Origin of the sequence: Halorhabdus amylolytica (genome assembly GCF_004944975.1) — an archaeon.
GTDB lineage: Archaea > Halobacteriota > Halobacteria > Halobacteriales > Haloarculaceae > Halorhabdus > Halorhabdus amylolytica.
The window spans coordinates 115,344-168,104 of sequence record NZ_SPQG01000002.1; the positions used below are offsets into that span (position 1 = coordinate 115,344).

At 63.0% G+C, this 52,761-nt stretch carries 56 protein-coding genes and 1 pseudogene (1 of these 57 cut by a window edge); 28 read left to right on the top strand and 29 right to left on the bottom strand.

Annotated features, from left to right (window positions below):
* From E3374_RS03130 to E3374_RS03150, 5 genes are all read left to right on the top strand, one after another.
* On the top strand, positions 1-1,061 hold the 3' portion of the coding sequence (locus E3374_RS03130; protein ID WP_136687573.1) for a pyridoxal-phosphate-dependent aminotransferase family protein. 52 nt of this gene lie to the left of the window's left edge; only the last 1,061 of its 1,113 coding nucleotides appear in the window; its start codon lies off the left edge, out of view; its stop codon occupies positions 1,059-1,061.
* Positions 1,062-1,110: 49 nt separating this feature from the next.
* A complete protein-coding gene (locus tag E3374_RS17830) occupies positions 1,111-1,380 on the top strand; it encodes a nitroreductase family protein (protein ID WP_136687574.1) in 270 nt (89 codons plus the stop codon).
* Between the two features lie 13 nt (positions 1,381-1,393).
* Positions 1,394-1,630, top strand: coding sequence for a hypothetical protein (locus E3374_RS03140; protein WP_136687575.1), 237 nt, complete (start codon positions 1,394-1,396; stop codon positions 1,628-1,630).
* Between the two features lie 234 nt (positions 1,631-1,864).
* The gene (gene ligA / locus E3374_RS03145) at positions 1,865-3,952 is read left to right on the top strand and encodes an NAD-dependent DNA ligase LigA (RefSeq protein WP_136687576.1); all 2,088 of its coding nucleotides are present in this window, start codon (positions 1,865-1,867) and stop codon (positions 3,950-3,952) included.
* A gap of 101 nt (positions 3,953-4,053) precedes the next feature.
* On the top strand, positions 4,054-4,806 hold the full coding sequence (locus tag E3374_RS03150; protein ID WP_136687577.1) for a pirin family protein: 753 nt from the start codon (positions 4,054-4,056) through the stop codon (positions 4,804-4,806).
* A gap of 20 nt (positions 4,807-4,826) precedes the next feature.
* Here E3374_RS03150 and E3374_RS03155 read toward each other — a convergent pair whose 3' ends face one another.
* The 5 genes from E3374_RS03155 to E3374_RS03175 all read right to left on the bottom strand — a co-directional run bounded on the left by E3374_RS03155 (position 4,827) and on the right by E3374_RS03175 (position 8,974).
* Positions 4,827-5,663 (bottom strand): ABC transporter permease subunit, encoded by an 837-nt coding sequence (locus E3374_RS03155; RefSeq protein ID WP_136687578.1) that lies wholly within the window; start codon positions 5,661-5,663, stop codon positions 4,827-4,829.
* Position 5,664: 1 nt separating this feature from the next.
* Positions 5,665-6,570 carry an ABC transporter ATP-binding protein gene (locus tag E3374_RS03160; protein ID WP_136687579.1) on the bottom strand — a complete coding sequence of 302 codons (906 nt, stop codon included), beginning with the start codon at positions 6,568-6,570 and terminating at the stop codon, positions 5,665-5,667.
* Positions 6,571-6,647: 77 nt separating this feature from the next.
* Positions 6,648-7,040 (bottom strand): hypothetical protein, encoded by a 393-nt coding sequence (locus E3374_RS03165; RefSeq protein WP_136687580.1) that lies wholly within the window; start codon positions 7,038-7,040, stop codon positions 6,648-6,650.
* A 195-nt stretch (positions 7,041-7,235) separates the two neighbouring features.
* Positions 7,236-8,066, bottom strand: coding sequence for an ABC transporter permease (locus E3374_RS03170; RefSeq protein WP_136687581.1), 831 nt, complete (start codon positions 8,064-8,066; stop codon positions 7,236-7,238).
* A complete protein-coding gene (locus tag E3374_RS03175) occupies positions 8,063-8,974 on the bottom strand; it encodes an ABC transporter ATP-binding protein (RefSeq protein WP_136687582.1) in 912 nt (303 codons plus the stop codon). The genes E3374_RS03170 and E3374_RS03175 overlap by 4 nt, the downstream gene beginning before the upstream one ends.
* Before the next feature lie 127 nt (positions 8,975-9,101).
* Between E3374_RS03175 and E3374_RS03180 the strand changes: the two genes are divergently transcribed.
* Positions 9,102-9,446, top strand: coding sequence for an ArsR/SmtB family transcription factor (locus E3374_RS03180; protein ID WP_136687583.1), 345 nt, complete (start codon positions 9,102-9,104; stop codon positions 9,444-9,446).
* Between the two features lie 2 nt (positions 9,447-9,448).
* The gene (locus E3374_RS03185; RefSeq protein ID WP_136687584.1) at positions 9,449-9,808 is read left to right on the top strand and encodes a DUF7521 family protein; all 360 of its coding nucleotides are present in this window, start codon (positions 9,449-9,451) and stop codon (positions 9,806-9,808) included.
* A 41-nt stretch (positions 9,809-9,849) separates the two neighbouring features.
* Here E3374_RS03185 and E3374_RS03190 read toward each other — a convergent pair whose 3' ends face one another.
* Both E3374_RS03190 and E3374_RS03195 read right to left on the bottom strand, forming a co-directional pair.
* Entirely contained in the window at positions 9,850-10,143 is a 294-nt protein-coding gene (locus E3374_RS03190) for a hypothetical protein (RefSeq protein ID WP_136687585.1), read from the bottom strand.
* A gap of 85 nt (positions 10,144-10,228) precedes the next feature.
* The gene (locus E3374_RS03195; RefSeq protein ID WP_136687586.1) at positions 10,229-10,492 is read right to left on the bottom strand and encodes a hypothetical protein; all 264 of its coding nucleotides are present in this window, start codon (positions 10,490-10,492) and stop codon (positions 10,229-10,231) included.
* A 109-nt stretch (positions 10,493-10,601) separates the two neighbouring features.
* On the opposite strand from E3374_RS03195, the gene E3374_RS03200 reads away from it, so the two are divergent.
* Together E3374_RS03200 and E3374_RS03205 are read left to right on the top strand one after the other, a co-directional pair.
* A complete protein-coding gene (locus E3374_RS03200) occupies positions 10,602-11,237 on the top strand; it encodes a hypothetical protein (protein ID WP_136687587.1) in 636 nt (211 codons plus the stop codon).
* A gap of 75 nt (positions 11,238-11,312) precedes the next feature.
* Positions 11,313-13,052: an excinuclease ABC subunit C gene (locus E3374_RS03205; protein WP_136687588.1), complete on the top strand. Its 1,740-nt coding sequence runs from the start codon at positions 11,313-11,315 to the stop codon at positions 13,050-13,052.
* A gap of 355 nt (positions 13,053-13,407) precedes the next feature.
* Here E3374_RS03205 and E3374_RS03210 read toward each other — a convergent pair whose 3' ends face one another.
* A complete protein-coding gene (locus tag E3374_RS03210) occupies positions 13,408-14,040 on the bottom strand; it encodes an acetate uptake transporter family protein (protein WP_136687589.1) in 633 nt (210 codons plus the stop codon).
* A 248-nt stretch (positions 14,041-14,288) separates the two neighbouring features.
* On the opposite strand from E3374_RS03210, the gene msrB reads away from it, so the two are divergent.
* Positions 14,289-14,696, top strand: coding sequence for a peptide-methionine (R)-S-oxide reductase MsrB (gene msrB, locus E3374_RS03215; RefSeq protein WP_136687590.1), 408 nt, complete (start codon positions 14,289-14,291; stop codon positions 14,694-14,696).
* Positions 14,697-14,761: 65 nt separating this feature from the next.
* Positions 14,762-15,382 (top strand): hypothetical protein, encoded by a 621-nt coding sequence (locus E3374_RS03220; RefSeq protein ID WP_136687591.1) that lies wholly within the window; start codon positions 14,762-14,764, stop codon positions 15,380-15,382.
* Here E3374_RS03220 and E3374_RS03225 read toward each other — a convergent pair.
* The 5 genes and pseudogenes from E3374_RS03225 to E3374_RS03245 form a co-directional block, all read right to left on the bottom strand.
* Positions 15,367-16,077 carry a 6-hydroxymethylpterin diphosphokinase MptE-like protein gene (locus E3374_RS03225; RefSeq protein WP_136687592.1) on the bottom strand — a complete coding sequence of 237 codons (711 nt, stop codon included), beginning with the start codon at positions 16,075-16,077 and terminating at the stop codon, positions 15,367-15,369. The genes E3374_RS03220 and E3374_RS03225 overlap by 16 nt on opposite strands.
* A complete protein-coding gene (folP, locus tag E3374_RS03230; protein WP_136687593.1) occupies positions 16,077-17,267 on the bottom strand; it encodes a dihydropteroate synthase in 1,191 nt (396 codons plus the stop codon). Before folP ends, E3374_RS03225 begins: the two co-directional genes overlap by 1 nt.
* 123 nt (positions 17,268-17,390) lie before the next feature.
* Positions 17,391-18,176 (bottom strand): ABC transporter permease, encoded by a 786-nt coding sequence (locus tag E3374_RS03235; RefSeq protein WP_136687594.1) that lies wholly within the window; start codon positions 18,174-18,176, stop codon positions 17,391-17,393.
* Positions 18,169-19,110 (bottom strand): annotated as a pseudogene (locus E3374_RS03240) (ATP-binding cassette domain-containing protein); the annotation flags it as partial. The gene E3374_RS03235 and the pseudogene E3374_RS03240, both read right to left, overlap by 8 nt.
* A 58-nt stretch (positions 19,111-19,168) precedes the next feature.
* On the bottom strand, positions 19,169-20,824 hold the full coding sequence (locus tag E3374_RS03245) for a COG1361 S-layer family protein (protein ID WP_136687596.1): 1,656 nt from the start codon (positions 20,822-20,824) through the stop codon (positions 19,169-19,171).
* Positions 20,825-21,285: 461 nt separating this feature from the next.
* Between E3374_RS03245 and E3374_RS17020 the strand changes: the two genes are divergently transcribed.
* Positions 21,286-21,453, top strand: coding sequence for a DUF7331 family protein (locus E3374_RS17020; RefSeq protein WP_169051758.1), 168 nt, complete (start codon positions 21,286-21,288; stop codon positions 21,451-21,453).
* A 15-nt stretch (positions 21,454-21,468) separates the two neighbouring features.
* Here E3374_RS17020 and E3374_RS03250 read toward each other — a convergent pair whose 3' ends face one another.
* The gene (locus E3374_RS03250; RefSeq protein WP_136687597.1) at positions 21,469-21,903 is read right to left on the bottom strand and encodes a DUF3054 domain-containing protein; all 435 of its coding nucleotides are present in this window, start codon (positions 21,901-21,903) and stop codon (positions 21,469-21,471) included.
* A gap of 85 nt (positions 21,904-21,988) precedes the next feature.
* Between E3374_RS03250 and E3374_RS03255 the strand changes: the two genes are divergently transcribed.
* A complete protein-coding gene (locus tag E3374_RS03255; RefSeq protein WP_136687598.1) occupies positions 21,989-22,531 on the top strand; it encodes a GNAT family N-acetyltransferase in 543 nt (180 codons plus the stop codon).
* 46 nt (positions 22,532-22,577) lie between these two features.
* Positions 22,578-23,558: a flap endonuclease-1 gene (gene fen, locus E3374_RS03260; RefSeq protein ID WP_136687599.1), complete on the top strand. Its 981-nt coding sequence runs from the start codon at positions 22,578-22,580 to the stop codon at positions 23,556-23,558.
* Positions 23,559-23,585: 27 nt separating this feature from the next.
* Here the strand turns inward: fen and E3374_RS03265 are convergent, their stop codons facing one another.
* Positions 23,586-23,786 (bottom strand): hypothetical protein, encoded by a 201-nt coding sequence (locus E3374_RS03265; RefSeq protein ID WP_136687600.1) that lies wholly within the window; start codon positions 23,784-23,786, stop codon positions 23,586-23,588.
* Between the two features lie 99 nt (positions 23,787-23,885).
* Between E3374_RS03265 and E3374_RS03270 the strand changes: the two genes are divergently transcribed.
* Positions 23,886-25,259 (top strand): hypothetical protein, encoded by a 1,374-nt coding sequence (locus E3374_RS03270; RefSeq protein WP_136687601.1) that lies wholly within the window; start codon positions 23,886-23,888, stop codon positions 25,257-25,259.
* Here the strand turns inward: E3374_RS03270 and E3374_RS03275 are convergent.
* Positions 25,243-26,106 (bottom strand): 2-oxoacid:ferredoxin oxidoreductase subunit beta, encoded by an 864-nt coding sequence (locus tag E3374_RS03275; RefSeq protein WP_136687602.1) that lies wholly within the window; start codon positions 26,104-26,106, stop codon positions 25,243-25,245. The genes E3374_RS03270 and E3374_RS03275 overlap by 17 nt on opposite strands.
* Positions 26,103-27,875: a 2-oxoacid:acceptor oxidoreductase subunit alpha gene (locus tag E3374_RS03280; protein WP_136687603.1), complete on the bottom strand. Its 1,773-nt coding sequence runs from the start codon at positions 27,873-27,875 to the stop codon at positions 26,103-26,105. Before E3374_RS03280 ends, E3374_RS03275 begins: the two co-directional genes overlap by 4 nt.
* A 135-nt stretch (positions 27,876-28,010) precedes the next feature.
* Between E3374_RS03280 and E3374_RS03285 the strand changes: the two genes are divergently transcribed.
* The 6 genes from E3374_RS03285 (at position 28,011) to E3374_RS03310 (ending at position 34,614) form a co-directional block, all read left to right on the top strand.
* Positions 28,011-28,649 (top strand): FAD-dependent oxidoreductase, encoded by a 639-nt coding sequence (locus E3374_RS03285; protein WP_136687604.1) that lies wholly within the window; start codon positions 28,011-28,013, stop codon positions 28,647-28,649.
* A 193-nt stretch (positions 28,650-28,842) separates the two neighbouring features.
* Positions 28,843-30,003, top strand: a complete 1,161-nt coding sequence (gene ftsZ, locus E3374_RS03290) for a cell division protein FtsZ (protein WP_136687605.1) — start codon at positions 28,843-28,845, stop codon at positions 30,001-30,003.
* Between the two features lie 161 nt (positions 30,004-30,164).
* On the top strand, positions 30,165-31,400 hold the full coding sequence (locus tag E3374_RS03295; protein WP_136687606.1) for an ABC transporter substrate-binding protein: 1,236 nt from the start codon (positions 30,165-30,167) through the stop codon (positions 31,398-31,400).
* Entirely contained in the window at positions 31,397-33,814 is a 2,418-nt protein-coding gene (locus E3374_RS03300) for a methyl-accepting chemotaxis protein (RefSeq protein WP_136687607.1), read from the top strand. The genes E3374_RS03295 and E3374_RS03300 overlap by 4 nt, the downstream gene beginning before the upstream one ends.
* 187 nt (positions 33,815-34,001) lie before the next feature.
* On the top strand, positions 34,002-34,175 hold the full coding sequence (locus tag E3374_RS03305; protein ID WP_136687608.1) for a protein translocase SEC61 complex subunit gamma: 174 nt from the start codon (positions 34,002-34,004) through the stop codon (positions 34,173-34,175).
* A gap of 1 nt (position 34,176) precedes the next feature.
* A complete protein-coding gene (locus E3374_RS03310; RefSeq protein WP_136687609.1) occupies positions 34,177-34,614 on the top strand; it encodes a transcription elongation factor Spt5 in 438 nt (145 codons plus the stop codon).
* A 479-nt stretch (positions 34,615-35,093) separates the two neighbouring features.
* Here the strand turns inward: E3374_RS03310 and E3374_RS03315 are convergent, their stop codons facing one another.
* From E3374_RS03315 to E3374_RS03325, 3 genes are all read right to left on the bottom strand, one after another.
* Positions 35,094-35,579, bottom strand: coding sequence for a cupin domain-containing protein (locus E3374_RS03315; RefSeq protein WP_136687610.1), 486 nt, complete (start codon positions 35,577-35,579; stop codon positions 35,094-35,096).
* Positions 35,580-35,763: 184 nt separating this feature from the next.
* Entirely contained in the window at positions 35,764-36,741 is a 978-nt protein-coding gene (locus E3374_RS03320) for a phosphoadenosine phosphosulfate reductase family protein (protein WP_136687611.1), read from the bottom strand.
* A gap of 70 nt (positions 36,742-36,811) precedes the next feature.
* The gene (locus E3374_RS03325; RefSeq protein WP_136687612.1) at positions 36,812-37,393 is read right to left on the bottom strand and encodes a DUF7110 family protein; all 582 of its coding nucleotides are present in this window, start codon (positions 37,391-37,393) and stop codon (positions 36,812-36,814) included.
* Positions 37,394-37,636: 243 nt separating this feature from the next.
* Between E3374_RS03325 and E3374_RS03330 the strand changes: the two genes are divergently transcribed.
* The gene (locus E3374_RS03330) at positions 37,637-39,034 is read left to right on the top strand and encodes an FAD-dependent oxidoreductase (RefSeq protein WP_136687613.1); all 1,398 of its coding nucleotides are present in this window, start codon (positions 37,637-37,639) and stop codon (positions 39,032-39,034) included.
* Between the two features lie 24 nt (positions 39,035-39,058).
* Here the strand turns inward: E3374_RS03330 and E3374_RS03335 are convergent, their stop codons facing one another.
* The gene (locus E3374_RS03335) at positions 39,059-39,397 is read right to left on the bottom strand and encodes a 2Fe-2S iron-sulfur cluster-binding protein (RefSeq protein WP_136687614.1); all 339 of its coding nucleotides are present in this window, start codon (positions 39,395-39,397) and stop codon (positions 39,059-39,061) included.
* Between the two features lie 80 nt (positions 39,398-39,477).
* Entirely contained in the window at positions 39,478-40,776 is a 1,299-nt protein-coding gene (locus tag E3374_RS03340) for a hypothetical protein (protein ID WP_136687615.1), read from the bottom strand.
* Positions 40,777-40,974: 198 nt separating this feature from the next.
* On the opposite strand from E3374_RS03340, the gene E3374_RS03345 reads away from it, so the two are divergent.
* Both E3374_RS03345 and E3374_RS03350 read left to right on the top strand, forming a co-directional pair.
* The gene (locus E3374_RS03345; RefSeq protein WP_136687616.1) at positions 40,975-42,339 is read left to right on the top strand and encodes a geranylgeranyl reductase family protein; all 1,365 of its coding nucleotides are present in this window, start codon (positions 40,975-40,977) and stop codon (positions 42,337-42,339) included.
* Positions 42,340-42,536: 197 nt separating this feature from the next.
* Entirely contained in the window at positions 42,537-43,004 is a 468-nt protein-coding gene (locus E3374_RS03350; RefSeq protein WP_136687617.1) for a type IV pilin, read from the top strand.
* Positions 43,005-43,023: 19 nt separating this feature from the next.
* Here E3374_RS03350 and E3374_RS03355 read toward each other — a convergent pair whose 3' ends face one another.
* Positions 43,024-44,301 (bottom strand): amidohydrolase, encoded by a 1,278-nt coding sequence (locus E3374_RS03355; protein ID WP_136687618.1) that lies wholly within the window; start codon positions 44,299-44,301, stop codon positions 43,024-43,026.
* Between the two features lie 81 nt (positions 44,302-44,382).
* Positions 44,383-44,709 carry an uS10/mL48 family ribosomal protein gene (locus E3374_RS03360; protein ID WP_136687619.1) on the bottom strand — a complete coding sequence of 109 codons (327 nt, stop codon included), beginning with the start codon at positions 44,707-44,709 and terminating at the stop codon, positions 44,383-44,385.
* A 159-nt stretch (positions 44,710-44,868) separates the two neighbouring features.
* On the opposite strand from E3374_RS03360, the gene E3374_RS03365 reads away from it, so the two are divergent.
* Together E3374_RS03365 and E3374_RS03370 are read left to right on the top strand one after the other, a co-directional pair.
* Positions 44,869-45,291 carry a bis(5'-nucleosyl)-tetraphosphatase gene (locus E3374_RS03365; RefSeq protein WP_136687620.1) on the top strand — a complete coding sequence of 141 codons (423 nt, stop codon included), beginning with the start codon at positions 44,869-44,871 and terminating at the stop codon, positions 45,289-45,291.
* Positions 45,292-45,344: 53 nt separating this feature from the next.
* On the top strand, positions 45,345-46,394 hold the full coding sequence (locus E3374_RS03370) for a DUF5787 family protein (protein ID WP_136687621.1): 1,050 nt from the start codon (positions 45,345-45,347) through the stop codon (positions 46,392-46,394).
* 23 nt (positions 46,395-46,417) lie between these two features.
* Here E3374_RS03370 and E3374_RS03375 read toward each other — a convergent pair whose 3' ends face one another.
* A complete protein-coding gene (locus tag E3374_RS03375) occupies positions 46,418-46,909 on the bottom strand; it encodes a DUF5797 family protein (RefSeq protein ID WP_136687622.1) in 492 nt (163 codons plus the stop codon).
* A gap of 55 nt (positions 46,910-46,964) precedes the next feature.
* Complete coding sequence (locus tag E3374_RS03380; RefSeq protein ID WP_136687623.1) at positions 46,965-47,417, bottom strand: Mut7-C RNAse domain-containing protein; 453 nt, start codon at positions 47,415-47,417, stop codon at positions 46,965-46,967.
* A gap of 545 nt (positions 47,418-47,962) precedes the next feature.
* Between E3374_RS03380 and E3374_RS03385 the strand changes: the two genes are divergently transcribed.
* A complete protein-coding gene (locus tag E3374_RS03385; protein ID WP_136687624.1) occupies positions 47,963-49,045 on the top strand; it encodes a galactokinase in 1,083 nt (360 codons plus the stop codon).
* A 56-nt stretch (positions 49,046-49,101) separates the two neighbouring features.
* On the opposite strand, the gene E3374_RS03390 is transcribed toward E3374_RS03385, so the two are convergent.
* Positions 49,102-50,049, bottom strand: coding sequence for an NAD-dependent epimerase/dehydratase family protein (locus E3374_RS03390; RefSeq protein WP_136687625.1), 948 nt, complete (start codon positions 50,047-50,049; stop codon positions 49,102-49,104).
* 335 nt (positions 50,050-50,384) lie between these two features.
* On the opposite strand from E3374_RS03390, the gene galT reads away from it, so the two are divergent.
* The gene (gene galT, locus E3374_RS03395; protein ID WP_136687626.1) at positions 50,385-51,356 is read left to right on the top strand and encodes a galactose-1-phosphate uridylyltransferase; all 972 of its coding nucleotides are present in this window, start codon (positions 50,385-50,387) and stop codon (positions 51,354-51,356) included.
* 70 nt (positions 51,357-51,426) lie between these two features.
* On the opposite strand, the gene E3374_RS03400 is transcribed toward galT, so the two are convergent.
* Together E3374_RS03400 and rdfA are read right to left on the bottom strand one after the other, a co-directional pair.
* Positions 51,427-52,179, bottom strand: coding sequence for an IclR family transcriptional regulator (locus E3374_RS03400; protein WP_169051762.1), 753 nt, complete (start codon positions 52,177-52,179; stop codon positions 51,427-51,429).
* A 251-nt stretch (positions 52,180-52,430) separates the two neighbouring features.
* Positions 52,431-52,761 (bottom strand): rod-determining factor RdfA (gene rdfA, locus E3374_RS03405; protein ID WP_345890576.1); only part of this gene is annotated, 331 nt, incomplete at its 5' end.

Here is a 52,761-nt window from a genome sequence, read left to right on the forward strand (position 1 = left end):
TCCCCGGTCCCACCGAAGTCCGGGAGGAGGTCATCGAGGAGATGGCCCAGCCCATGTTCGGCCACCGGATGGACCGGATGACCGACCTTTACACGACGATCGTCGAGGACACCAAAGACTTCCTGGACACTGACAACGAGGTCATCATCCTCACGGCCTCCGGGACCGAGTTCATGGAGAGTTCGATCCTCAACCTTGTCGAGGAGAACGTCCTCGTGACGACCTGCGGGAGTTTCAGCGAGCGCCAGGCCAATGTCGCCCGTCGCCTCGGCAAAACCGTCGATACCCTCGAATACGAGTGGGGCCAGGCGGTCAAACCCGAGGACGTCCGGGAGGTCCTCGAACGCAGCGACACCGACTACGACGCCGTCACCTGCGTGATGAACGAGTCCTCGACCGGGGTTCGGAACCCGATCGAGGAGATCGGCGACGTTGTCGCGGAGTACCCGGACACGTACTTCGTCGTCGACGCCGTCTCCTCGCTTGGCGGCGATTACGTCGACATCGACGAGCATAACGTCGACGTGATCTTCACCTCTGTCCAGAAAGCATTCGCAATGCCGCCTGGGCTCGCAGTCGCGGTCGTCAGCGATGACGCGTACGAACGCGAACTGGAGAAAGACAGTGCGTCGTGGTACGGTGGCTTCCAGCGGACGCTGGATTACTACGACCGGAAGGGACAGACCCACTCGACGCCCGCGATCCCGATCATGCTTGCCTACCGCAAGCAGATGAAGCACATGCTCGAGGAGACTCACGACGAGCGTGACCGTCGCCACCGCGAGATGGCCGAGTACACCCACGAGTGGGCACGGGAACACTTCGATCTCTACGCCGAAGAGGACTACCGCTCCCAGACGGTCACCTGCATCGAGAACACGCAGGGGATCGATGTCGCCGAGACCATCGAGCGGGTGTCCGACGAGTACGACATGGTGTTCGCGAACGGTTATGGCTCCCAGCTCGGCGAGAAGACGTTCCGCATCGGTCACATGGGCGAACACACCGTCGAGAGTGTCAAAGAACTGACCGACGCGATCGAGGACGTCGCCGGGCTGTAGGTCGAGTTACGTATTTTCAGGCGTCTCTGTCGCATTCCGGCGGGTTGGAATCGAGACGACCACCAACGCTCATTGCTATTTCCTACCAAGCCCCGGGTATGTCCAGCGAACGACCGACCGCTACGGGCCGCGTGGTCGGAGCCGGTACGTCCTGATGGAAGCCGGCCACGCTGCCGAGAACGTCTCCCTCCAGGCCGAGGCTCTCGACCTCTCGACGGTCGTGGTCGGCGCGTTCCGGGATGACGACGTTCGCTCGCTACCCGATCTGTCCGACGAGCACCGGCCACTGTCCGTCATTCCAGTCGGTCACCGACCGTAAATGGGTGATTGCTGTGTCGGCTCGTTTCATACTCGTCCCGGCGGTCGTCACGTTCGATCATTACGGCCTGGCGCGGGCAGCCGTCGTACTCGGCGCGCTGACGCTGATCTCGGGGATCGCACTGATTTTCGACCGTCGCGGCTGGATCGGTGACGATCGACTGTTCGTCGCCTTGCGGGTCGCTCACGTCATCGTCAGCGTGTTCATGACGCTGGACCTCCTGGGTGCGTATCTGGTGACGCCCGTGTGATACGGATTATTGTCGATTATTTCCGGCTGACACCGACCCGGGGGTCGACGGATACCGGTACATCACGACAATAATCCGTATGAGATGGGGGATCGTCCTGGCCCGGAACGAACCAGCCGTGACGCACAACGCCGAGGAGTTCGTCCGGACGCCAGTTCGCGTGAGTCCGTACTGAACGGGAAGCGGCGAGGCTCATCGAACCATCAAAGGGGGAGCGGCCGCGACAGAGAGATAATGACAGCTGACGTCGGCACCCCGGACGACAATCCGTACGTCGATGATCCACCGACGGACTTCGAACCCCTCGAGGACCTCGACGCCGAGGGTGCCCGAGAACAGGCCCAGAAGTTACGGGAGGCTATCAGGTATCACGATCACCGCTACTACGTCGCAAACGACCCCGTGATCGGCGACCGGACCTACGACGCTCTCTTTGCCCGCCTGCAAGACATCGAAGATCACTTCGACCTCGATCGGGAGGGCAGCCCAACCCAGCGGGTGGGAGGCGAACCGCTGGACGAACTCGAATCAGTCGAGCATGTCGCACCCATGCAGTCGATCGACCAGGGTGGCGAGGTCGCGGACGTCCGGGAGTTCGACGACCGCGTCGCCCGCGGACTCGCCGATGCAGGCTTCGATCCCGAGGTGCGGACGTACTTCTGTGAACCGAAGTTCGACGGCCTCTCGGTGGAAGTGATCTACGAGGACGGCGTCTACCAGCGGGCGGCGACCCGTGGAGATGGCGAGGTCGGCGAGGACGTCACCGAGAACGTCCGGACGATCCCGAGCGTGCCGGGGAGATTGCGGGGCGACTATCCGGACACGCTGACGGTCCGCGGCGAAGTGTTCATGCCGACCGAGGACTTCCAGGCGTACAACCGCGAACGCATCGAGCGCGGCGACGATCCCTTCGCCAATCCGCGGAACGCCGCTGCCGGCACCCTCCGGCAACTCGACCCGTCGATCACCGCCGAGCGCCCACTCGCGATCTACTTCTTCGGCGTCCTCGATTCCAGCGTCGAGTTTGGGACCAACAGCGAGATCTACGAGCGCCTGCCGGAGTGGGGATTGCGCGTTACCCATCTCGCCGAGGAGGTCGACTCGATCGAAGACGCCATCGACTACCGAGATCGGTTGCTCGATCGGCGTGACGACCTGCCCTTCGAGATCGACGGCGTCGTCCTCAAACTGAACGATCGTGAGGCCTGTGAGGCGCTTGGGTCGACGGCCCGCGCGCCGCGGTGGGCCTTCGCCTACAAGTTCCCCGCCCGGACCGAGCGCACGACCGTCCGGGACGTTGTCGTCCAGGTCGGCCGGACGGGACGGCTCACGCCAGTCGCGTTGATGGATCCCGTCGAAGTCGGCGGCGTGACGGTCTCGCGGGCCTCGTTGCACAATCCTGCCGAGATCGATCGCCTGGGCGTCGACGTCGGCGACGAGGTACGCGTCCAGCGGGCCGGCGACGTGATCCCGGAGGTCGCGGAGGTCGTCGACGCCGCGAGCGAAGGGACGTTCGACTTCCCGGAGACGTGCCCCGTCTGTGACAGCCCGGTCGAACGTGACGGCCCGCTGGCGTTCTGTACGGGTGGGCTGGCCTGTCCCGCACAACTCGAACGCGCGATCGTCCACTACGCCAGCCGCGACGGGTTGGACATCGAGGGACTCGGCGAGGAGCGCGTCCAGCAACTGCTCGACGCGGGGCTGGTCGAGGAACTGGCCGACCTGTACGAACTCGGGCAGCTCGATCTCACCTCGTTGGAAGGGTGGGGCATGCAGTCGGTCGCCAACCTGCAGGAAGAACTCGAAGCCAGTCGCGAACCGCCACTCGACGATTTTCTCGCAGCCTTGAACGTCCCCTCCCTGGGCGACGCGACGGCGACCGCACTGGCCCGGGAGTTCGGCACGTTCGAGGCCGTGATGGTGGCCGACCACGAGGAGTTACAGGCCGTCGAGGACGTCGGTCCGAAGGTCGCCGAAGAGATCCGGGAGTTCTTCGAGAGCGAGCGCAATCGCGAGGCGATCGAGCGTCTGCTCGACCACGTCGATCCCCAGCCCTACGAGGTCGCAGGCGGCGACGAACTCGACGGGCTGACGTTCGTGTTCACCGGGACGCTTTCGAACTACACCCGCAGCGAGGCCCAGGACCTCGTCGAGGCCCACGGCGGGTCGGCGACGGGCAGCGTCTCGGGCAACACCGACTACCTCGTGGTCGGCGAGAACCCCGGCCAGCGCAAGCGCGAGGGCGCCGAGAGCGAGGGTGTCCCGATCGTCGACGAGGACGAGTTCGAGGAACTGTTGGCCGAGCGTGGCGTCCTGGAGTGAGCGAGCACCGCCCGGGATCGGACGCTGACGACCGTCGTCGTCACGACCCATTTTGACGCATCCCGCGCTCATATACCCGTCCAGCCTGAATACTGTCTCCAATGAGTCTCGAATCGGCCGGTACCCTTCATAAAGTCCCACGCACGGACGTCTCCCAGAACCAGGGCAAGTTCCGGACGCACTTCAACTTCCCCGGGCGGAACCTCCCCGAGCACGACGACCACGGGTACGGCCCGCTGGCGACCGTCGTCGAGTCGTTCATGGATCCCGACACGCTCATTTCGATGCACCAGCACCGCAACGAGGAGATCATCTCGTGGGTGCCCGCGGGCGTGATGCGCCACGACGACGGCGAGGGGAACAAGTTCGTCACCGATCCCGAGCACCTCTTGGTGATGAACGCCGGCAGCGGCTTCTGGCACGAGGAGCGAACGCTCGCCGAGGACCCGCCGCTGCGGATGCTCCAGATCTTCGTCCGCCCCCACAGCCTCGACCTCGAGCCAGACATCCAGCACGAACCGATCCCTGAGCCGGTCGACGGCGAGTGGCGACACCTCTTCGGCCCCGAGGGATCGGATGCGCCGCTTTCCGTCCGCAACGCGGTCCACTTCTACGACGTCCATCTCGCGGCGGGGGACCGCACCGACCTACCGACCGAGCCGGGGTGGGACACGTACTTCTACGTCTTTGACGGGGCGGTCACTACCGAAGACACGTACTTTGGGCAGACCGAGAGCGGGTTGCTCGTCGACGGAGGGGAGACGACAGTCACTGCCCGGGAGGATACACTGCTCGTCGCGTTCCGCATCCATCCCGACGCACCGATCACCCGTCAGGGGACGATCGGTCGATAACGTCGATCGAGTCGATCCGCTCAGAGATCAGTCGTCTGGAACCGCCAGAACCCGATCGCGAGCGGCAGGACGATCCACGCGAGGACGACGAACCCGGCGAAGACCGGCTCCTGGTACCACGGGGGACTCGCCCCCACGGCCCCCGGCGCGAGCGGGAAGTCACCGAGCAGATCCGGGAGGAACGGCTGGGCGAGGTTCCGGAGCCCGGCAAACGGCGACAGCTGGTTGAACACGACCGCCCACTCGGGCCGCGGGCCCGCCGGGATCGAGAGGCCGCCGATCACGTACCGGATTCCGGTGGGGATGAGCGACCACAGCTGGAAGACGAATAGCAGGAAGGCGCCGAAGGAGCCGCCAGCGGCAATCGTCGTGGACCTCGTCAGCGCCGAAATGCCGAGTGCGATCGCCGCGAAGATCACCCCGATCGCCCAGACGAGGAGAAACGTCCCGACGAGTAGTCCCGCCTCAAACGGCGCGCCCATCGCCGTCGCCACCGCTATCGCGAGGACGAACGTCACCAGGAGGATGGCGGTCGAGATTGCGACACGTCCGATGAAGCTCCCGAGGACGATCGCGTGTCGGGAAAACGGCAAACTCAACAGGACCGATAGCTCGCCAGTCGCCCGCTTGCCCACGATGTCGCCCTGGCTGATGGTCAATGCTGCGATCGGCGCGAGAAAGCCAAAGAGGTTGAGCAGGAAGAACGGGAGGATTCTCGCATCGGCCATGGCGCTGTTGTCTCCGACGAAGTACCCGATTCCGAGTCCGACGAGGCCGAACAGCGCCAGCAGGTAGTACAGCTGTCGTTCCCGACGGGAATCGTCGAAGTCCTTGCGGGCGATCTGCAACCAGCGCATCTCAGACACCCCCCGTGTAGGCGGCGAACAGATCCTCCAGGCTCGCCTCGCTGGTCTCGATGTTTTCGACGGTCGCGCCCGCGTCCTGACAGGAACGGACCACGGCGCCCTTCGCGGGATTCTCACACCCGACTGTAACGGTATCCTCCTCGACTCGAACCGACGTGACGCCCTCGAGGTCTTCGAGGTCCGTCACCAGACCGTCGGGGACGGCGTCGAGGACGATGGCCATCTCGCCCGTCGTCCCGGCGGCCTCCCGGAGCCCGTCGATGGAGTCGACGGCAACGAGATTACCCGCATCGAGGATGCCCACACGATCACAGACGGCCTCGACCTGTTCGAGGATGTGACTCGAGAAGAACACCGTCGCGCCCCGGTCGGCCTCCTCGTGGACGATCTGTCGCATCTGTCGTGCCCCGTTGGGATCGAGGCCGGTCGTCGGTTCGTCCAGGATGAGCAACTCGGGCTCGCCGACTAAGGCCATCCCGAGCATCAGGCGCTGAGTCATCCCTTTCGAGTAGCCGCTGGCGGGGCGATCGGCGGCGTGGGCGATCCCGACCCGCTGTAAGATGGCGTCGGGGTCGTCGTCGGCGTCCTTGGCCTCGACGGTGAACGCGACGTGCTGGCGACCGGTCATCTCGCCGAGTGGCCCGAACTGTTCGGGCAACACGCCCGTCCGTTCCCGAATAGCGACGGTTTCGTCCTGTGCATCCATTCCCAGAACGGTAGCCTGACCGGCGGTCGGGCGGGCGTGATCGAGCAGGATATCGATCGTCGTGGACTTGCCCGCGCCGTTCGGGCCGAGGAAGCCGAACACCTCGCCGTCCTCGACGGTCAGGTCAACTCCCTGGAGGGCTGTGACGTCACCGTACGTCTTGGTGACGCCAGTAAGGTCGATGGCGACCATGCACGCCGTTCCAGGGGAACTGTCATAATCCTGTCGTTCGCGGGTGGCATCACTGAGCCGGATGTGGCGGCTCGTCGCTACCCGACGTATCGGTTCCGGACCGAACGCGAAAGCGAGAACGACAGCATAGTGATGGCCAACAGGAGGTTCGGAACCTGCAAACGCTCGCCGAAACCGACGACCCATCCTTCGGCCAGTACCCAGGCGATCAGAGCGACCGATACCCCGACGGCCCCCCACCACGCCCACCGTCGCTCCCGCGTGAGGCCGACGACTACCAGGATCGGCCCGAGACCGAGAACGACAAACAGAACGATACCCGGGAGGAGAAAATCACTAAACGGTGACCCGGACAGTTCGGCAGTCGAGAGTCCGACGAGATCACCGGACGGGTCGACGATGAACTGACCGCCGCCGAGGAGCCCCCGAACGCCGAGGGAGCCTGTGAGAACAATCAATAGCCACGCCATTACCGGTCGATCTCGCCACGTCTGGACCGTCCCTATTGACGGCAACCGATCGAGCATCCCCGTCACTACCCTATGGACGGTCGCCGGGCACTGATACGGATTATTGTCGATTATTTCCGAATGACGCCGACCCGGGGGTCGACAGATACCGGTACATCACGACAATAATCCGTATGAAACGTTGTGAACGGCCGATCAGAGGTCCACCTTCGAGAAGCGCCAGTAACCGATCGCGAGCGGGACGACCAGCCAGAGTACGAGTATGACAATTCCGATCCACGGCGTCTGGTAGAACGCGTCGGCTGTGGTTTCGTCCGCCGGGCCGATGTCGCCGGGAATGAGCGCAGTCAGACCTGTCGTATATGCTGCGCTGGGTGGTATCTGTGCGAGAATGTCGATCCATGCGGGATCGTCACTCAGGAACGGGAGTTCCCTGGAGATCCAGGAGATACCGATCAAGACGCCACCCCAGAGCAGTTCGAAGACGAAGAAAAAGCTGATTGTCAGCATCGAAGCGCGGCTGGTCGATCCCGTCAGTGCCGAGAGGCCCACTATGATGGAAATGTACGTAAGGACGAAAATAAGCGACATCAACAACAGCGCGCCAAGCGCGACGGGTGCAACTTCGCCCATCAGCGCGGCCCCGAGGGCTGCCCCCGCGAGCAGACCAATCAACGTTGGGACCGCAAGCGTCGCGCTCCGCCCGAATACCTTGCCCAGCAGGACGTCCCGTCGGGTGTGCGGTAGCGAAAGGAGGATCTTGATCGATCCACTCTCACGCTCACCCGCGATTGCTTTGTAAGCGATCACGATCGCCGTAATCGAGACGAACAGCGTGATCTGGCTGGCGAGGAAGTACGCTAGTCCCTTCGCTGTCTGTGCTTCGATACCTATCTCCGCCGTGAACCCGGCGAACACGTAGGCGATCAGCAGCGACAGCAGGACGAAAAGGGCTGAGAGCCCCCACAGCGCTTTCGATCGAAGGGCGTCCTGGAAGTCCTTCTTGGCAACGGCGAGCGTACTCATCGGTCTCCCTCCGTGTAGTTCATGAATATCTCTTCGAGTGACGTCTCTTCCGTTCGGAAGTCCATCACTTCGTGGCCGGCGTCCTCCAGTGCTGAGAGAACCCGCGTCTTCGAGCCGTTGCCGACCGAGACCACTAGTCCGCCGTCCTGGCGCCGGACGTCCGTGACGCCATCGACACCTTCGACGACGGCGATGGCGTCGTCGGTGACGTCCGCGAGTTCGACCCGCAGCGTCGCACCGTCGCCGGCCGCCTCGCGCAGTCCGTCGATGGAGTCGACGGCGACGAGTTCGCCCGCCCGGAGGATGCCGACCCGATCACAGACGGCTTCGACCTGTTCGAGGATGTGACTCGAGAAGAACACCGTAGCCCCCCGATCACGCTCCTCGCGGACGATCTCGCGGATCTCCCGCGCGCCAGCGGGGTCCAGCCCCGTCGAGGGTTCGTCGAGGATGAGCAGTTCGGGCTCGCCAACCAGCGCCATCGCCAGCGTGAGGCGCTGTTTCATCCCTTTCGAGTAGCCGCCGGCCTTCCGGTCGGCGGCCTCGAGGATCCCGACCCGCTCTAAGAGCGCGGACGGGTCCGCGTCGACGTTCTTCGAGTCGATGACGAACTCGACGTGTTGGCGACCCGTCAGTCGACTGTATACCTGATACCCCTCGGGAAGGACGCCGGTTCGCCGACGGATCTCCTGTGACTGTTGCTGTGCGTCCATCCCGAGGACTGTCGCCGATCCCTCTGTCGGGCGAACGAAGTCGAGAAGGATGTTGATCGTCGTCGACTTCCCCGCCCCGTTGGGTCCCAGAAAGCCGAAGATTTCCCCCTCCTCGACGCGGAGGTCGACCCCGTCCAGCGCGAGGACGCCGCCCCCGTACTCCTTGCCCAATCCACTCGTTTCGATGGCTACCATAGCGACCGTGGGTACCGCTGGCTTTCACTTATAAACGTACGTCGGCCTTCACTCCCTGAAGGTAAACACACGTGATAGGTACGTGGGATACTATCAATTTAAGTGATGGACAGTGCAACCGGTGTGCGTGACCGACGAGGACGTCCTGGAGGATGTCGCTGCTCTCCTCGAGGACGACTGTGCGCGCACAATCCTTGCAGCGACGAGTACGCGACCCATGACTGCCAAGGAACTCACAGACCACTGTGACGTGTCGGGACCGACTATCTACCGCCGCATCGAGGATCTCGACGAGCTGGATCTGATCGAAGTCCGGACCCGGCTCGACACTGAGAGCGGCCATCACGAAAAGCTGTACGCGGCGACGCTTTCGGAAGTCTCAGTGACTCTTCGTGAAGGTGCTTTCGAGGTCAGCGTCGACCGTCGTGAACCGATCGCCGATCGCTTCACCAGGCTCGTGGAGGGTATGTAGCCGTGATCGATGTCCAGTCCCTTCACGGTGGTCTCGTCCCGTTACAGAGCGTCTCTGCCCCATCGAGCCTGGCAGAACTGCTGGTGGTAGCCGGTGGGGCCATCACGGTCGCGATCAGCGTCGCCATCGCTTACGTCGCCTTCCGGGGCTACAGACGGAATGCGAGTCGCCCGATGCTGTTCATCGCGATCGGGTTCGTCCTCGCGATTGCGTTCCCCGGGACGCTCGATTACCTGCTGTACGTCCTCATCGTCGCCTTCGACTTCCAGCTACCGATCAAGGAGATCTATCTGGCCGGGATCATGCAGGCCAGTCAACTCCTCGGCATGGCGTCGATCCTCTATGCGTTGCTTATGCAGTGAGAGTATCATTTCTCGTCGTCGATTCCCCCGACGGTTTCCAGTCACCCTGTCGTGACGCCAGTGGTGACTCCCTGTCCTCCGTCCTTTTCCGTCCGACGACCTCCGTTCACCCTGTCGGCGGTGGGCTCGTGTCGGTGGCCCACGAGCAGACAGAGTACGTTACAGGTGAGCAAGAGGGCGACCACGTCGATCCGCGCCGGCCCGAACATTACCAGCGGCAACGACGCCAGCCCCAGGACCACGGCACTCCAGAACCCGGCTGCGACCAGGGCGTGTCCGAGTGCGGGACGGAGGTGATCGAACTGTTCGACGGTGGGGGGACCAATCCGTGTCATGTTCGGAAGACGGGCTCCGATCACCCAAAAGGTCACGGACGGTCAAAGCGTGCTTTGAGCTACCGGCCGTGGGTATGGTGGAGACTCAGACGGCGTCGTCGGGTCGATGGTTCTCGGCCATCCGGTCGGCTTCGCGGGCGTAGCGGTCACGGTCGTCCGGATCGACCGGCGCGAGTCGGTCCGGTTCGACCTCGATCGCGGCGGTCACCGCTTCTTTCATCAGCAGCGCCGTCGATCGCTGCTGGGTGACGTGTCTCGATCCGTCCCGGGTCGCGTAGACGAGCGTCACCAGGTCCTCGTCGTAGAAGTCCCGTTCGACCAGCCAGCACTGTACAGTCTCCTCGCTCATGGGGGCTCTTGGCAGGGTAACGGGTTGTATCCTCCGACCGACGAATCGGGCGGGACGGCCCCGTCCGGCGGCCAGTGGCTTCTTGTGATCGCGTCCCAAAGCTCACTCGATGGCCGACTGGAGCGATCGCGTCGAGGAGTTGCTCTACGAGGGAGAGGATGTGACCGAGCGCGTCTCGGTAGGCGGGGCTCACGTGGTCGTCACGACCCACCGGGTGCTGGCGTTCACGCCGGAGATGGACGGCGAGAACTTCCGGCAGGTCGAGCGCCCGAACGTCACCGACGTCGCCGTCAGGACCACGGGGGAGACGCGCTTCCTGCTGACCGGGTTCCGTGCCGGTCTCTTCGGGATCGTCCTGCTCGGCGTAGGCATGGCCGTCGACTTCGGGGCGTTGATGGGTAACATCGATCTCACTGATACCGGCAGCACCGGTCAACTGGGGATCGGCGGCATCTTGGGTATGCTCCAGGGAATGATCTCGATCATCTCCAGTCTCGACGACTACATGCGCATGCTCGGCGCGCTTTTGCTGTTGGTTGCGCTGGTTCCCGTCGCCATCTATATCTATACCCGGGAGACCCGACTGGTCGTCTCGATCGCCGGCGGCGAGGACCTCCCGATCGCGGCTTCACCCGACGACGCCGAAAGAACTGTGGCTCGACTCCGGGAAGCGATCCTCCCGGAGGGGGTTTCTCCCGGGAGCGGGAGCCGGCGATCGCTCGACCTGCTGGAACGGTTCGGGTGAGCGTCCGGGCGGTACGTCCCCCGGCCGACGGCGTCGACGCCACGTTCAATTCGCTCCGGATCGTATTCCCGCTCGATGGATTCGGCCGAGGTTCGAACCCGTGCCGGCGAGCTTCCGACGGAGCCGGGTGTCTACCAGTTTTTCGATAGTTCGAGCGAGGACGGAACTGTCCTCTACGTCGGCAAAGCCATCGACCTTCGGGATCGCGTCCGATCGTACACCGATCCCCGCGGCGAACGCATCCGGCGGATGGTCGAACGGGCCGACGCTATCGAGGTAGTCATTACCGACACCGAGACGCAGGCGCTCCTCCTGGAGGCCAACCTCATCAAGCGCCACCAGCCACGCTACAACGTTCGGTTGCGCGACGACAAGTCCTATCCGCTCGTCCAACTGACCGACCACGCCGCGCCACGGATCGAGATCACGCGCGATCCCGACGAGGGCGCGGACGTATTCGGGCCATTCACGGACAAGCGGGACATCGAGACTGTCGTCAAGTCGATCCGGGAGACGTTCGGTCTGCGTGGGTGTTCGGACCACAAGTACGCAAACCGCGATCGCCCGTGTCTGGACTACGACATCGGGCTCTGTTCGGCGCCCTGTACCGGCGAGATCGATCCGGAAACCTACCGCCAGGATGTCGAGGCTGTCCGGCGCTTTTTCCGCGGTGAGACCGGCGTGCTCGCGGAGCCGATCCGCGAGGAGATGGACCGGGCAGCCGAGTCGGCGGCCTTCGAACGGGCGGCGAACCTCCGGGATCGACTCGCTGTCGTCGAATCCTTCCACGAGGGTGGTGGGACGGCCGTCGCTGCCAGTGACGACCGAACGACTGACGTCCTGGCGGTCGCTCTGGAGGGCGAGGCGGCGACCGTCGCACGCCTCCACAGCAACGAGGGTTCGCTGGTCGAGCGGGAACGTCACGCCGTCGAGACACCGGACGGACAGCAGGGCGGCGACGTGCTGGCCGCTTTCGTCCCCCAGTACTACGCCGACCGAGAGCTCCCGGACCGCCTCCTTCTCTCCGATCGATTGACTGACGACGAGGTCCGCTCCTGGTTGACCGATGCCGGCGTTAGCGTGGTCGTCCCCGGGGCGGGACGGGAGGCGACGCTGGTCGACCTCGCGCTGAAGAACGCCCGGCGCGGGACGGGACGGGACGACGGCGTCGCGGCGCTGGCCGAGGCGCTCGATCTGGATGCCGCCGACCGCATCGAGGGGTTCGACGTGAGCCACACCGGCGGTTCGGGCGTCGTCGGCAGCGACGTCTGTTTCCTCGACGGCACCCCGGAGAAACCCGATTACCGGCGCAAGAAACTCCCGGAGGGCAACGACGACTACGCGGCTATGCGGACGCTGATCGGCTGGCGGGCCGAACGGGCGATCGAGGGCCGGGACGACCGGCCCGATCCCGATCTGCTCTTGATCGACGGCGGCGAGGGACAACTCGCGGCCGCCCGGGAGGCCCTCGACGCCGCCGGCTGGGACGTGCCCGCGGTGGCCCTGGCGAAGGCCGAGGAACGCGTGATCACGACGGAGCGGACCTTCGACTGGGATGGGGACGCACCACAGTTGCGGCTCCTCCAGCGCGTCCGCGACGAGGCACACAGGTTCGCAGTGCAATATCACGGGACGCTCCGGGACGAGGCGTCGACGGCGCTCGACGACGTGCCGGGGATCGGCCCCGAACTTCGCCAGCGGCTGTTGGGACGGTTCGGGAGCGTCGAGGGGGTTCGCGAGGCGTCGACGGAGGAATTGCGGGATGTCCCGGGCGTCGGAGACACGACGGCCGAGACGATCCGACGACAGCTTTGACCACGGGGCCCGGATCAGTCCCCCGGCGAGACCGGGATTTCATTATGCATGCGATAATATTATCGTGTGCATAATACTTGATCGGGAGCCGGAACGGGAGTGGCTTCTCCTACGGAATGCAGGCGCTGATCGGGAGACACTCGTCGTGTACGGATGTCGGTGGATCCGAAAGACGACACTGGTCACGGAGTCCCGACGGTAGCCGAGGTAGAACCCGTTTACGTTCCACCCTGCGGGACGGGAAGCCGCGCCCTTCAGACCTGGAGAACGTCATCGGAGATTTGAGAGAGAGCGCACTCGACCGTGAGGATCTCGTCCTCTGTACCCCGACAGCTGTGCTCGATTGTTTTGGGTCCTAATCGCCACTCGCGGGCGCGCTGGCGGTCGAAGGGGCGTCCGTATCGACACCGAGCCACTCGGCGGCGGGACGACCAAGCGGGACGGACACGCCGACGTTCGCGGCCAGGCTGTGAGCAAGCATGTACAGTCCCCAGACGAACAGCCACAGGAAGAGCACGCCGGCGATCGCCCGCGGGAACGCGAACAGGTCCGCGAGGCCGGCGCTGATCAGCGTCAGCCCACCGGTCGGGCCAATGAGGAACTCGAACCACGGCTGGACGACCAGCGCGATCGACCACATTCCCAGAAGGACGCCCAGGAAGAGCGTCCACGCGCCGAAAAAGGGATTGAGCGAGCCGACCGGCCCGATGGCGTCGGCAACGAGCATCAGGCCCGGCCCCCACATGAACAGCATCCCGAAGGTGGCCATCAGCGTCCCGCCGGTCGAATCGCCCTTGCGGAGGAGGATCGTCCCTGCGGCGAACTGACAAATTCCGCCGACCAGTCCGATCGCGGCGACCAGCAGTCCGGCCTCGCTTCCCCACCAGCCCAGGAAGTCGCCCGCGAAGGCGAGGTTGATCCCGGCCAGCGGCGCGAATCCCAGCGCCCCGGGATCGCCCCACCGGCTCTGTGTGTCTGATTGTGACATTTCTTGCCTCTACTTTTCGTAGCCCCGAATATACCGTTTTCGCTCTTTACGGTCTGTGTGGACGATTATAGGGGATTTCACGCCACGAGCGTCCGGAAAACGGAACCGGCCTTCCTCGATCGTCAATCCGTGCGGGCGTTCGACCCGTCGGGGTAGCTCAGTTCGGTTCCCCCTCCAGTTCGTCCCGAGGCATGTTCGGGATCTGCCCACTCCAGTGGGCATTTACCGCCTGAAGTCCACGTGTGCGTATGGACGAATCCAGCGAAGCGGTCCCAGACTCCGAGACGGAGTGGCGCGAGGTCCTGACCGAGGAGGAGTATCACATCCTCCGCGAGCGTGGTACTGAGCCGAAGTTCAGCGGGGAATACCTCGATGTCGACGACGACGGGGTCTTCCGGTGTGCCGGCTGTGGGACGGCATTGTTCGACACCGAACGGCAGTTCGAGTCCGGCCACGGCTGGCCGAGTTTCACCGACGTGATCGAGGACGGAAACGTCGAGACCGAACTCGACACCCGTCACGGCATGGAACGGACTGAAGTCCTCTGTGGGGAGTGTGGCGGCCATCTGGGTCACGTCTTCGACGACGGCCCGGACCCGACCGGCAAGCGCTACTGCATCAACTCGGCTGCTCTCGAGTTCGAACCTGAGGACTGAAGTCGTCGTCTCGCGGGTGGACAGTGGCCGGTGGTTTTTTGCCCGTCTTCGGGGATTGTTCGGACGTGTCACGAAACGACTCCGCGGAGGGCGACGACGGGTCGCTGCTTTCGGACGACCTGGACGGCATGTTCGAATTCCCGTGGTTACGGGGCATTCTCGCCGGCGTCGCCGCCTGGGTCGTCGGATACGTCCTCTTCGCGGTGCTGTTCTACCTCGGGCCGGCCTCGATCGACGCGCCGTCGCAGTCTTCCCGTCTCACCCAGATCGGTCACCTCTTCTACAACGCACAGTTCGTCGACCGGATCGTCACTGCGCCAGGGGGTATCGTGATCGCCGGTGGACGACGGACGAACTTCCTGTTGGAGGCGAGCGTAACCGAACTGCCGTTGGCAGTGTACTTCGCCGTCCCGATCGTCGCGTTGGTCGCTGCCGGCGTCCTGTTCGGGGCGCTGTCACTCGATCCGTCGCCGGACTTCCTCGAGTCGGGTCTGACCGGGTTCGCAATGGCTCTGGGCTACGTCGTCGTCGCCGTCGCCGGCACCTTCCTGTTCGTCGTCACTGCCGCGGAGGGTCAGGTGACCGCGGCACCGGACCGCCTGCAGGCCGCCGCCTTCGCGTTCGCCTACCCGTTCGTCCTGGGCACGCTCGGCTCGCTGGTCGGTAGTCTCTACGACCGCGAGTGACCGAGCGCGTCCACCTCGACGTCCGCCCGTCGGCCATCGAGTATCCCGAACCGCTCCTCGCGGCGATCTTCAAGCCAGTACAGCAGGCGTTCGGCCCACGCGAGTTTTCGTCGCTTCTCGTCCCCGAGTGACTGGTCGTCGAAGTCCCAACCCGGGAAGACGAACTCGTCGGCGTCGAGGTGGTCAGCCAGGAACGCCGCTCGATCGCCGTCCGTGAATCCCCCGTAGTTCGCGACCGACCCGGTCGGGGCGGCCTGCGTCGTGGGGAGTACGCACTCCAGTTCCAACGTGGGGACGTACTGCCGGAGTAGGGGGACGTTGTCGCCGTGTGCGTGAACGGCCACCGAAACCCCCTCGTTGGTCAGTTCACGTACTGTCCCGGGATGTTTGTCGAGGTCGGTCACCACGAGATCCGGAGTTAGTCCCGCCTCCCGAAGCCTGTCGGCCGCCGTCGAGGCAGCGACGACGGTGTCGGCTGCCCGGACCCGATCGATCTCTTCGAGCAGCGATGGTCCGGCGCCCGCAATCGCCACGGTCTCTCCGGAGAACGCGTCTTCTTCGGGAACGTATGGCCGGGCGTCGACTGATTCGACCAGCGAGGCGAGCAGATCCCGCGCTCGCTCGTCGCCCTCCCGATCGTATCCGAAGTCGGCGAGGATGGCCTCGTATACCGGTTCCCAGGTCGCGAAGTCCATCACTCGGCCTCGCTCGCCACGTATTCCAGTCTCTCGACGAGCCGATCCGGGAGTGCTCGTTTCCGTGCGGTCGTTGCCAACCGATCGAGAGCGGCGGGCGTCCCCACGAGTAGGTGACTCCGCTCCCCGCTGAGGAACTGGACGCCGTGGTCACTCGCCAGCGCGGCTATCTCGTCCGCTGGCCGGTCGTCCAGTCCCGTCAACTCGAAGACTCGCGTGACGGCTTCCGCCGGGTCTATCGCCGCTGCATCGACGCGCTCGAAGTGTCGTTCGGCCTCGGTGACCCGGGTCACGTCGAGTTCCTCGACGCCCCGTTCGAGATCACGTCCGCGTTCGCGGGCGAATTCGTCGCCGATGATCGCGGCGTCCAGTGTCTCGCTCACGTCATGGGTCCGGATCACGTGGGCGCCACGTTCGACGGCCATCGCGGTCGCCGCGAGGCTGACCGGCAGGGCCGCCTCGGTCGATCGTCCGGCGAGTTCCCGGAGGAAGTTCTTCCGGTTGATCGATACCAGGATCGGTCGGTCGAGTCCACGGAATTCCCGGAGACGGCGGAGCGTCTCCCGATCGTCTTCGACAGTCTGGGCCTCGCTCCAGCCGCCGAAGGCCGGGTCGACGATCGTTTTCTCGGTGAACCCACCCTGCTTGAGTGCCTCGTAGACTTCATCGACGTAATCGGCGTCTTCGACCCAGCCCTCGCCACACCGTTCGGTCCAGTCGGTCTCTTCGACGGCTCCCGGTCGCCCCAGGTCCGGCGGACTGGCCATCTTCACGACCGCGGCGTCGTACTCGTCACAGACTGCAGGCATCTCGGGATCGGCGAAGCCACAGACGTCGTTGACCATGTCGAACCCGCGGGCGAGGGCTTCGTCGGCGACCGCGCTGTAGCGGGTCTCGATCGAGAAGACGGCGTCACCGCTCACTGATTCGATGGTCTCGATCGCAGTGTCGAGACGTTCGCGCTCTTCCTCGGCGGAGAGCACGTCCAGGCGCTTGTTGGCTGATTCGAGACCGACGTCGACGATGTCAGCGCCCGCGTCGATCATGTCCTCGACGTAGGTGGCTGCCTCGCCTGGGTCCGAAAAGACGCTCGGATTGTAAGGCGACTCCCGGCTCACGTTGAGCACGCCCATGATCCGTGGCGGGTGGTCATCGCCGATCCCCAGGCCCGCGGCGTCCACGTTGTGCATGGACTGGGTGACGGGCGACGGCGTGAAAAACGGTCGGTCACCGGCGACTTCTCTCCTCGTTCGAGTGAGTGATTTCGGGAACAATTACCGTGGCGCCGCGTTTATCGGGATCCATGCCCGGCTTCAGATGTCTCGCTGGTCGAACACGATCCCACTGAGGAGGAGCAACGCCAGAAACGCAAGCAGGAGGATGGCGCTGTCGATCAGTTCGTACGAGCCGTCGACCAGCAACGTGGTGGGATCGTAATAGTGGGTCGGACTGACGTACTGGATCCAGTCGTACTCCTCGGCGCTGCCGACCGCCGACTCGACGAGGAACAACACGAACACGAGACCGATGGCTCCACGCTCCGCGATCGCGGCCCGACTGACCAGGACGGAAAAGACTGTCCCGATCGCTGCACAGACGAGCAGGTAGGGGATCGACAACGCGTGAGTCAACGCGAGATGCGTCAGTTCGATCGACTCGCCGACGGCGTCGACCAAAAGGTACACGGCACAGCCGACGACGACGTTGACGACCACGATGGGGAGCAGTAGCGAGGCGAACTTCTCGGCGAGGAGTCGTCCTCGGGAGATCGGAAACGAGAGCAACAGATCCAGCCGGTCGTTCTCGACATCGCCGGCGATCATCCCGCCCGCAACGTACGCGAGGTACAACCCCAGTCCGAGGACCCAGATGAAACTGTAGACTTCCGCGCCGAGGAACCCCCCGATCGTTGACAGCGACTCGGCGCCGAAGGCGTCCTGCATCGCAGGTGGCAACTCCTCGAAGAGTTTCTCGATCGATACCCCTTCGAGGACGGTGAAATACCAGACGATGAACGCGGCATAGAGACTGATCCCGATCGAGAGCAGTACGGTTCCCCGGACGCGGCGCCCAGCCTCGTATCGCGCGGTTTCAAACATCGATACTCTCCCCGTCAGTCCGGGTTTCCGTCCCGGACCCGTTCTCAGTCCTGGACCCGTTCTCAGTCCCGGACTCGTTCTCAGTCCCGGACCCGCTCTCAGTCCCGGACGTCCCGTAATAGTGGACGAAAACGTCTTCGAGCGGGGGTTCGCTGATCTCGACGTCGTGGACATCGTGGGTGGCCAACTCCTCGATGAGGGCGTTGTACTCGCCGGTGTAGATGAATTGCACCCCGTCCGGGAACTGCGTCACGTCGACCACGCCGTCGAGAGCCGTGATTTTCCCACTGGCATCGTCGGTCGTGTGGACGCGAACCCGCTTGCCACCTTGATCGAGCAACGTTTCGACGTCCTCGAGTTCGACGAGTTCGCCGGCCCGGACGATCCCAACCCGATCACAGACGCGCCGAACCTCGCTCAACACGTGAGAGGAGAAGAAGATCGTCGTTCCCGCGTCGCGTTCGCGCCTGACGAACTCGTTAAACTCCTCCTGCATGAGGGGGTCGAGCCCTGACGTGGGTTCGTCCATGATCACGAGATCAGGGTCGTGCATGAACGCCTGGATCAGGCCGAGCATCCGCTCGTTCCCGGTCGAATACTCCCGGATCGGTCGTTCCAGCGGCGGCGAGAAGATGTCGAGCAGTTCGTCAACTCTCTGCTCGCCCTTCATCGAGGCGTGGTAGTCGAGGATCTCCTCGCCAGTAACTGCCTCCTCGAACCCGAGCTGTGCGGGGAGATATCCGATCCGTCGCTTCGCTTCGATCAGGGCCTCCTCGTCGTGAATGTCCGCGCCGAGAACAGTCGCCGTCCCCCCGGTCGGCTTCAACAGTCCAAGAAGCATCCGGATCAGTGTCGACTTCCCGGCACCGTTCGGGCCGAGGAACCCGAACACTTCCCCCTTCCGGACGGTGAACGACAGCGAATCATTCGCGAGCACCTCCCCGTAATCCTTCGAGAGTTCAGTCACCTCGATCGGCGGTGTCTCGGCGGAGTCAGTGCCCATAGAACCACCACGCACCGACGGCGACGAGGACGACCAACACGGCGAGAACGACTAGTTCGATGGAGAGGTCCTCGCCGCCCGCCTCTGTCACGGTGACGGTGATCGTCGACGGACGGGCGGTCTCCCGATCGCCGTCCGGCCCGACGTATTCGATCCCGACCGTCGCCGGGAACTGACTTGCCGGCGCGCCCCCGTCGACTTCGAGGTCGAACGTGACGGTGCTGGTCTCGCCGGCCCCCAACGACGGGATCACGGTGGTCCGGAAGTCACTGTCCAGCGGTTCGGTGAGGGTGAGGTTCACCTGTACATCCCGGAGTTCGACGTCGCGCTGGTTCGTGACTTCGACCCCGAGCTCCCCCGATTCGCCCGCGGCGAACCTGGCGTCGATCGCCCTCGCTGTGAGTGCATCTCGACGCTCGGCGATCTCGACCTGGATAGGATCCGTCATGGACCGGTCGCGATTGTCCTCGTCAGTCCGGTAGGTCGTCGTGACGTCGATCTGTTGGGGGACCGGATCGGCACTCCGGGGAACGGCCACCGTGAACTGAAACGTGGCGGTTTCGCCGATGTCGAGGTCCCCGACGGCGTAACTCCCACTTCGGGGCACGAACGCACTTTCCCCCAGCGTGAGTTTCACGTTCCTGACTGGATCCGGTCCGTCGTTCCGAACTGTCCCACATATCTGCCCGTCTTGACCGACGCGAAGCGTCGATTCGACGTTCGAGAGGGCGAACGATTGTTCGGGGAGGGTGTCGATGCCGGCGGTCAGCGAGCCGGATTGTTGTGGGATGCCGTCACTGTCTTCGTAGTTGACGGTGAGACCCACCGTGTACTCCCGGACACTGGCTTCGGGTGCCAGGCCCACGTCGTAGGTGACGGTGCGGGTCTCGTCGGGTGCCCACTCGCCGATATAGGCGCTGGCGTTCGGTGATCCGGCGTCGAAACGCATTGCACCGCTCTGGGAGGAGGCGACGACGGTGGCGCTGTGTGCGGTCTGGGTGCCGGTGTTTTCCAGCGTGACTGAAACGTCGCTGGTGTCACCGACCTGTGCGGTGCCGTTCGTTTCGATCACCTCGAAGCGGGCGTCCTCTTCGACTCTGACGGTGATCGAGCCAGTTTTGGTGCGGGTATACTCGGTCCGGTCGACGACGCCGTTAGCGTTGTATTCGACCGCGCGGGTGTAGAGGTACTCGTATTCGATGGGGATCTTGTACGTACCGGGGTCGGTATTCTCGGCGACCGTGATCGGGACGGTCTGGGACGTACTCCCGATTGGAACGGAACCGGCGGCAACTTCACCCGACTTGACGTCGATCGGCACGTTGCCGTCCTTGAACCGGAGCGTCATCGCCCGTGCCGTGGTAACCTGGTCCTCGTAGCCCGGCGGGCCGGTTCGGTAGACTTCCCCGCGGTTGGTGATAGAGACGGCGAGTTCGCTGGCAGTTCCAGCGGTGACCGACCCACTAGCTGTGCTGAACGTGATATCGGGTTCTCCCACGACGCTTTGAGTGGCTTGCTGAGCGGAGACGGCGCCCGGGATCGCCGCGACGCTCGACCCTACCAGCAGGGCCACAACCAGGCCGATCCAGAGGCGATTCGATCGCACTCCTACGCCCTCTCTCGACCGCGATCCGCGGTGGTCCATACGTCCCTTTCAAAGCGTGATTGAATATATGTGGTCGTAACAATACTATTGTTGTCAGATTCTGGTGGAGAGAACGTCTCGATCATTCGGTGCTGTTGGGGCACATCCGAGGAGTCCTCGTCGACGGTCCGACCGCTCGGGGCGACGCAACGGATCGCTTTCGAACGCGATCGCGACATACGCTTTTCCCCCGGGCCTACGACGTCCACATTGCGCATGGGGCCGGTGGGCCGGTGACGTGAAAAACAGTCAGTTCTCGCCGAAGCTGATTATTATCAGGTATGGAATCACCTACCGAACGTCGTCGTGGCTCCTCTCTATGTGGGCGCCGCTAATCACTCAGTATTCCGCCCGTGTCGGTCGTTATACTGATTGATAATCCGGTACCAGTCTTTATTTGCGTGGCGAACGTAGTATCGAACAGGAGTCAATACGTGGCATCGTCGCCACCGTGACCTACAATGAGTGCAAAGCCCACGGACGACATGGCCGACCGGCAACGTCAACAGCCGGAGGACCGTTACGCACAGTTGCGGCTCGACGACGACGAGTTCGTCATCTACGACCGGGAAGATCACACAGCGTGGGTACAGTCGTCCGTGGCGGTCTCGCTCGAAGAGTATCGCTGAGCGGCCGCGTGTTTTTCAGTGCAACTGCCCGTCGCTGAGCCAGTAGGCCGTCACACCTCGACAGCCCCCGATCAGCGCAAGTCCAGCGACGATCGACACGATCAGGAAGACATACGAGAACGAACCGGGTGTCGGGAGGAGTGCACGCAGAACCTGGGCGATCAGGGCCGCAGTGATCCAGGCCGGAATCGTCCAGGAGACCGCCCTGATCACTGACCGGTAGGCGTCCGCAGTGTAGAGGCTCCCGAGGAACGCGGCAAGCCCCCAGCCGACCAAGAAGGGGACGGCGGCCTCGATCAGTCCGGCGACGTCGGCGAGTGAGTTCCCGTGGGCCCCGACAGAGCCGATCAGGACGAAGGCGGTGATGGCCAGAAGGTCCCCGACGGCCAGAACCGCCGTCGCGGGCGAGGGGTCGACGCGGCTCCGGAGCGTGTCGACGACAGTTCCCATACCCGTGGCGAGTGCGGGCGGGGACTTGGGCGTTCCCGTTTCCGTCCGGGTCAAGCACTTGTTCTCTCGTCCCGAACTATCTACCGTGGAGTACACGGTGTTTGGCTGGCCCGAAGACGGGCCGACGCTCGATCTCGACTACGAACGGTTCGCCTACGCGGGGAAGTTCGTCATGTCGAGTACAGGAAAGGCGGTCGTCCGTGACGGGGACGAGATCGTCGCCGCGTCCGCTTTCGACGCGGATCGGACCGACGAGGACTGTCTCCGGATCCGATACGTGACCGTCCGGCTCGACCGTCGCGGCGAGGGGATCGGCTCGTCGCTCCTCCGGTTCGTCGTCGACCGTGCTCGCCACCGGGGCTACGACGAGGTGAAAGCCGGCGTCAACAACCCGATCGCCTACGAAGCGTTCTACCGCGCCGGATTGGCGTATACCGGCGAACGGACGGGACTGGCCGAACTCGTCCTCTCGACGGCGGCCGATCGTGACGCCGAACGCTATCGAACAGGTCTCGACGTCTATCGCGGTCGTGACCTGGACGAGCGAGAACGAGCGTTTCTCCAGGGGCAGACAGGTAGCTCGCCGCCCGCGGTCGTCGCTTCCCCTGTTCGGGACGACGCCAAGTAGAACCGTGGCGGGGGATTCAAACCGTGGAAAGGCCTAATCGACCGCAATGGGAAACGCTGACCTCCGGGATATCGCGGCTATCGAGTCAATCGCTTTCGAGGAATTGGCGGGCTCGATCGTCGCTGTCGACGCACACAACTGGCTGTATCGCTACCTCACGACGACGGTCAAGTGGACGAACGACGAGGTCTATACGACGAGCGACGGCGAGGAAGTCGCCAACCTCGTCGGCGTCGTCCAGGGGCTGCCGAAGTTCTTCGAGCACGAGGTCACGCCCGTGATGGTGTTCGACGGTGCCGTCACGGATCTCAAAGACGACGAAGTAAAACGCCGACGTGAGCAACGCGAGCAATACGAGGACGACCTCGAAGCGGCCCGAGAAGAGGGAGACGCGATCAGGGTCGCACGGCTGGAGTCCCGGACCCAACGGCTCACGGACGTGATATTGGAGACGACGCGGGAATTGCTCGACCTGCTCGACGTGCCTGTAATCGACGCGCCGGCGGAGGGCGAAGCCCAGGCCGCTCACATGGCCCGGAAGGGCGATGTGGATTACGTCGGTACCGAGGACTACGACGCTTTGCTGTTCGGGGCGCCGCTGACGCTTCGGCAACTCACCAGCAAGGGCGACCCCGAACTGATGGACTTCCAGGCGACGCTGGACGAACACGACCTCTCCTGGGAGCAACTGGTCGACGTTGCCCTTCTCTGTGGCACGGACTTCAACGAGGGCGTTCGGGGCTACGGTCCCAAGACTGCTGTGAAAGCCGTCCGTGAACACGGCGACCTCTGGGGTGTCAGCGAGGCAGAGGACATCTACGTCGAGAACGCCGACCGCATCCGGGAGTTGTTCCTCGATCCCGCCGTCACCGACGACTACTCCTTCGAGACGACGCTCGAACCAGATCTCGACGCCGCCCGGTCGTTCGTCACCGAGGAGTGGGAAGTCGATGCAGCGGAGGTCGAGCGCGGCTTCGAGCGCATCGAATCGTCGGTGATCCAGACGGGGCTGGACGACTGGGCCTGAATTCCTGACGACGCTCCGGTGCAGTTCTCACTCCGCATCTTCGAGGGCGTCGGCGATCCGCTCGTGTGCACGGATGAACCGCCAGAGCAGGTAGAAAAAGAGGAGTACGGAGACGAGATATAACCAGAGCAGTAGCTGTCCCGCGAAAACGAGACTATAGGCGAACGTCAGGACGACGCCGATCGCGATGAGCGTGACGACGAGTTGGTTATCCGTTTCGTTGTCCATGATCTCGATTCCGCTGCCTGTTTGATGAATCCACCGTGAGTCTGCTGAGACGACAGTGTAGCCCGCACCTTTATCTTCCCGTGCTATGCTCTGTTTCCTATGCGTCCCCGCCGTGGTCGGTCCGTGGCCGTCGGTATCCTCCTGATCGTCCTGCTGGCGACAGTCACCCTCGCCGCTGGACGGCCCCCTCCCCAACCGCTCTGTGAAGTCTGCGAAGACGACGTGATCGAGGGAAGCGACGTCGAGTCCGCGACGGTCACGATCGAAATCGACGGGGACGGCGTCGGACACTGGACGGCCCGTCTCGATCTCCGAGCAAACGCCAGTATCGATCCCCGGGCCATGCAGTCGGCGGCCGAGGATGCCCTTCGCGGTCACCGAGGCGAAGCAACACCGCGGGACCTCTCGGTGACCGCGAGCGGGGACACCGTCGTCCTGACTTACGACGTGCCGCGGATGGGCCATCGGAGTGTCGGCGGCGTACAGGTCGTCGATTACTTCCACTCCCAGGGCGATAGCGGGCGCTGGTACGGCGTCAACGCCGACCGGATCGTCGTTACCGGTCCCGAGGGAACGACGCTCGTTCGGGCACCTGCGGATTATCGACTGAACGGGACGGCCCTCGCGCTGGAGGGGGCGCATGGCGATTCTTTCGAGCGGACCATCTCGCCGGGCTGGTATCTGGCGTTCGCCGGGGATGATGGTCTCTTCGCTCGGGCGGCCACCCATCTCGGGATCGGGATCGACATCGCACAGCTGAAAGGAGCGGACCTGCCCGGAACGGTAGTGCTGCCGACCGCGATCCTGGCCGCGTTCCTCGGGATGATCTCGCGATGGGGACGTTCGACAACCGACCGATCTCCGGGAACGCGATTGCGTTCGATAGCAGGCGTGACTGTCGGTCTTGCCATCGCCGGGTTCCTCCTGGCGGCCCTCGTTAGTTGGCTCACCACCGGAACGTTCCTCCTCAGAGGGGGAGCCCTTTTGTTCGGTCTGCTTCTCGCCGTCCCACTACTCGGGCCCTTGCTTGCTCTCGCTGCCCTCGGCGTCGGAACGCAATACGTAGTGCTCTCAGGCCGGTTCGATCTCGATGTCGAGACGCGCTGGTTCGTGTTATATGGGATCGGCATTGCGGGAATCGCCCTAACGGTGGCCCCGTTCGCTGCAGGCACCATCGGCCGCCTATCGACTCTCTATGGGGGTGGGGTCTGTGCGCTCGTGTCGACGCTGTTCGCTCCGTTAGCGCTGGCCGACCGAATCCGAGTTCGGTGGTTGCTCGCGGTGACGATCCTGGTTTCGCCCTTCCTGGTCTCGTTGGGATGGGCACCGTACGGGAATTACGGGGCGATATACGTTCCGATGTTCACTGTCGTCTGGGCACTCGTCGCTGGCACGCTGGGGGCCATCGCGTATACGTTCGCTCGGCCATGGCGAGGTTCGGGGGAACGGACACCGCTCAGTAGAACTCTCTAACTAGCCGGTCGGCCCGTTCGGGCGCGCCCTCGGGGATGTCCGCCATGTTCTCGTCGATTCCCTCGCGATCGCTGTAGGGAACGCTGTCCTCGTTCTGATAGAGGATCCCGATGTGCTCGGTACTCGGGTCCATGATCTTGTCGCGGGCAGCCTGGTAGTTGCCGGGATCGTGGTCGGTCTCGTCGAGATCGACGATCGCGTCCCGGAAGTAGTCGTAGGTGTCGACGTCGTTGAACGTCACGCAGGGCGAGAAGACGTTCACGAAGCCGAAGCCGTCGTGTTCGACCGCCTGCTTGACGAGTTCGGTGTGCCGCTGGGAGTCAGAGGAAAAGGACTGGGCGATAAAGGTACCTCCGGCGGCGAGCGCGAGTGCCTGCGGGTTGACCGGCGGCTCGACTGTGCCGTCAGGCGAGGTCGCCGTCTCGAATCCCTGCCGCGAGGTGGGCGAGGCCTGGCCCTTCGTCAGGCCGTAGATGCGGTTGTCCATCACGACGTAGGTGATGTCGATGTTCCGCCGAACTGCGTGGATGAAGTGGCCCACGCCGATCGAGTAGCCGTCGCCGTCCCCGCCGGCGACCATCACTTCCAGGTTGGGGTTTGCGAGTTTCACGCCTGTCCCGACCGGCAGGGCGCGGCCGTGGACGCCGTGGAGCGCGTAGCTGTGCATGTACGTCCCGATCTTGCCCGAACAGCCGATCCCCGCGACGACGAACGTGTTGTCTGGATCGTTACCCGTCTCTGCGAGGGCCTTCATCATGCCGTTCATCGTCCCGAAGTCGCCACAGCCGGGACACCAGGTCGGTTGCTTGTCGGACTTGAAGTCCGTGAAGTGCGTATCTGAACTCATCGTTTCACCTCCTGTGGGGCACGTTCGTCGGCGATCGCCGCCTCGATCTCGTTGGCGAGTTCGTCGGCCTTGAACCGGACGCCCGTGTACTTCGTGACGCGCTGGACGCGCGACAGCGTGTCGTGCTCGATCAGATCTGCGAACTGCCCGGTCGCGTTACATTCGACGACGATCACGTCCTCGGCCGATTCGACCTCGTCGGTCAGATCCGGCCGAGGATAGATGTACGGAACTGAGAGGAACCGGACGTCGATCCCGCGGTCCTCAAGCATCCCCAGGGCCTCGCGCATCGCTCCCTCGTTGGAACCCCAGGAGATAACGAGAGTGTCAGCGTCCGGATCGCCGAACTCCCGGTGGTCGAAGTCCTCCCGTTCGCGGGCAGTCTCGACCTTCCGCTGGCGTTTCTGTACCTGTTCGACACGGACGTCCTCCTCCTCGGTTCGCCGGCCGAGTTCGTCGTGTTCGAGCCCGGTCGTCATGTGTGCGGCGTCTGGTGTCCCCGGGAGGGCTCGCGGGCTAACGCCGTCCTCGGTTGCGGCGTGGGCGCGAAAGCGTCCCTTCTCGTCGAGCCACTCTTCGACTCCGTCGGGATCGACGACCTTGCCGCGGTCGATCTCGACGCTTTCCATGTCGAAACGCTCGGGGGAGTAGGTCTGCTCGGTGACTGCCAGCGCGAGGTCCGCGGTCAGATAGACCGGAATCTGGTACTTCTCGGCGAGGTTGAACGCCTCGACGGTCCGGTCGAAACACTCCCCGATCGTCGTCGGCGCGAGGACAAACCGCGGGATTTCGCCGTGGCCGCCGTACAGCATCGCATTGAGGTCGCCCTGCTCTTGTTTGGTCGGCATTCCCGTCGAGGGCCCCGAGCGCATCACGTTGGCGATCACGAGGGGCGTCTCGCTGGTAGCCACGAGGCCGAAGGTCTCGCTCATCAGGTCGATCCCCGGGCCGGACGTGCCCGTCATCGCCCGCGCGCCCGCTCTGGCGGCGCCCAGGGCCATATTGATCGCCGAGAGTTCGTCCTCGGCCTGGACGACTGCGCCGCCGAACTCCTCGATCCGTCCCGTCAGGTACTCCATGATGTCCGTCGCGGGCGTGATCGGATACCCCGCGTAGAAGCGACAGCCGGCGGCGATCGCGGCCATGCCGATCGCCTCGTCGCCGTTCAGGAGGACGTAGTCCTCGTCGGTTGTTTCGAGACTGAACTCGTCGCTGTAGTCGGTTTCCTTACGGACGAAGTCCCGGCCCAGCCTGGCGGCTTCGCGATTGTTGGCGACGATCGCCTCGCCTTTCTCGCCGAAGCGCTTGACGAGTGCCTCGTCTAAGTACTCGACCGGGAAGCCCGCGACCTCGCTGGCGGCGCCCAGTGCGACGACGTTTCGCATGATCGCCCCACCGGCTTCCTCGGCCAGACTATTGAGTGGGACCTCCAGGCCGATCATTCCCTCCGGAACCTCGACATCGGCCATTGTGGTCTGCTCACCGTCGTAGATGACGACGCTTCCCTCCTGGAGTTCGTCGAGATTCTCATCGATCGTCCGTTCGGTGAGTGCGATCAGGACGTCGAGTCGGTCGACGACGCTCTCGACCCGATCGACGGACGTTCGGACCTTGTAGGCCGTATATCCCCCGCGGATCCGCGAGGCGAAGTCCTTGGAGGTGAAGACGTGCCGGCCCGCACGGGAGAGCGCCCGGGCGAAGATCTTGCCCGTCGAGTCGATCCCGTCGCCGGCCTCCCCGCCGATGGCCCAATTGAGATCGTCTTCCATGTAGGTCAGAACTATCCCGCCACCGAGAAAAAGCCTTCTGCAACCTGCAGTGTGCGGGGCGTTTCGGTGTCGGTACGCCGCTGTTCCGTGCCGCTACCCCAAACGGCATTGGTGATTCCAGCCGTAACACCGAACATGGATCGAACGATCACGACCGTCAGTGCTGTCCGATCGGTCGGCCCGGACGCGGTGGCGATCGACCTGGAGACGCCCGACGGATTCGATGCCCGGCCCGGCCAGTTCGTCAAGTTCTCACTCCCGGCGGCTGACGCGGCGCCGCGCTTTTACACCGTCTCCTCGCCGGTCGTCGACGAGACCTTCGAGATCACCGTCGAAATCGATTACGACGGGGAACTGGGACCGCATATCGCCGATCTCGATAGCGGCGACGAGGTCGCGCTCGCCGGTCCGCTGGGGAGCGCGTATTACGAGGATGAGGAGCGCGTCGTCGTCCTTGCGGGCGGCCCCGGCGTCGGTCCGGCGATCGGGATCGCCGAGCGTGCGCTCGATGACGGCGGGGAGGCAGCGGTCATCTACTGCGATGCGGAGCCGATTCACGAGAAGCGATTGGATGCCCTGGCCGACAGTGGCGCGTTCGTCCGCGTCCTCGAAGACGACGGGGCTGTCGCCGACGCTACCCGGGAGGCGATCATGGCCGAGCCAGACGAGCAGGTGTTCGTCTACGGGTTTGCTGACTTTCTCGACGTGGCGACCGATGCGGTCGAAGCCGCCGGCGGAAACGCCGAGGCGGCGAAGGTCGAGAACTTCGGATAAGTTCCCCGCGGGCGAACGCAACCTCGACAGCTCTTCTTCCAGGCCTTTGCACCCTCTTTATCGAACCCAATCACCCGAGGATGACAGTACTGCATCGGGTACTCGAAGTCGAATCCGCACGAGGGGAGGTCTGACACATGTCGGACAGGATGGGAAAGATAATTAGTGCTGAACTGCTACTGGTGATTTAAATATGGACTCTATCATCGACGACGCCATGGACGAGGCCGACGAAGACGAGGCACAACCACCGGCCGAGGAGGTCGAGGGGACAACCGAGACGGCGACCGAGGATGTCTCCACGTCGGGACAGATGACCGACGAGGAGCTGGCCGATGTCGTCGAGGACCTTGAGACGAAGATCACGGTCGTCGGCGCGGGCGGGGCCGGCGGCAACACGGTTACCCGGATGATGGAAGAAGGGATTCACGGGGCGAAGCTGGTCGCGGCAAACACTGATGCCCAGCACCTTGCCGACGAGGTCAAGGCCGACACGAAGATTCTCATCGGGAAGAAACGCACCGGCGGCCGCGGCGCAGGCTCGGTCCCGAAGATCGGTGAGGAGGCCGCCCAGGAGAACATCGAGGACATCCAGCAGTCCATCGACGGCTCGGACATGGTGTTCGTCACCGCGGGACTTGGCGGCGGCACCGGGACCGGCGCGGCACCCGTCATCGCTCAGGCCGCCCAGGAGGCCGGCGCACTGACCATCTCGATCGTCACCATTCCCTTTACTGCCGAGGGTGAGCGCCGACGGGCAAACGCCGACGCCGGTCTCGAACGCCTCCGCTCGGTCTCGGACACGGTCATCGTTGTGCCCAACGATCGCCTGCTCGATTATGCGCCGTCGATGCCCCTACAGGACGCCTTCAAGATCTGTGACCGCGTCCTGATGCGCTCGGTCAAGGGGATGACCGAACTGATCACCAAGCCCGGTCTCGTCAACGTCGACTTCGCCGACGTTCGGACCATCATGGAGAACGGCGGCGTCGCGATGATCGGCCTCGGAGAGTCCGACAGCGACAACAAAGCCCAGGACTCGATCCGGTCGGCACTGCGCTCGCCGCTGCTGGATGTCGAGTTCGATGGTGCGAACAGTGCCCTGGTCAACGTCGTCGGGGGACCGGACATGTCCATCGAAGAAGCCGAAGGCGTCGTCGAGGAGATCTACGACCGAATCGATCCGGACGCCCGGATCATCTGGGGCGCCTCTGTCAACCACGAGTACGAGGGCGAGATGGAAACCATGATCGTCGTCACGGGCGTCGAGTCCCCACAGATTTACGGTAAAAGCGAGGCAGAACGCGAGAAGGCGGCACAACGCGTCGGTGACGATATCGATTACGTGGAGTAATATTCTCGATTTCGGTCGACTCCCCTCGACTCGTTTGTCTGTTTGATGGTTTTCATCGACCTATCAACGCAGTAGATATATACATAATTTCATGCATTCGTTATCACTAATGAGATCTGCGACAGAGGATATTTGTTGGCACACCACACGATTTTCGATATATGGGAACAACTAGACGAGGATACCTCGGAAGACTGTCTGGCTTGGGAGCGATCGCAGTCTCTTCTGGGTGCCTGGGTCTGCCTTCAGGATCGGGAGGTACGATCGAATTTGGGGCCTTGGCACCGCTCAGTGGAGATCTCGAAGCATTGGGAAGACACGCGAAACGCACGGTCGAACGAGCCACGAAAGATATCAACGACGCCGGAGGAATCAATGGAAACGAGATCGAGTTGACTGTCCTCGATACTGAAGCGGACGTGGAAGTCGCAACCGAACAGTATCAGTCGCTTGTCGATCGGGATGTCGTCGGGGTCGTCGGCGGACTCGTCAGTGACGTCTCGATCGCGCTGGCTCCGGAGGCAGCCGGGGACAACATCATGATGGTTAGCTACGCGAGCACCGCCCCACAACTGTCGACTGCCGGTCAGGCCGACGGGCGAAAGTACTTCGGGCGGACTGTGCCAAACGACGGAAACCAGGCTGCAGTGATGGCGAAAGTCGTCGATAGTCCGCTATTCATCGACGCGGATTCGGTCGCCTTGCTCAGTATCGATAATTCGTTCGGTGCGGGCCTCGCTAGGTCACTTCAGGACTCGATCGATACGTCGATTGTCGCGGACGCTCGCTACGACCCAGGAGCGGAAACGTTCAGCGACACAATCGAAACCGTCTTCGAAAACGACCCGGATGCTGTTGCCTTCACCAGCGTACCCGGACAGGAGCGTGGGATCCTCGATGCATATGCCCAAACGGACTACGACGTTCCCTGGGTGTTCTCGGCGGGGATGTTCGGCGGTGACATTCCATCGTACTACGAGGGATTCTACAGTGCGTCGCTTTCTTCGGACCTAACGGATGGGTACTTCGATCTGATTCGGCGACTTTCGGACATCGACCAGCTCGAAACCTACGCTGCAAACGCCTACGACGCACTGTTTTTGATGGCCGCTGCAGCCGAGAAGGCCGGTGATGCCAGCGGCCCGGCCATCGCTGAGACACTCCGGTCTGTCTCCAGTGGCACGGGCCATACCGTCTCTGTCGGTGACTTCGACCGTGTCAGGTCACTCATCGATGCGGGGAGAGAAATCAACTATCAGGGAGCGTCCGGCAGCGTCGATCTGACAGCGAATCTGGAGCCGTTGAGTTCGTACCTGGTTCAGCGCGTCACTGACGGGACAGTCGAGTCGTTGGAACTGCTACAACCCCAGTTCTTCCAATCGGGTGGTGAACAATGAGCTCGCTTCGCAAACGATTCGTGGTGGCGATCGAAAGTGCGCTTCCGGACGTTATCAGGCGTCGCTACGCCGCAAAGTTCGGTGTGCTGTTGCTGGTTGTGGTTGCCGTCCTCGTCGTTGGCGGTGTGGTGATTCACTTCCAGACTGGCGGACTTGTCGAGTCCCAGACTGAAGAACAGATCCGTGGCGTTGCGGACTCGCAAGCCAATTCGATCTCGAAGTGGGCCGAAACCAAACAGTCAACGACATCGTTCCTTGCAGACTCGATCAGCGACCGTTCGGAATCGCTCTCGCGTGTCGATCACCAGCGATGGCTCGAAGGGAAGCTTATCGGATTACCGGCCGACGTCCGGGCGTTGCACTACGTGACGACCGCGGAAAGTGAAATCATTGCCAGTACTGATGACGATCTGACCGGGGCGTCGCTTGCCAGTGTCGAGGCGGCATGGACCGACAGTAGCGGTACAATCGTCACATCCGGTCCGACGGGAACGTCCCCGCCATACGAAAGCGACGGTCAGGATGTCATCGCATTCGTCCAGCCCGTCAGTGAGACGGAGTCTGTCGTGCTGACCGTGTCTCTTCAAGCGCGGTCTCACGAGTTCACGTCCCCGTTTGCGACCGGAGACGTGAAAGTCGTCAACTCCGACCGAACGATCATCCTGGACAACCGAAAGGCATCGATACTCGAACAGTTCGAAGCGACTGGTAACACTGGATCGGAGAGCGTCGATGCCGCGCTCAACGGTGAGACGGGATACGAACGCGTCTCCGCGGGTACGGGGATGGACGAAGGCGAGTACGTCATGGCATATACGCCGATCACCGGGACCGAATGGGCCCTTCTCTATCACGTCCCGTCAGATCGTGCGTTTGCACTGCAATCAGCCGTTACCCGGAACATCGCGTTACTCGTCGCACTGGCTGTCGGTGCGTTGATCCTCGTCGGGGCGACGATCGGTCGTGGGACTGCACGATCGCTTGCGACTGTTGCCGAAACGGCCGAAGACATCGCGAAAGGTGATATAAACAGTACGCTCCCCGAGACGACTCGTGTCGACGAAATGGGCCAGCTATACGACTCCTTCGCGTCGATGCAGGCATACTTGACAACTGCCGCCGAGCAGGCTGACGCGCTTGCAGAGCAGCGGTTCGACGATCCGGTCCTCGATGAAGATGTCCCCGGTGAATTCGGGCAGGCCCTCGACGAGATGGGGGAAGACATCCAGACGCTGATCACTGATGTCGAGCAAGCACGAGACGATGCCGAGGCGGCAAAGGAGGAGGCGGAGTCGATGGCCTCGGCGCTCGAAGCGAAGGCCACCGAGTTCAGTGCCGTGATGGATCGGGCAGCTGCGGGCGATCTCACTCAGCGGATGGATACCGACAGCGAGTACGAAGCGATGGTTGAGATCGCCGAAAACTTCAACGACATGGTCGCCGAGCTGGAAGCGACCATCGAGCGTCTCGAAGAGTTCGCCGGGACTGTCGATACGTCGACAGACACGATCTCCGCGAGCACCCGGGAAATCAAGTCCGCAAGCGAACAGGTAAGTCAATCGGTCCAGCAGATCGCTGAAGGAGCCGATCGACAAAACGAGAACATCCAGCAGGTCTCTCAGGAGATGACCGATCTCTCGGCAACGGTCGAAGAGATCACCTCATCGACGGACGAAGTCGCAACGAAGTCAAAATCGGCCGTCGAGGCTGGTGAGTCCGGCCGCACGTCCGCACAGCAGGCAGCTACGGAGATCGAGACGATCGAACGGAAGTCCGCCGAGACTATCGAGCAAGTCGAGGCTCTCGCGGCAGAGATGGAACGGATCGGTGAAGTCACGACGCTGATCGACGATATCGCCGACCAAACGAATATGCTCGCGTTGAACGCCTCGATCGAGGCGAGTCGCGCGGGTGACGCAGGCCAGGGCTTCGAGGTCGTGGCCAACGAGATCAAGACTCTCGCCGAAGAGACGCAGGAAGCCACCGACGACATCGAGTCGCTGATCGAGACAGTCCAGTCCCGGACAAACGACACGGTGGCAGACATCCGAGAGATGGACGAAAGCGTCCAGACAGGGAAGGAGACAGTCGAAAACGCGGCGGAGACGCTAACCGACATCGTTCGCCAGATCGAAGAAGCAAACGACGGTGTGCAAGCGATCAGTGATGCGACCGACGAACAAGCGGCCTCGACCGAAGAGGTGGTCGCGATGGCCGACGAAGTCGGGTCGATCAGCGAGGAGACGGCCGCCGAAGCCGAAAACGTGGCTGGAGCTGCCGAAGAGCAAACCGCTTCTATCACGGAAGTATCGGAGCGTATCGAGACGCTCTCCAGCCAAGCGGCCGATCTGAGAGATCTCATCAATCAATTCGAAACCGATGATACCAGCGGGACGGGCGAAGACAGACATTAGATTTCGATCGGAACTGTCTCGACAGATAAGTCGTCATCTTTCGACGAGTTAGTTCGGTCGCTGTTTCGCTCGTTTCAATCGCTGGGCGAGCTTCGATCCGTCTCGGCAATTGTCCTCTTGATCAGTACACTGACTAATCTTCGTCGCGCACCACAATATAGAAAAGCCATCAGTGGATACATCTGCTATGGACGTACCCTACGATCTCACGTCGTACGTGCGGGTGCTGAAGCTCGCAAGCACCCCGTCCTGGCAGGAGTTCAGCCAGGTCGCGAAGATTGCGGGCGCGGGTATCCTGCTGGTCGGGCTGCTCGGGTTCCTCATCTTCGTCGTCATGACGTTCGTGCCGGGTGGTGTCTGAGATGGGGATCTACGCCGTCAAAACCACAGCTAGCCAGGAGCGCACCGTCGCGGACATGATCATCAACCGCGAGGAGGAATCGGTCCACGCCGCGCTGGCTCCTGACAGTCTGACCTCCTACGTCATGGTCGAGGCCGACGACGCCTCGGTATTCGAGCGTATCCTCGACGAAATCCCTCACGCTAACGGTGTCGTCCAGGGAGAGTCTTCGATCAAGGAGGTCGAGCACTTCCTCTCGCCGAAACCCGATGTCGAGGGGATCGCCGAGGGTGACATCGTCGAACTCGTCGCCGGCCCGTTCAAGGGCGAGAAAGCCCAGGTCCAGCGCATCGACGAAGGCAAAGACCAGGTCACGGTCGAACTCTACGAAGCGACGGTCCCGATTCCCGTAACGGTTCGTGGGGACCAGATTCGGGTGCTGGATAGCGAGGAACGATAGTTCCTCGGACCACGTGAACGGATAGCGAGGAGCGTTGAGCGTAGCGAAACGCTCCTCGAAGAAATCGAACGGCGAGCGGAGCGAGCCGTGAGATAGCGAGGAGCGTTGAACGGAGTGAACCGCTCCTCGGGAAGCGCGAACGGTTTGGCCCGTCAAGTGGATCGAGGCCGGTTTTTTCGTCCACGTTTTTGCGTGAGTGGTCGTGAGCACAGCGAGACGTGACCGACGGGAGCGTCTCGGAAGGCCCGAACGGCGATAGCGCGGAACTCCGTTCCACGGACCGTTCGAGCGGGCCTTGCGCGGCGCGACGCGCCGCGAAGCCGAGGCGGTGAAACCGCCTCGCAGCCCGCGAGAAGAAGCCGTGAGGGGAGCGAACGACCCGAATGGAAAAGGTGGTCACAGGAACACGTTGGGACGCTGGAGAGACTAATCGAGAGCCTCGAAGAGTGATTGGCTGGGGACTGTTCGCGGTGTGGTCCCTATTCGCCGTCCCAGAACCCGACCCCGTCCTCCAGGCGGAAGAATTCGCTGATCGTTCGCTCGTCGGGGTCGCCACCCGGCGGGTCGCCCGCAGTGACGCCGACTTTTTCCGAGTCGGGATAGCCCATCACGTCCGGGTCGTCCATCGTCGAGACGACCAGATAGCGCAGGACTCCTTCCGAATCGTTGATCACCTGGTGGGCGCTGTTCTCGCCCGCGGGCAGCGCGACGTAGTCGCCGGCTTCTAGGGCGTCTTGCTCGCCGTCGAGCCGGATCGTCCCTTCGCCGTCGAGAACGTAGATCGCCTCTTCGTTGCCCGTATGGTAGTGGTACGGCCAGGCGGTTCGTTCGGCGGGGAGTTCATAGAGGCTGGCCCCCAGTCGCTGGCCGCCGGCCGCATCGCCCAACTGCTTGCGCTTGATGTGGGTGTCCTCGCGTTCCGTCTCGGTCCACTCGAGGTCGTCGGCGTTGACGATCCGCTCCATACCAGACGGTCAGCGGGCGACACCAAAAGCGTGGGTGGCCATCAAGAACGCAGACTGATCACGCCGTCAAGCGTCCGCGCGTGAGCGCGGTTCGCCGGACGCGGCGACGCCGCGTCCGGGTGTTTTTGGCCGAGCTTTTTGCGAGGAGGGTCGCCCTGCGACCCTCCGAAGTAAAAGGTCGTTCTTACATGTAGCCCAGGTCGCGCAGGCGTTCCATCAGGTCTTCCTTGTCCTGGGCGCGGCCGGCACGTTCGGTCGTGTTGGCCATGTCCTGGAGCCAGGCGGGTTCTTCGGCGGACTTGTCCGTACTGACCTGACTCCCGAGCGACCGGAAGCCGGCGAAGTACTTTGGCGAGACCGGAACGTCCTCCTTCTCGACGCCTTCAGGCAGGTCGTCCTGACCCTGCGGGACGTAGCCTTCCTCCGGAAATCCTTCGACCGTGTCCGGCACGACGAAGTTCCAGAAGGTTTCCCAGACGTCCGGTTCGGCGAATTGGAGGATCGGCTGGATCCGGTCGTGGGGTGGGTAGATGTCGGGGTCGTGACGCGAGCTGAAGAACGTCTCGTCGGCGCGGGCCTCCTGTTCGTCCCAGCGGACACCGCTGAGAATGCCGTCGACGTCGTGCTCTTCGATGGCGTCGTTCAGGGCGACGGTCTTCAGCAGGTGGTTGCCAACGTACGTGTCGAGCAGGAACGGGAACGTGTCTTCTTCGTATTCGAGGATGTTCCGGATGTGGTGCTGGTTGTGCTCGCTGAGGGCGTCAACAGGGATGTCGTCGCCGGGTTCGAGGCCGTTCTCATCGACGTAGTCGCCGACATCGGTGTTGCGCGCCCAGATCACTTCCAGGTCCCATTCGTCGGCCCAGTGCTCGACGAACTCGATGAGTTCCTCGAAGTGTTGGTAGTGGTCGATAAACACGACCGGCGGGACCTCCAGATCGAAGCGGTCTGCGACCTCCTTGACGAAGTAAAGCGTCAGCGTCGAGTCCTTTCCGCCCGTCCACATTACGACCGGATTGTCGTACTGCTCGAGGCCCTTTTTCGTGACCTCGATGGCCTTCTCGATCTTGTGTTCGGTACTGGGGTAATCGTCCGGCTGCTCGCCCTCGCCGTCGGTGTAATCGACATCGAGGTACTCGGGGAACTCCACTGCGCTCGTCATGAGTGTAATGAGATATAATTAGAACGTAATTGAGTCTTTCGGACTCCGTGGACAGCAGACGACGTGCGTCTCAGCGGATGAACTCGTTGTCCCGCCAGTCGACGGTGTCCTCACCGCGGTCCTCGGCGGGATCCTCGGTGACGTTGATCGAGGCCGGCGTCCGCTCGCCGTCCTCGATCCGGACGGCCTGCAGTTCCTCGTCGATCGCGACGATCGCGGTGAGTGTCCCCTTCTCGGCGATCTCGGCGACGTTACAGAGGACTTCGAACATCGGGAACTGCAGGGTCGTGTTCTGGAGAACGGTCTCGCGGTCGCCCTTGAAGCAGGCGTACTCGACGAGTTCCGACTCGATCTCTTCCTCTTCTTCCTCGGTCAGTGCACCCCACTGGCCGCCACCGCCCCCGGCGTGTGGCGGCTCGGGTTCCTCTTCGTAGACCCGGTTTTCCGTCACACTGGCCTTGAGCTGGGCCGTCGGCGTGTACTTGCTGATCGAGCCGTCTGTGGCGACGGCACTCAGTATCAGCGTGTTATTCCGTCGTGTGATGTCGACGTCCTCGATCTCGGGAGGCAAGTCCGGCTCCTCGAAGTGATCGTAGACGTCTTCGAGTGGCAATTCGAGCGTCGAATGGAGTCTGTATACGCGGCTCGTCATGGTTGGAACAGGGGGCGGGGCCATCTCGCGCGGCGGTCGAGTGACACCAGTGATCACTTCTACGTAGGTGCCCAGGCCATATAGGGCCTGCCCTTTCGGCCGTCTTCGGGAACCGTTCGTTTCCACCGGCGACTCCCCGAGCAATCCCGCGACCGAGTCGGGATAATCCCTTTCGTCAACCACGCTCAGATTGTTCCGCGACCAGGTCCAAACGGTTTTCTTCGCGCCGGCCCGTCCTCACGTATGAGCACGCACGTAGCTATCGTCGGTGCGTACGGCAGCGCCGGCTCCGCCGTGGCGGGCGAACTGGCCGACGATCCGGACATCGAATTGACGTTGATCGACGACGGCGATCCCGGCGGCGGCCTCTGTATCCTTCGGGGCTGTATGCCCTCGAAGGAGGTACTCTCGGCGGCCCAACACCGCTTCGCCGCGAGACACGATCCGCGACTCCGTGGCGACGCACACGACGTGGATCTCGAAGCCGTCGTCGAGCGCAAGAACGGACACACCTCGAACTGGGCAAAACACCGCCGCGATTCGATCGCCGACCTGGCCGAACGCGAAACTGTCGAATTCATCCACGACACCGCACGGTTCGTCGACGACCGGGTCCTCGAAATAGACGACCGACGGATCGAACCCGATTATGTCGTGATCGCGACGGGATCGAACGTCGCGATTCCGCCCATCCCCGGCATCGAGGACGTGCCGGTACAGACGAGTGCGGACGTCCTCGATCGCACCGAGTTCGGTGACTCGGGTATCGCGCTCGGTCTTGGGTACATCGGCCTGGAACTCGTCCCGTATCTGACTGAGGCTGCCGGCATGGATCTCACGGTCGTCGAGGCACTCCCCGAAGTGCTCGGCGAGGCCGACGCACCCTTCGGCGAGGAACTGCTCGCCTATTACCGCGAGCACTTCGATGTCGATGTCCTGCTCGACGCTGAAGGCGAGTCCGTCGAACGGACCGACGACGGCGTCCGTATGGATGTCGACGTCGGTAGCGAGACGCGGACGCTCGAAGCCGACGAGGTGTTCGCGTTCACCGGCCGCGAGCCGGCTCTCGATCGACTTGGGATCGAGAACACGTCGTTACAGCCCGGCGACGACTGGGTCGCCGATACGATGCAAGCTGTCGCGGACGACCGGGTGTTCGTCGTCGGCGACGTCAACAGTCGGGAACCGATCCTCCACGTCGCCAAGGAGGAAGGGTTCACCGCCGCCGAGAACGTCCGCCGACACCGGGACGGCGATCCTCTCGAGGAGTACGACAACGTTCACCATCACGTTATGTTCTCCGGGCTCGGCGTCCTGCCGTTCGCACGCGTCGGGCACTCTGTGGAGTCGGCTGCGACCGCCGATCTGGATTTCGTCACCGCCACGCGGGAGGCGTCGAGCGACGGTGTCTTCAAGACCAAGAACGTTGCAGACGGCCTCGCCCGGCTCGTCGTCGGGACAGACGGCACCGTGCTGGGCTATCAGGGCCTCCACTATCACGCCGACGTGATGGCCAAGACGATGCAACTCGCTGTCGAGATGGAGCTTGACGTCCGGGAAATCCCCGACCGCGCCTACCATCCGACGACGCCCGAGATTCTCGATGGATTAGTCCGGGACGCGGCGGCAAAACTCGACTAGTGCGTCCGCCTGAACGCTGTCGCGTCAGTCGTCCGCCGTGACCTCGCCGTCCGCGCTCGCGTCGACCCCGACCTCGTCCTCGATGCTGGGCGGATACTTCCCGCGGTCGAGTTTGAGGTCCGACTGCGGACGAGCCATACAGGTCAACGCGTAGTTTTCCTTTTCTTCCTCGGTCAGCCCGCGTGCAGCCGGTTGGGTCACCTCGCCTTCGATGATCTCCGCGGTACAGGCGAGACACATCCCGACTCGACAGGAGTACTCCTGGGCGATGCCTTCGTCGAGACACCGGCTCAGAATGGTATCGGTGTCCTCGACCTGTACGGTTTCGCCCGTGCCCACGAACTCTACGGTGTACTCGGTCATAGAACGGGGTATGAATGACGCCACCAAAACTCTTTATCAGCGTCGGAGGAAAACGACCGGCGACTATTCCGGACTGTGACTCACCCCGATTCCGTCTTTGATTCCGACAGCGATTCCCAGAACCAGATCTTCTTCAGCGGTTCCAGTGGCTTTCGATCGAGCCGGTCCCGCTCCTCCCAGGCGGTCATCGACGGGGCGATCGTGATCAGGTACGGTCCGACTCGCTTCGCGTACGCGTAGACGATGTCCCCGATGAGGTCACGGCTGTAGTCCTCGAGGGGATTGCCGAGTTCACCGCTGTCCTCGCGGATGATGTCACCGTCGTCGTTGAACGTCATTCCCTCGTCTTCCCGGAAAACGACGTACCCACTGTGGGGGTCGAGGACCTCGAGTACCTGGAAGTAATGGATCTGCTCCCATTCGTAGGCACCCAGTTCAGTCATCCCCTCGCTCGATACCGCCCCGTCGAGGAACGTCCCTCTCGCCTGCTCGGCGGCCTCCGCGCTCGAGAACCGCTGGATATCTATCAGTCGGGTCGGCTGATTGGTTTCCCGTGGGTGAGCAGCGAGGAACCCTCGTCCTGTGCGATCCTGTTCGACCGAGACCCCGCCGAAAATGTTCTCGAGGTCGCTGATGTAGTTTCGTCGTTCGAGTTTCGTCTCGAATCGAACCTGCCCCAGCTCCACATTGTGTCGTTTACGCGATCGGACGGGGGCGACATATTCGGTCTCCGGATGGGCGATGATGAACGTGAACGGATGAGATTTGTTGTAGTTCGATGACGTCGCGTACTCCAGCAGGGGTTCGTGGATCGGGCGTTCCGAGAACCGCTCGTTGATCGTCTCGGAACGCTGAATGTTGTCCAGGTAGATCCGTAGACTCGTGAGTTCGCTTTCGACCCGGTCCGTGTCGCTCCGTTCCGAGAAACGACGGATCGTATCGACGCGGCTCTCGATCTGGAAGAGGATGTCTGCCGTCGCCGTGAAGTCCTCCGAGTTTTCGAAGTGCGGCGCGAGTGTCTCCTCGAGCAGCGTCACGAACTCGTTGGCGGTCGACTCCAGACGACTGAGATCCGATTCGGACAGTTCCGGCTGGCGTCGAAGATATTCTGTCGTATCGTAAAGTCGCCCGACGAGGTTCTTGTACCGGACTATCGCGTTGAAGTAAGACGTACCGAACCACTCGATCTCCTCGAGGATCTTCCCCGTTTGATTCGCGAGCCCGGAATATTGGGCCTGTTGTTGCGTTTCCGTTGTCGTTTCCTGTACGGTTTCGGTTTCAGTTTTGGCTTCCGTCTCCTCGTTTTGATTCCCCTGATCGGACTGTTCCGTCTCCGTCTGTTGATTACTATTGAGGACCCCGCATCCAGCGAGCCCCACGATCGGTAACAAGGACACAGAACGAATCACGCTTCTCCGGGACGGATTCATGTTACTCTCGACAAATGACACAGAAGTAAATAAAATCCATGGTTGTTCCGTTCACATTCTCGTACCTCGACTCGACGGTCATTTCCCGATGCTGTTTCGGACTCCGGAGCGCAAAGAATTAACCCGTCTCGGCGTTGATCCGGTTGCATGACCACTGAAACGTACGACGTCGTCGTCGCGGGGGCCGGTACTGCCGGCTGTTATGCGGCGGCGACGGTCGCCAACGAGGGGCTTGACGTGGCGATCCTCGAACGCAAGTCCGAAGAGGAGGCCGGTCACATCGCCTGTGGCGACGCATTGAAAGGGGCGAGTCACTTCCCCGAGGCGATCCCACGCGAGCAGATAGAACCTGCTTTTACGAATACAGGCGTCGATCACGGTCGCTTCGAGATCCCCGCCGAAGATACGGTCGTCGACATTCCGATCCCGGGTGAACTCGCTGTCATCGACCGCTGGGAGTACGGTCATCGACTCATCGAAGGAGCCGAGGACGCTGGCGTCGACATCCACTACGATACGGTCGTACATGATGTCGTCCAGAACGGGGCTGTCGAAGGGCTCGAAGTGATCGAGAACGGCGATCCAGCAACGTACGAGGCGGAGATCGTCGTCGACGCCGCGGGCGCGCTATCGATCCTCCAGGACGAGGCCGATCTGGACGACGCTACCTTCGATACGAACGTCACGTACTCGCAATTCTGCTCGGCCTACCGGGAGATCGTCGAGGTCGAGCAACCAGTCCCCTGGGACGACGCGCTGGTGTTCAAACCGACGGAGCGCTCGGCCGGGTATCTGTGGTATTTCCCCCGCACCGAGACGGAGATCAACGTCGGCCTGGGGTTCCAGATGAACGAGGAGCCGATGGAACTGGTCGAGGCGCTGAAGCGTGACCTCCGGGAGCGCGAGGAGTTCCGGGGGGCGACCGTCGAGGACAAACTCGGCGCCGCGTTGCCGACCCGCCGGCCCTACGACTCGGCAGTCGCCTCCGGGTTCATGGCCGTCGGCGACGCTGCCGGTCACGTCAATCCTACCACGGGCGGGGGGATCGCCGGGGCGGCCTACGCGGGCAAGTACGCGGGCGAACAGGCCGTCGAGGCGATCGCGGACGGCGACCACTCGGAGCAAGCCCTCTGGAACTACAACGAACGCGTCATGGATCACTTCGGATCCCGCTATGCCGCGCTGGACGTCTACAATATCTTCAGTACGGCCTACGACATCGACGACCTGATGGGGTTGCTGGCGCGCCTGCCCGTCGGCAAACTTTCGGAGGCGCTTTACTCCGGCTCTACGGAGGTCAGCTGGGGCATGAAACTCAAGATGGCGGTCCAGAGCTTCGGCCACTGGGGCACGATCCTGGACCTCTACCGGACGAAGAACCACGCCGACGACCTCATGGACCACTATGAGGCCTACCCCGACTCGCCCGCCGACTTCGGACGCTGGCAGGAGCGTCGCGACGAGATCCTGGACCGCGTCTACGAAACGACCGGCGCCGAACCGAAGTACTGACGCGGCGGTCGGCCGACAGCAGTCACTCTCACGCCATCCATAATAGTTAACTTTTACCATGTTATACTTACACATGGTCAGGCACCGAGTGGGGGAATCCTCACGCCAGTTTGGCTCGACGGTCGAGTCGTCAGTGTCGGGCGGGGATCACCACTCGAACGATCGTTCGACGCGGCGTGGTGCCGGTGGGGGAAAACATGGACGGAGATCAGTTCGGACGGGACGGTTCGGCGATCGCACCAGTCGTCGGTGTGATCCTGATGATTGCGATCACGGTGTTGCTCGCGGCGACTATCGGAGCGTTCGTCCTGGAGATGGATATGCCCGATCACGATCCCATTACGGCTGTGGATTTCCAGATCACGCTCGAGGGCCCGGACGAATTGCGCCTCCGTCACGAGGGTGGCACCGCAGTCCCGGTCGAAAACACGTTCGTCGTCATCGACGGGGCGTCACCGTCGAGTGTCGACGGCGAGTATCCACTCGCGACCGTCGATCCGTCGCTCTCGCCCGAGGACAAGATGACGGCGGCGACGACGGTGCGGATCAACGACAGTGATTTCGGGACGTCGCCGGACTTCACCGCAGCGTCGATCACGATCGTCAGGGAGTCGTCCCAGGGGCAGACCGTCACGATTCACGAGTGGGACGGGCCGGACGCCTGACTCCGGGCCGTCCTGGCGTTCACTCTTCCCGGCCAGCTATCGACAGAATCGCCTCAGATAGCACCTCGACGCCGATCCCGATCGACGCCTCGTCGATGTCGAACGTTGCAGTGTGATGGCCACCTGGGTGGTTCGTCCCGATCCCGACGAACGTCGCCTCGCCCCCCTGTTCCTGGACGCGACGCATGAGGTACGTGGCGTCCTCGCTGCCACCCAGTTCCGCGCTCCGGAGCCGAGAGTCGACGGCTGATACCTCGCCGGCCGCGTCGTAGACCACGTCGAGCAGTCCCTCGTCGGGATCCGCGCTCGGAGCCTCGCCGGTTCGCTCGACAGTCACCTCACAGTCGTGCATCTCCGCGGCCGACTCGAGGACGTCGTCGGCCCGTTCGCTCATGTACTCCATCAGGCGGGTCGTCTCACCGCGCACCTCGCCGTCGATGTACGCCGACTCGGGGATGACGTTCGAGGCGGAGCCGCCGCCGACGTCGCCGGCATTGACTCGGGTCATGCCGTCGCCGTGACGCGGGATCGCGTAGAGATTCTGAACAGCTGTCGCCATCGCCTGGACGGCGTTGCGGCCCCGATCCGGGTGTCCGCCGGCGTGGGCCGAGCCCCCCTCGAACTCCGCCCGGAAGTTCGAGACCGCGAGGATACCGTCGATCCCGGCGACGACCTCGCCGGTCGGGTGCCCGAGGCCAACGTGGATCGCCAGCAGGGCGTCGACGTCATCGAGGTGGCCACTGTCGGTGATCGCCCGGCCGCCGCCGATGACCTCCTCGGCGGGCTGGAAAATCACCTTCAACGTTCCCCCGAAGTCGCTATCGGCGATCGCCTCGAGGACGCCGATACCGATCGTCGCGTGAGCGTCGTGGCCACAGGCGTGCATCGCGTCGTCGTGTTCGGCACGGAATCCTTCGGCGACCGGCTGGTGATCCGGGTCCGTGGATTCGTTTCGTGGCAGGGCGTCGATATCCACGCGGAGGGCAACGGTCGGTCCGTCGCCGCGCCGGAGGACCGCGATGGCGCCTGTGTGTCCGTCGTCGAGTCGGTCGAGTGTCGCGTCGTCGACGCCCGCCTCGCTGGCTCGTTCCCTCCAGCGGGCGAGTTCCTCTTCGTCGGGGACACCGGCTCTGACGTCGCTCGCGATGGCGTCAGGGCCGACGAACACGTCGTCGACGCCGATCCGTTCGACTTCCTCGAGGACCCGGGCCGTCGTGTAGAACTCTCGCCAGGCAGGCTCGGGGTGTCGGTGCAGATCCCGCCGAAGCTCTCGAAGGTGCTCGGGCGTTTCGACCATGTCTCCGCAGAATAGGTGTGGGTACGTAAACCGCTCGTGGTGGATTGTCGGGACGATCCGTCGGGTCAGGACCGACGACCCTCAGCGACCCGCGCCCTGCCGTTGCGCGACGGACGCCTCGACGTGGACGCGGTTCGGGAACTCCCACTCGGTCACGTCGCGGGCGAACTCGTCGTGACCGACAATCTCGATCGTGCGGGTGAAGACAGTGTATCGCCAGGGATCGAACCGTCCGCCGTCCGTGCTCAGCCCCTTCAGCTGGGGGACAGTGATGTCCTCGGGGGACTGGGGATGGGGGCCCTTGAGTTCGACGCCCTTGCGGGCGGCTGTCTCTTTGATCTCCGTCACTACGTCCTCGAGGAGGTCTCGGTCCCCGCTCTCGACCGTCAGTGTCGTCACGAACGGCATGCCGTCAGGTGATGGACGGTCGAGGTTCAAAAAGTCACCCTTTTGCCTGTCTCGATCCCTGCCACTCGAGGACAGTCATCGATCGATCGCCGACGAGTTCGCGTCGGCCGGTTTCGCGCTCCGATATCCTCTTAAGTTCCCCTGAATTATCGTTCGGTAATGATCCAGGCCACGAGCGCGGGAGCCATCCTCTTTCGCGACACGCGTGGCCAGCGGGAGTACCTGCTGCTCAAGAGCCGACCGGGGGACTGGGAGTTTCCCAAGGGTGGGGTCGAGGGCGAGGAGGAACTCCAGCAGACGGCCATCCGCGAAGTGAAAGAGGAAGCCGGAATCGAGGACTTCCGGCTCATCGATGGCTTCCGTGAGGACTACGACTACGTGTTCGAGGCGAACGGTGAGACGATTCACAAGACTGTCCACCTGTTCATCGCCAAATCATTCGAGGCGAGCGCCGAACTCTCTACGGAGCACCACGACCACCAGTGGCGTGACTACGAACAGGCGAAAAACACCATCACTCAGGACGGACCGCGCGAGATCTTCGAGGAGGCCCACGAGTTCATCGACGAGAAAGACGCCTAGGGCCGGCCGAGGGACCGTAACGCCTTCGACGGCCCGGTCCGTCCATCCATCTCGTGAGTAGTCGGGGATACCGCGCCGAGTTCGATTTCGAACTGCGGGTCTGTCAGTGGGCCGAGCGCGCCTGGCCCCCTGGACAAGACCACGACCGACCGGTGATCGTCGCCCGGCAACTCGGGACGAAACGCCGGCGATGGGACACGATCGTCCTCGAATGCGATCCTGATGCCCTCCGCGAGCGCGCACAGTTCGGGGCACGCGCACTCGATTCTGATCTGCTCGACGTGATCCCACACGCGCCCGCCGAGTGGGAGTACTACCGCGACGCACTCCCCGATCCCGGGTATCCCTGGCGGTACGTCAGGGAGGCGATCCACCGGGGCGACGATCGTGGTGTCCTCGACGTGCGGAAACACGGCGGCCAGATCGAGATCCGCCAAAAGCACGCCTATCCGGACTGGCTCGAGCGGATCATCGCCATCGAGAACAAACCCGACCTCGACGCCAGTGCGGCGCGGCGACTGGCTCCCCAACTCGAGCGGGACGTGGCACTCGGACTCGCGGACGAAGTCTGGGTGGCGACGGCCGCGACTGGTGATCTCATCGAACCCGCATTGCTGGAGGATTTGCCCGTCGAGGCCGGAATTTTAGTCATCGATCCCCCAGCGGGTGACGCCGAAGTGGCCTGGCACCCCCGGACGCTCGAGCCGACGAATCCAGGGACGCGCATCCGCGAGCGGCCGGCTGGCGGCGATAACGACGCTTCGGCCGCCCGCTTCGAGTACGTTGATCCCGCGTGGAAGGGGCGCAAACGCTTGGAAATCGCCGAACGAGCTTACGGGAGTGGGTGGCGTAAGTACGTCGACGCCATGCGCTCGGACTGCCGGCACTTCGGGACGCGGTGGACGGCGACTGGCCCGATACCGTCCTGTGGGGCGAAAGCGTGCCACCAGACGAGTTCGGAGTGTTGCGGATCCTGTCCGCAGTTCGAGCCCGAACCACCGACCTGGCGTTCGAAGGGGTGGCCCCTCTCCGGCGGGCCGGGCAAAGCCGTCGAACGCGTTCTCGATCGACGACGGCGACGCCACCGGTTCGGGCTGAAATGATTGTCCCTGGCGTATAGACCCGTTTATCCATCGAGAACTGACACTTCGAGTTCGTCGCGTTCGACCGCCAGCCGGAACGTCGGGACGGTCGTCCGGATGCGTTCGAGAAGCCCTTTATCAGTCAGATTCCCGAGCGCATTTCGAACTTCGTCGACGTCCGGATCGTGTCCGGCCCCTCTGAGATCTTCCAGGACGCTCACGACGCTTTGCGGTTCCTGCTCGGGTCCGGCGATGACTTCCAGGACGACCGCCTGGAGTTCGGGGACGTGGACCGTCCCGTCCTCGGTGCCTCCCTCGATCAGTCCCTCGTCTTCGACCAGCTTGGCCGCTTCCGGCGTCGCACAGATCAGGCTGTCCTCGTTGCGATAGTAGTACTCCCCGAGTTCGGATTCGAGATAGCTGTGGACTTCGCTACCGCTGTCCATGTCCCACCGTTCCTGCAACTCGGCGTTCTTCGTCGGCTGAAGGGCGACCACGTCTGCCAGCCGTTCGAGAGCGTCCTCGGAGAGCGTCATCGACGGTGGTTCGGCAGGGCGGTATTACAGCTTTCTGTCTTCGCCCGGCGATGCGTCACAGTTCCGAGAGAGTCTCCGCCACGTCGTCCCAGTGGCTCCCCTTCCAGAAGCACTGATCGCAGCCTTCACATCGCCAGACGCGCTCCGCACTCGGATCGGGTGCGTACTCGGGCGTCGAACCGGCTTCCGGGACCGCTTCGAGGCGATCGTTACACCGGCCACAGCGCGTCGGCGTTCCGGCCGGTGTCAGATCGAACCCCGCGTCGACGAGTTCCCGTAGCTGCTCGCGAACGTCGTGCGATTCGATAAGCAGGCTGTCCGGTGCGCTCGCGGCGAGCGAGCGGTCGCGTGTGAGGACCGTCCGTCCCTCTTCGCTGGCGATAACGAGAAGCCGATCGTCCGCCTCCACCCCGCGATCCAGCGCGTAGGCTGCGTCGTCCCCGCACATTCGAAGATACGTCGCGAGCTTGCCGAGCATGGCGTCGAGGAGGTACCGTTCGGATCCCATCGCCCGTTCCCAGTACGTGATTCGTCACCAAAAACGATACCTTCGGCTGCCTGTCCCGGCTGCCCACGTCTGTCGTCCGCTTCGTCCCGTTGAGGACCGGGATAGTAATATACGCTTCCTTATCATTTTCTTAATTCATAGTTCATATTATCATTATATTGGCCGGGGTAATTCGAATCAAATCAGTTCGAAAACTAGGTCTAGATGTCTTTTCTTACCCCAGGTAGTGATATATCTTCATCCAAAGTTAAAATTTTCCATATTTATCGGATAGTTCCAGAATTTCCAATCGATACATGCGGAAATAAGATTTATTTTAGCGAGTATATCTGGCTATTAGCTGCTGATTAGCCAAAAATAGATAGCTATGTATTGGTACTGAGCGCTCAGAAAAAGTAGACATATATTGTTATTTATGATCTTGGCCGAATCCCGTTACCAGTCGTCGACCCGATCGCACGGTGACGGTGGAAAGGAGCGAACAGTCCGGCGAGAGGAGTCGCCAGGCTTAACATGCTGGCCCGAATCTCCGAGATCGATCGAGCATGACTGCTGGAGACACATACCGGGTCGTCTCGCCCGGCCGCGTCAATCTGATCGGCGAACACACCGACTACACGGGCGGGTACGTCATGCCGCTGGCGACGGACCTCCACACCTCCCTGGAGGCGACGCCGGCGCGTGACGTGACTGTCTCCTCGGATGCCGTCGAGTCGAGCTATTCGTTCGCGACGGACGACCTGGAACGAACGGACGACTGGATCGACTATGTCAAAGGGTGTTATGCGGTCCTCCAGGAAGAGGGCTACGAGCCCGGCGGGTTCAACGGTGAACTCAGCGCTACACTGCCCATGGGGGCGGGATTGAGTTCCTCGGCGAGCCTCGAACTCGCGGTCATGGCGTTCCTGAACGAAGCCTACGATCTGGGGCTGTCCCGCGAGCGGATGGCGTTGCTGTGTCAGCGCGTCGAAAACGATTACGTTGGCATGTCCTGTGGGATCATGGATCAGTTCGCCGTGGCGCTGGGCGAGGACGGTCACGCGCTGTTGATCGATACCGACACGCTCGGGTACGAACCGGTTCCGATGCCTGAGGATTTAGCCGTCGTCGTCTTCCACACCGGCGTCTCGCGGGAGCTGGTCGACTCGGCGTACAACGAGCGCCGCGAAACCGTCGAATCGGCCATGGAGACGCTTGACGTCGAGACTTCGAAGGCGATCTCCGAGGACGATCTGGATGTCCTCCCGGCGCTTCAGGCCGAACGCCTGGGGTACCTCGCTCGCGAGAACGACCGCGTCGAGGCGGCCAGGGAGGCGCTGTCGGCCGGCGACGTCGAGCGGTTCGGCGAGTTGCTGGTCGCGGCCCACCGGGACATCGCCGAGCACTACGAGGCGTCCTGTCCGGAACTGGACTTCGTCGTCGAGGCCGCCCTCGAAGAGGGTGCCTATGGTGCGCGTCTCACCGGCGCGGGGTGGGGTGGTGCGGCCATCGCGATCGTCGACGAGGCGGACGCGGAACAGTTCGCCGAATCACTCCGAGCGACCTACACCGAACAGTTCCCGGATCTCGCCCCGGAATCCCATCTCGTGATCCCCTCGGCTGGCGTACGCGTCGAGAAAACCGACTGACGACCATTTTTGCTCCGTCGTTCTCACCGAAAAATAGGCGGTCGACGTGAACGTCCTCAACTCAGGTGTGGTTCGTTTTCGGGATCGTCGAGGATCTCTCGTGCGCCCTGGCGGACGGCCTGGTCGCTGGGAGTGGAGGGTTCCCAGCCGAGCGCGGCGAGTTTCTCGATCGAGAGGCGCATCTTGGGGACGTCGCCTTCCCAGCCACGGTCGCCGCCGGTGTACTCGTAATCCGGGTCGACGTCCATTTCGTCGCTGACGATGTCGGCGATGCGGTTGACGGAGGTGGTCGTTCGCGTCCCCAGGTTGTAGGTGTTGACCGGCCGGGCGGCGTGTTCGACGACGTAGCACATCGCGTCGATGCAGTCTGCCAGGGACATGTAGGATTTCTCCTGGCGGCCGTTACCCCGGATGGTCAGCGTCTCGGGATCTTGTGTAAGCTTGTAAATAAAGTCGGGAACAACACCAGCGCCGTAACGCGGTCCGACAATATTGGCAAACCGGAAGTTCCAGACGGTGAAACCGTGATTGTGGGCATACACCGAAAGGAGGCTTTCCTCCGATAGCTTGGCCGCGCCGTACTCACTGATGGGTTCCAGCGGAGCGTAATCCTCCGGCGTCGGTCGCGGTGCCTCCCCGTAGACCGTCGACGAGGAGGTAAAGGCGATGTGTTCGACACCGACCTCGTCCATCCGTTCGAGGATGTTGTAGGTCATCTCGCCGTTCGTTTCGAACTGGTTTCGCGGTTCGTCGGCGTTGACGTACTTGTCGGCGGCGAGGTGAAAGACGACGTCCGTCTCGGCGTCGATCGCCTCGGCGACGACGGTCTCGTCGGTCAGGTCCCCTTCGATGAACGTCGCTGCTTCGGGAACGGATTCCCGGATGCCGTTCGAGAGGTCGTCGACGACGACGAGGTCGTTGTCGCCGACGAGTTGCCGGGCGAGTGCCGAACCGATCAGTCCTGCGCCTCCCGTGACGACGATCCGCCTGTCGCTCAGTTCCATACTCCGCAATGGCACACTGTCAATAATAGAAGTTCCGGTGCTCGCCAGAGTGTTCCGACAGTGGGCCCCGTCGGTCGTCTTCCGGGGATGGCGGCGAGTGGATCGGGCGACATCGAATGCAGAAACCCCCGGTTCCTCCCGTGTGAGGCGGTCACCGTCTACCGGTCTCCGATAGAACTATTATGTTGGATGCGCAGGGTCGATTCGTACACCAATGCGCAGCCATCGGACTACCAACCACAACGATCGGTACGTGGTCTTCTACGAGTTCGACAACGAGAACGCTGATGATACTGCGGATTCGGCGGGATCCGACAGGTCGGGAGGGGCCTGACATGACCGAACGTCGCTGGGACCCGACGCTTCAGGAGTGGGTCGTCACCGCGACCCACCGCCAGGAACGGACGTTCAAACCGCCCGAGGACTACTGTCCGTTCTGTCCGACCGCCGAAGATGCCGAGTATCCGACAGCGATCCCCGAACCCGAGTACGACATGGCCGTCGTCGAGAACGGCTTCCCTTCGCTGCAGCCGGACCCACCCGAACCGGCCGTGGAGGGGACGGACCTTTTCCCGGTCGAACCCGCCAACGGCCAGTGCGAGGTCGTCCTTTTCACCCAGGATCACGACGGGCAGATGTCCGAGGAATCTGTCGAGCGGTTCGTCAACCTCGTCCAGCTATGGCGGGATCGCTACGAGACTCTCGGCGCAGTCGAGGACCACGAGTACGTCTACATCTTCGAGAACAAGGGCGAAGAGGTCGGTGTGACACTTCATCACCCTCACGGTCAAATCTACGCCTATCCGTTCGTTCCGCCGAAGATACAGCGCGAACTCGATTCGAGTTCGGATCACCTCGCGGAAACCGGTCGGTGTCTGTTCTGTGACGTGATCGAATCGGAGCGCGATGACGGCCGACGGATCGTTGCGGAGAACGACTCCTTTACGGCCGTCGTACCGTTTCACGCGCGCTGGACGTACGAGGTTCACGTCTACGCGAACGATCACGTCCCCTCGATGGCCGCGTTTTCCGACCGTCACGAGCGCGAGCTCGGCGCCGTACTCAAGGAGGTACTCGTGAAGTACGACGCGCTGTTCGGCTTCGAGATGCCGTACGTCATGGCGACTCACCAGCAGCCGACCAACGGCGAGGGTGAAGAGTACGCGCACTTCCACATCGAATTCTACCCGCCGTACCGCACGGCGGAGAAGCTCAAGTATCCCGCCGGCAGCGAGCGTGGCGCAGGTGCGTATATCAACAACAAACTCGCTGAGGAGGCGGCCGCTGACCTTCGGGACGCTACCTGACCGCCCCGACGTCAGCCGGGTCGGAGACCAGCGGCCCCTCGGCGTCGTGTTCCGGCGGGACCGAAGCGCGTCAGTCGGCCCAGACGTTCTCCAGGGACTTCGACGCGCTGACGACGAGACTTGCGTCTGCCTCGAGGTTGCCGTCGAGCAACTCCTCGGGTCTGCTGGTGACTGCGATCGATCCGAATGGATACCCGTTGGCACCGATGACGGGTGCCGCGATCGCCTCCACGTCCGCCACGTACTCGCCGTGATCCTCCGCCAACCGTCGTTCGCGGACGGTCTCGAGTGCGTCCTTGACGGCCGCCGGATCGGTGAGGGTCGCGTTCGTGTGGGCCGCGAGGTCGCCGTCGAGGATCGTCTCGCGTTCGTCTTCGGGGAGGTACGCCAGGACGGCCTTCCCGGCGGCGGTGGCGTGTAACGGCAGTGAGTCGCCCTCTACGATCGGTTGAATGGCCGTGTCCGAGGGCACGCGGCTGTAGACGACGGCGGCGATACCTGCCTCGTAGACGATCAGGGCGACGGCGTGTCCGATCGACGCCGACAGGTCGTCGACGGTCGACTTGACCTGTTCCGGTACCAATCTGTCCCTGACATCCGTTCCGAGCGTCCAATAGCGTAGCCCCGGCCGGTACGTGGTCCCGTCCTCGACGAGATATCCTCGATCGGTCAGGGTCCGCACGTGCTTGTAGACGCCTCCCTTCGATCGGTCGAGGCGGGACGCGATCTCGCTAACCCCGGCGCCGTCGAGGTCCGCAACCACCCTGAGGACGTCGAGACTCGTGTGAACTGCCTTGACGCTTGGTCCGTCGGATCGATTCATACGTCCGGAATGGCGTCCCCGGGATAAATATCGTTCGCCGACTGTGAACGACGGTCCCGTCGATGATCCGTCCGTGTCGGATTGTGTCCGGTTACTTCTCGAAGGACCGGGACTGCACGTCGTCGTTCGAACAGTCTCGGCGAACGGACGTACGCCAGCGGCGAACACGATGACGTGATGGCGGTCCATTGCCCTGTCTTCCGTGCTCGTTTCATTAATTTACAAACGCGTGTTTGTAAAATAGGGGGCCTTCACTCGCCATCCGTGCCCCCTCTTTCCCTGTTACAGGCACACCCGCCGGCCGCGAGGAGGTCCTGGATGGTGTACGAGCGGCCACACGCCTCGCAGGTGACCCGGATCGAGACACTCACGGCGGGTTCGGCGATGTCGATCTCCCCGACGTTCTCCAGCCGTTCGACCGTTTCACTCACCACGCTCCGGGAACGCGACCGGGCCCACTCGGTGGTACTGACAGCCTCTTCAGGAGTGATAGCGGCCTCCCGGCCGGTGTCCACCGACAGACAGTCGTTCAGGTGTGTTTTGACCGTGGCGTGGGAAACCCAGTCGTCGGTAACGGCGTCG

Bases quoted from the DNA above. Each gene is read 5' to 3' on its own strand.
- E3374_RS03380 (WP_136687623.1), bottom strand. From the start codon at position 47,417: ATGGGATCCGAACGGTACCTCCTCGACGCCATGCTCGGCAAGCTCGCG.
- E3374_RS03335 (WP_136687614.1), bottom strand. From the start codon at position 39,397: ATGACCGAGTACACCGTAGAGTTCGTGGGCACGGGCGAAACCGTACAG.
- E3374_RS03385 (WP_136687624.1), top strand. From the start codon at position 47,963: ATGACTGCTGGAGACACATACCGGGTCGTCTCGCCCGGCCGCGTCAAT.
- E3374_RS03320 (WP_136687611.1), bottom strand. From the start codon at position 36,741: ATGACGAGCGCAGTGGAGTTCCCCGAGTACCTCGATGTCGATTACACC.
- E3374_RS03325 (WP_136687612.1), bottom strand. From the start codon at position 37,393: ATGACGAGCCGCGTATACAGACTCCATTCGACGCTCGAATTGCCACTC.
- E3374_RS03270 (WP_136687601.1), top strand. From the start codon at position 23,886: ATGCGTCCCCGCCGTGGTCGGTCCGTGGCCGTCGGTATCCTCCTGATC.
- E3374_RS03300 (WP_136687607.1), top strand. From the start codon at position 31,397: ATGAGCTCGCTTCGCAAACGATTCGTGGTGGCGATCGAAAGTGCGCTT.
- E3374_RS03225 (WP_136687592.1), bottom strand. From the start codon at position 16,077: ATGGACTTCGCGACCTGGGAACCGGTATACGAGGCCATCCTCGCCGAC.
- E3374_RS03155 (WP_136687578.1), bottom strand. From the start codon at position 5,663: ATGCGCTGGTTGCAGATCGCCCGCAAGGACTTCGACGATTCCCGTCGG.
- E3374_RS17020 (WP_169051758.1), top strand. From the start codon at position 21,286: ATGAGTGCAAAGCCCACGGACGACATGGCCGACCGGCAACGTCAACAG.
- E3374_RS03150 (WP_136687577.1), top strand. From the start codon at position 4,054: ATGAGTCTCGAATCGGCCGGTACCCTTCATAAAGTCCCACGCACGGAC.
- E3374_RS03160 (WP_136687579.1), bottom strand. From the start codon at position 6,570: ATGGTCGCCATCGACCTTACTGGCGTCACCAAGACGTACGGTGACGTC.
- folP (WP_136687593.1), bottom strand. From the start codon at position 17,267: ATGCACAACGTGGACGCCGCGGGCCTGGGGATCGGCGATGACCACCCG.
- fen (WP_136687599.1), top strand. From the start codon at position 22,578: ATGGGAAACGCTGACCTCCGGGATATCGCGGCTATCGAGTCAATCGCT.
- E3374_RS03310 (WP_136687609.1), top strand. From the start codon at position 34,177: ATGGGGATCTACGCCGTCAAAACCACAGCTAGCCAGGAGCGCACCGTC.
- E3374_RS03390 (WP_136687625.1), bottom strand. From the start codon at position 50,049: ATGGAACTGAGCGACAGGCGGATCGTCGTCACGGGAGGCGCAGGACTG.
- E3374_RS03245 (WP_136687596.1), bottom strand. From the start codon at position 20,824: ATGGACCACCGCGGATCGCGGTCGAGAGAGGGCGTAGGAGTGCGATCG.
- galT (WP_136687626.1), top strand. From the start codon at position 50,385: ATGACCGAACGTCGCTGGGACCCGACGCTTCAGGAGTGGGTCGTCACC.
- E3374_RS03275 (WP_136687602.1), bottom strand. From the start codon at position 26,106: ATGAGTTCAGATACGCACTTCACGGACTTCAAGTCCGACAAGCAACCG.
- E3374_RS03170 (WP_136687581.1), bottom strand. From the start codon at position 8,066: ATGAGTACGCTCGCCGTTGCCAAGAAGGACTTCCAGGACGCCCTTCGA.
- E3374_RS03295 (WP_136687606.1), top strand. From the start codon at position 30,165: ATGGGAACAACTAGACGAGGATACCTCGGAAGACTGTCTGGCTTGGGA.
- E3374_RS03210 (WP_136687589.1), bottom strand. From the start codon at position 14,040: ATGTCACAATCAGACACACAGAGCCGGTGGGGCGATCCCGGGGCGCTG.
- E3374_RS03365 (WP_136687620.1), top strand. From the start codon at position 44,869: ATGATCCAGGCCACGAGCGCGGGAGCCATCCTCTTTCGCGACACGCGT.
- E3374_RS03375 (WP_136687622.1), bottom strand. From the start codon at position 46,909: ATGACGCTCTCCGAGGACGCTCTCGAACGGCTGGCAGACGTGGTCGCC.
- E3374_RS03330 (WP_136687613.1), top strand. From the start codon at position 37,637: ATGAGCACGCACGTAGCTATCGTCGGTGCGTACGGCAGCGCCGGCTCC.
- E3374_RS03280 (WP_136687603.1), bottom strand. From the start codon at position 27,875: ATGGAAGACGATCTCAATTGGGCCATCGGCGGGGAGGCCGGCGACGGG.
- ftsZ (WP_136687605.1), top strand. From the start codon at position 28,843: ATGGACTCTATCATCGACGACGCCATGGACGAGGCCGACGAAGACGAG.
- E3374_RS03250 (WP_136687597.1), bottom strand. From the start codon at position 21,903: ATGGGAACTGTCGTCGACACGCTCCGGAGCCGCGTCGACCCCTCGCCC.
- E3374_RS03200 (WP_136687587.1), top strand. From the start codon at position 10,602: ATGGCCGACTGGAGCGATCGCGTCGAGGAGTTGCTCTACGAGGGAGAG.
- E3374_RS03315 (WP_136687610.1), bottom strand. From the start codon at position 35,579: ATGGAGCGGATCGTCAACGCCGACGACCTCGAGTGGACCGAGACGGAA.
- E3374_RS03195 (WP_136687586.1), bottom strand. From the start codon at position 10,492: ATGAGCGAGGAGACTGTACAGTGCTGGCTGGTCGAACGGGACTTCTAC.
- E3374_RS03345 (WP_136687616.1), top strand. From the start codon at position 40,975: ATGACCACTGAAACGTACGACGTCGTCGTCGCGGGGGCCGGTACTGCC.
- E3374_RS03165 (WP_136687580.1), bottom strand. From the start codon at position 7,040: ATGGCGTGGCTATTGATTGTTCTCACAGGCTCCCTCGGCGTTCGGGGG.
- E3374_RS03360 (WP_136687619.1), bottom strand. From the start codon at position 44,709: ATGCCGTTCGTGACGACACTGACGGTCGAGAGCGGGGACCGAGACCTC.
- E3374_RS03235 (WP_136687594.1), bottom strand. From the start codon at position 18,176: ATGTTTGAAACCGCGCGATACGAGGCTGGGCGCCGCGTCCGGGGAACC.
- msrB (WP_136687590.1), top strand. From the start codon at position 14,289: ATGGACGAATCCAGCGAAGCGGTCCCAGACTCCGAGACGGAGTGGCGC.
- E3374_RS03190 (WP_136687585.1), bottom strand. From the start codon at position 10,143: ATGACACGGATTGGTCCCCCCACCGTCGAACAGTTCGATCACCTCCGT.
- ligA (WP_136687576.1), top strand. From the start codon at position 1,865: ATGACAGCTGACGTCGGCACCCCGGACGACAATCCGTACGTCGATGAT.
- E3374_RS03175 (WP_136687582.1), bottom strand. From the start codon at position 8,974: ATGGTAGCCATCGAAACGAGTGGATTGGGCAAGGAGTACGGGGGCGGC.
- E3374_RS03305 (WP_136687608.1), top strand. From the start codon at position 34,002: ATGGACGTACCCTACGATCTCACGTCGTACGTGCGGGTGCTGAAGCTC.
- E3374_RS03265 (WP_136687600.1), bottom strand. From the start codon at position 23,786: ATGGACAACGAAACGGATAACCAACTCGTCGTCACGCTCATCGCGATC.
- E3374_RS03355 (WP_136687618.1), bottom strand. From the start codon at position 44,301: ATGGTCGAAACGCCCGAGCACCTTCGAGAGCTTCGGCGGGATCTGCAC.
- E3374_RS03350 (WP_136687617.1), top strand. From the start codon at position 42,537: ATGGACGGAGATCAGTTCGGACGGGACGGTTCGGCGATCGCACCAGTC.
- E3374_RS03400 (WP_169051762.1), bottom strand. From the start codon at position 52,179: ATGAATCGATCCGACGGACCAAGCGTCAAGGCAGTTCACACGAGTCTC.
- E3374_RS03205 (WP_136687588.1), top strand. From the start codon at position 11,313: ATGGATTCGGCCGAGGTTCGAACCCGTGCCGGCGAGCTTCCGACGGAG.
- E3374_RS03285 (WP_136687604.1), top strand. From the start codon at position 28,011: ATGGATCGAACGATCACGACCGTCAGTGCTGTCCGATCGGTCGGCCCG.